Source organism: Verrucomicrobiota bacterium (assembly GCA_039027815.1).
In the GTDB taxonomy this organism is placed as follows: domain Bacteria; phylum Verrucomicrobiota; class Verrucomicrobiia; order Verrucomicrobiales; family JBCCJK01; genus JBCCJK01.
Genome location: JBCCJK010000011.1, coordinates 1 through 55,751, shown reverse-complemented (window position 1 = coordinate 55,751; position 55,751 = coordinate 1). Strand labels below are relative to the sequence as shown.

General features: G+C 61.9%; 52 protein-coding genes. 29 read left to right on the top strand and 23 right to left on the bottom strand.

All coding sequences use genetic code 11. The annotated features are described in order from the left end of the window. Positions 1-29: 29 nt before the first annotated feature. Positions 30-503, bottom strand: a complete 474-nt coding sequence (locus tag AAF555_05080) for a transcription elongation factor (GenBank protein ID MEM6910938.1) — start codon at positions 501-503, stop codon at positions 30-32. A gap of 115 nt (positions 504-618) precedes the next feature. Here AAF555_05080 and AAF555_05075 point away from each other — a divergent pair, with 115 nt between their 5' ends. Genes AAF555_05075 through rsmA form a run of 3 tightly spaced genes read left to right on the top strand, consistent with a single transcriptional unit; the run spans position 619 to position 2,970 of the window. Then, complete coding sequence (locus AAF555_05075; GenBank protein MEM6910937.1) at positions 619-999, top strand: hypothetical protein; 381 nt, start codon at positions 619-621, stop codon at positions 997-999. A 52-nt stretch (positions 1,000-1,051) separates the two neighbouring features. Further along, positions 1,052-1,615 carry a hypothetical protein gene (locus AAF555_05070; GenBank protein ID MEM6910936.1) on the top strand — a complete coding sequence of 188 codons (564 nt, stop codon included), beginning with the start codon at positions 1,052-1,054 and terminating at the stop codon, positions 1,613-1,615. Further along, positions 1,582-2,970, top strand: coding sequence for a 16S rRNA (adenine(1518)-N(6)/adenine(1519)-N(6))-dimethyltransferase RsmA (rsmA, locus tag AAF555_05065; protein ID MEM6910935.1), 1,389 nt, complete (start codon positions 1,582-1,584; stop codon positions 2,968-2,970). The genes AAF555_05070 and rsmA overlap by 34 nt, the downstream gene beginning before the upstream one ends. Here rsmA and lnt read toward each other — a convergent pair. The 4 genes from lnt to AAF555_05045 all read right to left on the bottom strand — a co-directional run bounded on the left by lnt (position 2,898) and on the right by AAF555_05045 (position 8,109). Beyond that, the gene (gene lnt, locus AAF555_05060; GenBank protein MEM6910934.1) at positions 2,898-4,610 is read right to left on the bottom strand and encodes an apolipoprotein N-acyltransferase; all 1,713 of its coding nucleotides are present in this window, start codon (positions 4,608-4,610) and stop codon (positions 2,898-2,900) included. The genes rsmA and lnt overlap by 73 nt on opposite strands. Positions 4,611-4,760: 150 nt before the next feature. Continuing rightward, the gene (locus AAF555_05055; GenBank protein ID MEM6910933.1) at positions 4,761-5,156 is read right to left on the bottom strand and encodes a response regulator; all 396 of its coding nucleotides are present in this window, start codon (positions 5,154-5,156) and stop codon (positions 4,761-4,763) included. A 79-nt stretch (positions 5,157-5,235) separates the two neighbouring features. After that, positions 5,236-7,563, bottom strand: coding sequence for a PAS domain S-box protein (locus AAF555_05050; protein MEM6910932.1), 2,328 nt, complete (start codon positions 7,561-7,563; stop codon positions 5,236-5,238). 99 nt (positions 7,564-7,662) lie between these two features. Beyond that, the gene (locus tag AAF555_05045; GenBank protein ID MEM6910931.1) at positions 7,663-8,109 is read right to left on the bottom strand and encodes an FxsA family protein; all 447 of its coding nucleotides are present in this window, start codon (positions 8,107-8,109) and stop codon (positions 7,663-7,665) included. A gap of 83 nt (positions 8,110-8,192) precedes the next feature. Between AAF555_05045 and AAF555_05040 the strand changes: the two genes are divergently transcribed. Beyond that, a complete protein-coding gene (locus AAF555_05040; protein ID MEM6910930.1) occupies positions 8,193-8,675 on the top strand; it encodes a CAP domain-containing protein in 483 nt (160 codons plus the stop codon). Positions 8,676-8,685: 10 nt separating this feature from the next. On the opposite strand, the gene AAF555_05035 is transcribed toward AAF555_05040, so the two are convergent. Continuing rightward, positions 8,686-9,963, bottom strand: a complete 1,278-nt coding sequence (locus AAF555_05035; protein MEM6910929.1) for an MFS transporter — start codon at positions 9,961-9,963, stop codon at positions 8,686-8,688. A 189-nt stretch (positions 9,964-10,152) separates the two neighbouring features. Between AAF555_05035 and AAF555_05030 the strand changes: the two genes are divergently transcribed. The 4 genes from AAF555_05030 to AAF555_05015 all read left to right on the top strand — a co-directional run bounded on the left by AAF555_05030 (position 10,153) and on the right by AAF555_05015 (position 14,708). Further along, positions 10,153-11,196, top strand: coding sequence for a hypothetical protein (locus AAF555_05030; protein MEM6910928.1), 1,044 nt, complete (start codon positions 10,153-10,155; stop codon positions 11,194-11,196). A 20-nt stretch (positions 11,197-11,216) separates the two neighbouring features. Continuing rightward, a complete protein-coding gene (locus AAF555_05025; GenBank protein MEM6910927.1) occupies positions 11,217-12,032 on the top strand; it encodes a hypothetical protein in 816 nt (271 codons plus the stop codon). 9 nt (positions 12,033-12,041) lie between these two features. Next, on the top strand, positions 12,042-12,791 hold the full coding sequence (locus tag AAF555_05020) for a glycosyltransferase (protein ID MEM6910926.1): 750 nt from the start codon (positions 12,042-12,044) through the stop codon (positions 12,789-12,791). A gap of 357 nt (positions 12,792-13,148) precedes the next feature. Then, a complete protein-coding gene (locus AAF555_05015; protein ID MEM6910925.1) occupies positions 13,149-14,708 on the top strand; it encodes a PhoH family protein in 1,560 nt (519 codons plus the stop codon). A 5-nt stretch (positions 14,709-14,713) separates the two neighbouring features. Here the strand turns inward: AAF555_05015 and AAF555_05010 are convergent, their stop codons facing one another. Further along, positions 14,714-15,106, bottom strand: coding sequence for a transmembrane 220 family protein (locus AAF555_05010; protein MEM6910924.1), 393 nt, complete (start codon positions 15,104-15,106; stop codon positions 14,714-14,716). 194 nt (positions 15,107-15,300) lie between these two features. Here AAF555_05010 and AAF555_05005 point away from each other — a divergent pair, with 194 nt between their 5' ends. Further along, positions 15,301-15,879, top strand: a complete 579-nt coding sequence (locus tag AAF555_05005) for a hypothetical protein (protein MEM6910923.1) — start codon at positions 15,301-15,303, stop codon at positions 15,877-15,879. Between the two features lie 33 nt (positions 15,880-15,912). Here AAF555_05005 and AAF555_05000 read toward each other — a convergent pair whose 3' ends face one another. After that, positions 15,913-16,539 carry a sigma-70 family RNA polymerase sigma factor gene (locus AAF555_05000; GenBank protein MEM6910922.1) on the bottom strand — a complete coding sequence of 209 codons (627 nt, stop codon included), beginning with the start codon at positions 16,537-16,539 and terminating at the stop codon, positions 15,913-15,915. 170 nt (positions 16,540-16,709) lie between these two features. Between AAF555_05000 and AAF555_04995 the strand changes: the two genes are divergently transcribed. From AAF555_04995 to AAF555_04965, 7 genes are read left to right on the top strand one after another with little or no spacing between them, the layout of a single operon-like run. Beyond that, the gene (locus AAF555_04995) at positions 16,710-17,771 is read left to right on the top strand and encodes a chorismate-binding protein (GenBank protein MEM6910921.1); all 1,062 of its coding nucleotides are present in this window, start codon (positions 16,710-16,712) and stop codon (positions 17,769-17,771) included. Next, complete coding sequence (gene menD / locus AAF555_04990; GenBank protein ID MEM6910920.1) at positions 17,768-19,336, top strand: 2-succinyl-5-enolpyruvyl-6-hydroxy-3-cyclohexene-1-carboxylic-acid synthase; 1,569 nt, start codon at positions 17,768-17,770, stop codon at positions 19,334-19,336. The genes AAF555_04995 and menD overlap by 4 nt, the downstream gene beginning before the upstream one ends. Continuing rightward, on the top strand, positions 19,333-20,025 hold the full coding sequence (locus AAF555_04985; GenBank protein ID MEM6910919.1) for an alpha/beta fold hydrolase: 693 nt from the start codon (positions 19,333-19,335) through the stop codon (positions 20,023-20,025). Before menD ends, AAF555_04985 begins: the two co-directional genes overlap by 4 nt. A 12-nt stretch (positions 20,026-20,037) precedes the next feature. Continuing rightward, the gene (menB, locus tag AAF555_04980; protein MEM6910918.1) at positions 20,038-20,856 is read left to right on the top strand and encodes a 1,4-dihydroxy-2-naphthoyl-CoA synthase; all 819 of its coding nucleotides are present in this window, start codon (positions 20,038-20,040) and stop codon (positions 20,854-20,856) included. Then, the gene (gene menA / locus AAF555_04975; GenBank protein MEM6910917.1) at positions 20,857-21,699 is read left to right on the top strand and encodes a 1,4-dihydroxy-2-naphthoate octaprenyltransferase; all 843 of its coding nucleotides are present in this window, start codon (positions 20,857-20,859) and stop codon (positions 21,697-21,699) included. Next, complete coding sequence (locus AAF555_04970; GenBank protein ID MEM6910916.1) at positions 21,696-22,652, top strand: enolase C-terminal domain-like protein; 957 nt, start codon at positions 21,696-21,698, stop codon at positions 22,650-22,652. Before menA ends, AAF555_04970 begins: the two co-directional genes overlap by 4 nt. Then, positions 22,637-23,749 carry an AMP-binding protein gene (locus AAF555_04965; protein MEM6910915.1) on the top strand — a complete coding sequence of 371 codons (1,113 nt, stop codon included), beginning with the start codon at positions 22,637-22,639 and terminating at the stop codon, positions 23,747-23,749. The genes AAF555_04970 and AAF555_04965 overlap by 16 nt, the downstream gene beginning before the upstream one ends. Before the next feature lie 261 nt (positions 23,750-24,010). Here AAF555_04965 and AAF555_04960 read toward each other — a convergent pair whose 3' ends face one another. Further along, positions 24,011-24,994 (bottom strand): phosphoglycerate dehydrogenase, encoded by a 984-nt coding sequence (locus AAF555_04960; protein ID MEM6910914.1) that lies wholly within the window; start codon positions 24,992-24,994, stop codon positions 24,011-24,013. A gap of 124 nt (positions 24,995-25,118) precedes the next feature. Continuing rightward, on the bottom strand, positions 25,119-27,086 hold the full coding sequence (locus AAF555_04955) for a phospho-sugar mutase (GenBank protein ID MEM6910913.1): 1,968 nt from the start codon (positions 27,084-27,086) through the stop codon (positions 25,119-25,121). A 109-nt stretch (positions 27,087-27,195) separates the two neighbouring features. Between AAF555_04955 and AAF555_04950 the strand changes: the two genes are divergently transcribed. Continuing rightward, positions 27,196-27,660, top strand: a complete 465-nt coding sequence (locus tag AAF555_04950; protein MEM6910912.1) for a DNA starvation/stationary phase protection protein — start codon at positions 27,196-27,198, stop codon at positions 27,658-27,660. A gap of 107 nt (positions 27,661-27,767) precedes the next feature. Next, the gene (locus AAF555_04945) at positions 27,768-28,205 is read left to right on the top strand and encodes a hypothetical protein (GenBank protein ID MEM6910911.1); all 438 of its coding nucleotides are present in this window, start codon (positions 27,768-27,770) and stop codon (positions 28,203-28,205) included. A 5-nt stretch (positions 28,206-28,210) separates the two neighbouring features. Here AAF555_04945 and AAF555_04940 read toward each other — a convergent pair whose 3' ends face one another. The 4 genes from AAF555_04940 to AAF555_04925 all read right to left on the bottom strand — a co-directional run bounded on the left by AAF555_04940 (position 28,211) and on the right by AAF555_04925 (position 32,185). Continuing rightward, entirely contained in the window at positions 28,211-28,366 is a 156-nt protein-coding gene (locus tag AAF555_04940; GenBank protein ID MEM6910910.1) for a hypothetical protein, read from the bottom strand. A 217-nt stretch (positions 28,367-28,583) separates the two neighbouring features. Next, a complete protein-coding gene (locus AAF555_04935) occupies positions 28,584-29,357 on the bottom strand; it encodes a putative 4-mercaptohistidine N1-methyltransferase (protein MEM6910909.1) in 774 nt (257 codons plus the stop codon). A gap of 21 nt (positions 29,358-29,378) precedes the next feature. Further along, entirely contained in the window at positions 29,379-30,833 is a 1,455-nt protein-coding gene (locus tag AAF555_04930; protein MEM6910908.1) for a DUF3482 domain-containing protein, read from the bottom strand. After that, positions 30,830-32,185 carry a DUF2868 domain-containing protein gene (locus tag AAF555_04925; protein ID MEM6910907.1) on the bottom strand — a complete coding sequence of 452 codons (1,356 nt, stop codon included), beginning with the start codon at positions 32,183-32,185 and terminating at the stop codon, positions 30,830-30,832. Before AAF555_04925 ends, AAF555_04930 begins: the two co-directional genes overlap by 4 nt. 233 nt (positions 32,186-32,418) lie before the next feature. Here AAF555_04925 and AAF555_04920 point away from each other — a divergent pair, with 233 nt between their 5' ends. Beyond that, on the top strand, positions 32,419-32,934 hold the full coding sequence (locus AAF555_04920; protein MEM6910906.1) for a hypothetical protein: 516 nt from the start codon (positions 32,419-32,421) through the stop codon (positions 32,932-32,934). A 682-nt stretch (positions 32,935-33,616) separates the two neighbouring features. On the opposite strand, the gene AAF555_04915 is transcribed toward AAF555_04920, so the two are convergent. Both AAF555_04915 and AAF555_04910 read right to left on the bottom strand, forming a co-directional pair. Next, positions 33,617-34,804 (bottom strand): hypothetical protein, encoded by a 1,188-nt coding sequence (locus AAF555_04915; protein ID MEM6910905.1) that lies wholly within the window; start codon positions 34,802-34,804, stop codon positions 33,617-33,619. A 123-nt stretch (positions 34,805-34,927) separates the two neighbouring features. Next, on the bottom strand, positions 34,928-36,934 hold the full coding sequence (locus AAF555_04910) for a SpoIIE family protein phosphatase (protein MEM6910904.1): 2,007 nt from the start codon (positions 36,932-36,934) through the stop codon (positions 34,928-34,930). Positions 36,935-37,060: 126 nt separating this feature from the next. Between AAF555_04910 and rsgA the strand changes: the two genes are divergently transcribed. From rsgA to AAF555_04895, 3 genes are all read left to right on the top strand, one after another. Continuing rightward, positions 37,061-38,179 (top strand): ribosome small subunit-dependent GTPase A, encoded by a 1,119-nt coding sequence (gene rsgA, locus AAF555_04905; GenBank protein ID MEM6910903.1) that lies wholly within the window; start codon positions 37,061-37,063, stop codon positions 38,177-38,179. Between the two features lie 69 nt (positions 38,180-38,248). Continuing rightward, on the top strand, positions 38,249-39,256 hold the full coding sequence (gene galE / locus AAF555_04900) for a UDP-glucose 4-epimerase GalE (GenBank protein ID MEM6910902.1): 1,008 nt from the start codon (positions 38,249-38,251) through the stop codon (positions 39,254-39,256). Positions 39,257-39,336: 80 nt separating this feature from the next. Then, positions 39,337-40,137 (top strand): hypothetical protein, encoded by an 801-nt coding sequence (locus AAF555_04895; GenBank protein MEM6910901.1) that lies wholly within the window; start codon positions 39,337-39,339, stop codon positions 40,135-40,137. 258 nt (positions 40,138-40,395) lie between these two features. On the opposite strand, the gene AAF555_04890 is transcribed toward AAF555_04895, so the two are convergent. The 3 genes from AAF555_04890 to AAF555_04880 form a co-directional block, all read right to left on the bottom strand. After that, positions 40,396-40,899 carry a hypothetical protein gene (locus AAF555_04890; GenBank protein MEM6910900.1) on the bottom strand — a complete coding sequence of 168 codons (504 nt, stop codon included), beginning with the start codon at positions 40,897-40,899 and terminating at the stop codon, positions 40,396-40,398. A 54-nt stretch (positions 40,900-40,953) separates the two neighbouring features. Further along, positions 40,954-41,625 (bottom strand): SDR family NAD(P)-dependent oxidoreductase, encoded by a 672-nt coding sequence (locus tag AAF555_04885; protein MEM6910899.1) that lies wholly within the window; start codon positions 41,623-41,625, stop codon positions 40,954-40,956. A 67-nt stretch (positions 41,626-41,692) separates the two neighbouring features. Further along, on the bottom strand, positions 41,693-42,268 hold the full coding sequence (locus AAF555_04880; protein ID MEM6910898.1) for a hypothetical protein: 576 nt from the start codon (positions 42,266-42,268) through the stop codon (positions 41,693-41,695). Between the two features lie 109 nt (positions 42,269-42,377). On the opposite strand from AAF555_04880, the gene AAF555_04875 reads away from it, so the two are divergent. Then, a complete protein-coding gene (locus AAF555_04875) occupies positions 42,378-43,670 on the top strand; it encodes an aspartate aminotransferase family protein (GenBank protein ID MEM6910897.1) in 1,293 nt (430 codons plus the stop codon). Positions 43,671-43,819: 149 nt separating this feature from the next. Here the strand turns inward: AAF555_04875 and AAF555_04870 are convergent, their stop codons facing one another. Beyond that, positions 43,820-44,140: a hypothetical protein gene (locus AAF555_04870; protein ID MEM6910896.1), complete on the bottom strand. Its 321-nt coding sequence runs from the start codon at positions 44,138-44,140 to the stop codon at positions 43,820-43,822. 216 nt (positions 44,141-44,356) lie between these two features. On the opposite strand from AAF555_04870, the gene AAF555_04865 reads away from it, so the two are divergent. Continuing rightward, positions 44,357-46,573 (top strand): cation:proton antiporter, encoded by a 2,217-nt coding sequence (locus AAF555_04865; GenBank protein MEM6910895.1) that lies wholly within the window; start codon positions 44,357-44,359, stop codon positions 46,571-46,573. Between the two features lie 208 nt (positions 46,574-46,781). Here the strand turns inward: AAF555_04865 and AAF555_04860 are convergent, their stop codons facing one another. Next, a complete protein-coding gene (locus tag AAF555_04860) occupies positions 46,782-47,372 on the bottom strand; it encodes a hypothetical protein (protein ID MEM6910894.1) in 591 nt (196 codons plus the stop codon). Positions 47,373-47,411: 39 nt separating this feature from the next. Between AAF555_04860 and ruvA the strand changes: the two genes are divergently transcribed. Both ruvA and AAF555_04850 read left to right on the top strand, forming a co-directional pair. Continuing rightward, complete coding sequence (gene ruvA / locus AAF555_04855) at positions 47,412-48,008, top strand: Holliday junction branch migration protein RuvA (protein ID MEM6910893.1); 597 nt, start codon at positions 47,412-47,414, stop codon at positions 48,006-48,008. Beyond that, positions 48,008-49,288, top strand: a complete 1,281-nt coding sequence (locus AAF555_04850) for a hypothetical protein (protein MEM6910892.1) — start codon at positions 48,008-48,010, stop codon at positions 49,286-49,288. The genes ruvA and AAF555_04850 overlap by 1 nt, the downstream gene beginning before the upstream one ends. Positions 49,289-49,399: 111 nt before the next feature. Here the strand turns inward: AAF555_04850 and AAF555_04845 are convergent, their stop codons facing one another. Then, a complete protein-coding gene (locus AAF555_04845; protein MEM6910891.1) occupies positions 49,400-49,600 on the bottom strand; it encodes a hypothetical protein in 201 nt (66 codons plus the stop codon). Between the two features lie 74 nt (positions 49,601-49,674). Next, positions 49,675-49,938: a 50S ribosomal protein L28 gene (rpmB, locus tag AAF555_04840; protein MEM6910890.1), complete on the bottom strand. Its 264-nt coding sequence runs from the start codon at positions 49,936-49,938 to the stop codon at positions 49,675-49,677. A gap of 153 nt (positions 49,939-50,091) precedes the next feature. Here rpmB and AAF555_04835 point away from each other — a divergent pair, with 153 nt between their 5' ends. The 3 genes from AAF555_04835 to AAF555_04825 are packed head-to-tail and all read left to right on the top strand — an operon-like array spanning position 50,092 to position 55,455. Continuing rightward, positions 50,092-50,733, top strand: a complete 642-nt coding sequence (locus tag AAF555_04835; protein ID MEM6910889.1) for a hypothetical protein — start codon at positions 50,092-50,094, stop codon at positions 50,731-50,733. Next, a complete protein-coding gene (locus AAF555_04830) occupies positions 50,730-52,196 on the top strand; it encodes a DNA polymerase Y family protein (GenBank protein MEM6910888.1) in 1,467 nt (488 codons plus the stop codon). Before AAF555_04835 ends, AAF555_04830 begins: the two co-directional genes overlap by 4 nt. Before the next feature lie 28 nt (positions 52,197-52,224). Continuing rightward, positions 52,225-55,455: an error-prone DNA polymerase gene (locus tag AAF555_04825; protein MEM6910887.1), complete on the top strand. Its 3,231-nt coding sequence runs from the start codon at positions 52,225-52,227 to the stop codon at positions 55,453-55,455. The last annotated feature ends 296 nt before the right edge of the window (positions 55,456-55,751 follow it).

The following is a 55,751-nucleotide window of genomic DNA, read 5'->3' as shown; positions in this document are numbered from 1 at the left end:
CTTTCTGAAAATTATGGTAAAGGGGAGAACTATTCGACCTGAAGGATGAGGCGGTCCGATTCGCCGACTCGTTGGCCGACTTTGCGACCCTCCAGTTGCGCGAAAAGGCGAGTTTTCGGGGTCACGAGAGTGATTTCAGCTCCTTGGAAGTCGAGCACGAGGCCCCCTCCTGCCGGCACCAGCAAACAGGTCATCCACTCTCCTTTTTCTTCCAGCTCGACCAGGGCTCCCAGACCAATAGCGGCGTCGGGCGGAAAGTCGCCTGGCTGGAAGGCTTCCAGCAAGCGGACGGCTTCGGCCAGTTCTTCGATTTGCAGGGCCTGTCCTCGTGCCAAGTAGGAGGCCTCCAAGCTCCGGGTGTCATACTTGTTTTCCGCTTGGCTATCGGGATCGGTGGCAGCCGCGCAGCTCTCTTGCGCGGCTTTTTCAGCCCGCTCGAGATGGTCCCGCAAGGTCTGGCGCACGGTGGCGAGGAGTTGCTCTTTGAAGGGGGTGGCAGGCATGCGAAAGAAAAGAGGATAGAGCGGGGGTCTGCCCGCAGGCAAGTTTGTCCGCAGGCCAGCGACCAGGGGCGACTATTTTACTTGTCAAGCGGGCCCGGCCCCAGATAGGTGGCGCATGAGTTTTGCAGTCACCAAGGGTCGCCTGCCGGGCGTGGTGGAATTCAAGTATTCGGGCGCTTTGACCAAAGAGGTTCGCCAGGAGGCCGTTGAAAAGGGTTGGGAGTTGATTGGCGACCAAGCCATGCTGGCCGCCATCGTGGATTTTCGGGAGGCGGACACGCGGATGTCCCTTTTGGAAATTGTCGAGTTCCAAGAGCAGGAGGGGAACAAAGGCGAGCAGAACGCTACGGTCATCATTTACATCGCTGGGCGCGATTTCGAACGGGCTGAGTATGAGGCCATTGTCGGCTTGGACAACGGCCGGGCGATCGAGGTGGTCCACTCCATCGACGAGGCCTATGAGCTGATCGATGATTTGGAGCCAGCCGAGGAGTGAAGCGCTTCCGGCGCGCCTGCTTCCTGCGAGCAACCCGCTCCCCCAAGCCAAGATGAACGCCGCCACCTTGCTCAAGCGACGTCATCGGGAAGAGTTTCCTCCCTGTCCGTTTTTGCCCCCGATCGAACGGGTCCAGACGGCTTCCTTTTTGCGCGGCATGGAGGGGCGGGGGCAGGCTTTTTTTGAGGCGGCGCTCGGCTGTGGGCAATCGCTCTGGCGCCAAGGCCTCCCCGCCCAAGCCATTCTCATGCTGGACCGGGCCTGGAGTGCGGAAGAGTCGGTTCGTCTGGCGCCCGATCGGGACCCCTGGCAAGCCTTGGCCTGGTTGCTGGGACGGCCTTTGCCCCGCGGGGCTTTTCTGGGCAATCCGAGGCGGCACTTCCAGCACTACGCCACCCGCATGAGTGGGCACCGCCGAGAGATCCGGGTGGCCCGCGCTTGGGGAGGGTGGTGGTTGACGGGGCGCTGGCGACCGGAATTTCCGATCGATGAAGCCCAGTGGGATCAGGAGCGCTTGGTCGCACCGGAGGAGGAGGTTCTGGCTGCCACCTTGCAGGACCAAGGCTGGCCAGGGGAAGCGGAATGCTGGGAGCGCGCGATGCGGGGCCGGGTATGAAAGGGGAGGGCTTGCGAGAATACTTGGGAGAGCTGGGCGTGGTGCCGAGTCGCCAACTGGGGCAAAATTTTCTAGAGGACGAGGCGGTTTGTCGCGAGATCGTGAGCAGCTTGGGGGTGGGTCCAGAGGATTGTGTCATCGAGGTGGGCCCGGGCGTGGGGGCGCTCACGATGCCCCTTTTGGAGACAGGAGCGCGGGTCCGGGCGGTGGAATTTGATCGCAAGTTGGCGGCAGCGCTCCAAGAACGCTTGGCGGATCATCCGCGGATCGTGGTGGAGCAGGCGGATGCCGCGCGCTTCGATGTGCTCTCGCTTTTCCCAGCGGGGCCGGTCAAGCTTTTGGGTAATTTGCCCTACTCCTCCGGCACGGAGATCCTCCGCCGTTTTTGCGATCCCCCGACGCCGGTCACCGAGGCGGTCGTGATGCTCCAGGCCGAGGTGGCCGAGCGCATGCAGGCGGGCCCGGGAAGCAAGAGCTACGGCGTGCTCTCGCTCCGGATCCAGGCCTACTGGGAGGTGGAAGAACTTTTGCGGGTCTCACCCGATAAGTTCTTCCCGCGACCCCAGGTGGAAAGCCTGGTCATTCGCCTCCGGCGGAAGCCCGCGGAGGCTTTGCCCCCTTTCAATGGGCCGCTTTTTGATCGGCTGGTGCGCAGAGGATTCGCCCAACGTCGCAAGCAGCTCAAGAAACAGCTTCCGCTAGAAGGCGAGGTGGAGTGGGGGGCCGTGGTCTCGACTCTGGGGGTGTCCTCGCAGGTCCGGGGGGAGGAGTTGACGCTGGCCCAATGGGTGGAACTGACGCGGCAGCTCGACCGCATTCCCCCGGCGGGAGAGGGGCAATCCGGGGAAGAACGTTTCGATGTGGTTGACGAGTGCGATGAGGTGACCGGGCAAGCCACCCGCGCGGAGGTGCATGCGCAAGGGCTCCGGCATCGGGCGGTCCATCTTCTGGTGGCCGATCCCCGGGGGCGGGTCTTTTTGCAGAAGCGCTCCGTTCTCAAGGATCGCCACCCGGGCGTCTGGGATTCAAGTGCAGCGGGGCACGTGGATGCGGGGGAAAGCTATCACGAGAGCGCCTCGCGAGAGCTGGAAGAGGAACTGGGCATTCTGGGAGGCGAGTGGGAAGCCGTCGCCAAATTGCCGGCGGAGGAGGCCACTGGATGGGAGTTCATCCAGCTCTATTTTTTGCGGCACTCGGGGCCGCTTCATTGGCCAGCCCACGAGATCGAAACCGGGGCCTACTTTTTTCCAGAGCGGATCGAGCGCTGGATCGAGGCCCGGCCTCAGGACTTCGCCCCGGGCTTCTTGCTTTGCTGGTCGATCTTCCGGGAGAAAATTTTGAATCGATCCGGCTGACGCAGCCAGGGCAGCAAGACCGAGAGTGCCAAGAAGAGAAAAGCGCTCAGCCCAAACCAGTCTCCCCAGCGCGCGTAAGGGGTCAGCCCGGGCTGGCGGGCCGGCCAGAGAGACGCTTGCAACCAACCTCGGGTGAAGGTGCGGCCGGTCTTTTGCTCACGAAGAATTTGCTCGCGAGAGCTTTCTTCGAAGCGGCTGAAGACGCTGCCCCATTCATCGATGGCCCCGCTCACGCCTGTGTTGGCGGTGCGGAACATGGGGCGGCGGACTTCGATGCAGCGAAATTTGGCGTTTACGAAGTGTTGCCAACTGGCGCTGCTTTCTCGGAACCAGGCGTCGTTGGTGACGTTGACCAGAATTTGTGGTCGATCAGTCCGGAGGGAGGTCCGGGCGAGGGGCGCGACGGTGTCCTCGAAGCAGATGAGGGGCAGGAGATCGAAGGCTTGGTTCCCCGGGGCGAGGGGCGCCTGATCTTTCGACCCGGAGGCGAAGTGCCCGAAGAGGATTTTTTCCTCCATCCAAGCGATGGGGGGGCACCAAGTGCTGCCCGGGAAGTATTCGCCAAAGGGAACGAGGTGACGCTTGTCGTAGACGGCGCGGGCCTGCTCGGCCCCCCGGGTGGCCAAAAGTGAGTTGTAGTAGTGGTCCGGATCGGGAAGCCGATTGATGCCCGTCAGGAGGGTGAAGTTTCCTTCCTGAAAGGTCTCGTGCATGAGGTCGAGCCATTGGGGATTGGGCTGCAAGCCGATGGGCTGGGCGACGGCGCTTTCCGGGAGGATGACGAGGTCAGTGTGAGGAATGAGGTAGGTGGTTTGGCCGGTGGCGGTGAGGGCGGACCGGAGGGCGCTTTCCCGCTGGGTCTCGAGCGCGAGGCTGGCTTCGCCCAAGAGATTGATCCAGCCTTGGTAGATTTCCTGGGCTTGTTCGGGGTCCCATTTTTCTTCTTGAGGGATGTTTTGTTGCAGCAGGAGGGCTTCCACCCGGAGCCGACCCTCGGGCGAGGCGGAGTTCAGTCGATCCAGACCATAGAAAAACACCCCGAGCACCAGCAAGACGGCCGAGGCGAAGTCGAGATGGGGCCGAAAGCGCTGCTCTCGGACTTCCTCGCGAATGCGCCAGGCCACGAGCGCGAGGATGAGCGCGGTGTAGAGGGGAAGGAAGGACAGGCCGATGGCGCCCACCAGGTCCGCGACTTGGATGAGGGGAAGGTTTTCGTGGAGCGCGATCCCCAAGCCATTCCAAGAAAAGCCGCCAAAGAGAGTCGAGCGCAGCCACTCCAAGCCGGTCCACGCGAGGCTGCCCAGGAGGGCGATTCGGATGGTTTGGAGAGAGGAGCGAAGCTGCTCTGGGCCCGGGCGCAGTCGCCTCACAAACCAAGCCCAGGCCCCGAAGTAGAGCCCGAGGTAAGCCGAGAGGAGGAGCCAGGCCAGGAGGGAGAGCGCCCGGGGGGTGTCCGCGATATCGCTCAACCAGAAAAAAGAAATCGCTCCGAAGAGAAAGCCTGCCAGCCATCCGAGAGCGAATCCCGAGGAGGGTCGCGCGCTGGTCCCAGACTCGCGGAACCAGAGCGCGGTCAAGAGAGGAAGAGGCCACCACCAAATGAAGGAGGTGACTTCAAAAGGGGGGAAGGCTCCTGCCAAAAGGCCGCCGGAAGTGATGGCGGCCGGCGGTCGCCAAAAGCGATGCGCGCGATTCCAAAGAGAGGGGGACGTGTTCAGAGCAGGACCAGCAGTTGCCCTTTATCTGCCCGGCATCGCGCGGGATGCAAGCCACGAAGTGGCTCACGGTGGCTAACGAACGGGCAGCTTGGTGCCGAGCGCCTCTTCGATGCAGGTGATGAGATGGGGCATGCGCACCGGCTTGGCGATGATGATGCCATCACTGGTCTCGACCACGGCATCGGGATCGGTGTCTTGGTGTTGGACCAGGGCGCTTACGAGAATGACGGGCACGCGGCGCAGGAGGGAGTCCGATTGCAGCGAGACCCGGACATCGCCCCCGTCCGCCCCGGGCATGACGATGTCCAAAAGGATCACGTCGGGACGGAATTTTTGGGCGGTGCTGAGGGCGTGGAGGGGATTGTTTTCGACCTCGGTGACAAAGCGTTCGTCGCGCGAGAAGTTTAGCTGCAAGAGGTCGGTGAATTCCGCCTCGTCATCAATGAGCAGGAGTCGAATGGGAGCCATGGGAAAAGGGGGTCGAGTCAGGAGGGAAGTCCAAGAAGGGATAGATTGGCAGTTCTGACAAGGACTATTGCCTCGTGATTCAAGAGACGAGGGCAGCGGTCTCGGCCCGGAACTTGAGGGTGGCGCGGGCCCCTCCTTCCGGTCGGTTCTCCATCTCGATGCGGCCGTGATGAAGCTCGATGATCTTCCGAGCCACGCTCAGGCCGAGCCCGGTGCCTTTCCCAGTGGGTTTGGTGGTGAAGAAGGGATCAAAGAGCTTTTCCAGCATGGCCTCAGAGATGCCCGTGCCGGTGTCTTCGATTTCCAGGAGGACGAGGTCTTCCCCATTGCGGAGGTCTTGGCCGCTACGGGAGCCTTCCCGATGCTCCAAGTCTTCGGCCACTGCGGTGCGGGTTCGCACGGTCAGCAGACGCTCCTCCTGCTCTTCCATGGCGTGGGTGGCATTGATGAGAAGATTGAGGAGAACCTGCTCGATCTTGGCACTGTCCAGCCGGACAAGAGGGAGGTCTTCGGCCAGCTCCCGGCGCACTTCGACTTGGTTCGACCGCAGGCTGTGGCCCACCAGCAAGAGGGCCATTTCGACGGTGGCATTGAGGTTTCGTTCCCGGAGATCGAGCTGGCGGTTGGAGGAGAGGTCGAGGAGTTCTCGCACGATGGTGTCGGCTCGTTCGAGGGCTTTGCGCATGCGATCAAAGACGGTGGGGAGGTTTTCGTCTTGGGAATCGATGCTGTTTTCGAGGTAGTCGATGCCGAGTTGGATGCGGGCGAGTGGGTTTTTGACCTCGTGGGCGATGCCGGCTGCGAGGGTCCCGATCGATTCCATTTTTTCGGCTTGGATGAGTTGCATCTGGGTGGCGCGCAGTTCGTGATTGCTCTTTTCGAGCGCCCGGGTGCGATTTTCGATCTCCTTCCGAGCCTTCTTGAGTTCGGTGATGTCGTGGATGGTGGACCGCATCCCGATGATCTTCCCCCGGCGATCCCGGAGGGGGTAATTTTGGATGGCCACCGGTAGGAGCGAGCCGTCGGCGCGCTTGAACTGCCGCTCCGTCCAATCCGCGCTCGAGCTTTCCCCACGAAGGCGAGCCAGGATTTTGTCTTGCACGTCTTCGTGAATGAATTCCCAGACGGGTCGGCCCACCATTTCGTTTTCCTGGTAGCCAAGCATTTCGTGCTCGGTTTGATTCACGTGCACGAGGCGGCCTTCAAGATCCAGCTCGTGGTAGCCCACGGGCGCGTTTTCGAAGAGGTCTTTGTAGCGGGCCTGGGTTTCGTGGAGTTGGTCGGTTCGTTCCGCCACCTTGTCTTCCAGGTTGTGGGTGGCCTCGGAGAGGGCTTCGGCCATTTCATTGCTTTCGCGAGAGAGCACTTGGATTTCCCGCGGCCCTTCCACCGGAGCCCGGGCGTCGAGTTGGCCCGCGGTCATGGAGGTGAAGGTGCGGGCGAGGCGGCGGATGGGTCGGCTGAGGTTGCGGGCGATGAGGGAGGCCAGGATGACCACCACGAGGGTGGTCACACCGAAGATGCGGAGGGCGGCATTGCGCAGCTCGGTCGTCTCCGCGAAGGCGATTTCCTGGGGGATCTGGAAGACAAAGACCAGATTGCCATTGGCCACTGAGCGGGTGACGGCGATCACGGGCTCGCCTTGCAGGCTTTTGCCATCGGTGATGAGGGCTTCTCGGCCTCGGAGAGCCATGCCGATAGGGCTTTGGCGTGCGGGCGAGCTGTCGAGATTGATTTCGCGGATGCGATCGGCCCGCAGCGGATCCAAGACCATGGCGAGGCCAGGCGTGTATTCCTTGGCGAAGAGGATTTGCTCACCGGCGGCGGCATCTTCCCGCCGGGGAAGGATCTCGGTGGCCAGGGTTTCGGCCACCAGAAAGGCGCTCACCTCATCGCCCGTTCGAACCGGGGCACACAGGAAGGCCAACATGCGGGCGGTTTCGGAAGCTTCGTCGATTTCAAAAAGGACTTGAGGCTCTTGGGTGCTGGCTTGGAGGAATTCGACGTCCATCCGTTCCGGGAGCGTTTTGCCTTGAGGGTCGGTCGACATGAGCAGCTCTCCCTCGGTGCTCACGATGTGGATGGCGTTGAAGCTGGGGAGGGCGTTGGTGGCGCTCCGGAGAATCGCGGTCAGCCGATTGAGGGCGGCCGGCCGACCCTCTTGCGCCAGCCCGGCGGTCACGGCCCCCACGATGCGACGGTCTCCCACGCGGCGCACCAGGAGCAGTTGGTTCTCGATGAAGGTTTCGGTGAGCCGTTCTTGCTCATTGGCCGCCAATTCCAACTGGCGCGTGATGCGGTCCCGCAGGGCATCGACCGCGATTCGCTCGGAGATGAGAACGCTGATGCCTACGGGAAGAAGGCCCACCAGCAGAAGGGCCAGGAGGAGGAGGGTTCGGATGCTCACGGCAAGGGGGAAGGGTAGGGGAAGGGACGGGGTTGAACGAGGGCGAAGCCTGCGAGGTGGGGTCGAGCGGAAGGCTTCCTCTGTTGGGGCGAGCGTTTCTTAGGAGTCGTCGATGACCTTGCCTTCCACCACGCGCTCCGCTGGTGGCGGGGTGGGGCTGGGGGAGGGTCGGGGTCCCGCGAATTGGACCCGGGTCTGCAAATGGTGGCCGATTCGTCCACGCAGGAAGCCACGAAAGGCCGGCGTGAGCAAAAGAAAGCCCACCGCGTCCGTCAAGAACCCAGGCGTGAGCAGGACCGCCCCCGCCAAAAGAATGAGGAAGCCGTCCACGATTTCACGGTGGGGGAGCTGTCCGGTGCGAGAGGCGTCTTGAAAACGACGGAGGGCTTGGAGTCCTTGCTGGCGGGTGAGCGCCGCCCCCAGGAAGGCCGTTCCCACGATCAGCAGCAGGGTCGTGCCCAGACCAATGACCTTCCCCACTTGCAAAAAGAGATACAATTCGGCCAAGGGAACCAGAAGAAAGAGGAGGAACAAGCGCCCGAACATGAGGGAGGATCAACGAGTGGGGAGCGATGGCAACCTGCCATCTCGCTTGCCTTTTTGGCGAGAGATGAGAACAGCTTTCCGGTATGCGGCTTTTGGTTTTCTTGGGCATGGGCTGTCTCTTCGGCTGTGGGACCACGACCGAGATCGCTTCCTTGCCGGCTGCTCCTGGGCCGAGGGTGGGTTCCGCGCTTTCGGGGGTGGAGGAGCGGGCCTTTGCCCTTGTGAATGGCTACCGGGCCCGTCGGGGTCGTTCCGCCCTGGTCTTTGACGAGGTCCTCTATTCCCTGGCCCAACGGCATAGTCGCGAGATGCTGGCCAGGGGCGCGCTGTCGCATGCAGGCTTCGCCTCGCGGGCGAGCGCCGCCCGGGCCGCGTTGTCTGTCACCAGCGTTTCAGAAAACGTGGCCTACAACGCTGGTTACCGAGACCCCGCGAAAGAGGCCTTCGAGGGCTGGGTCGAGAGCCGGACCCATGAAGCCAACATGCGAGGTGACTACCGCGTTTCGGCGGTCGCCCTGGCGACCGACGGGAAACGCTACTTTTTTACACAGCTCTTTGCGAGGTAGACCTCGCGCCTCACGTGGAGGGTTCGGGCGCGTCGGGTTGGCCGAGGCGGCGACTCCTTTTGTCGAGGAGCGCGATCGTCACGAAGATGGCCAAGACGGCCAAGGGCAGGATGGCCACTTCCCCGAGCGCTTCCAGACCGGCTTCTGCCTGGATGTTGCTCCAGAGGGCGCCTTCTTCGGTGGTGGCTTCGGCTGCGGAGAGCACTTCGACGGTTTGGCCTTCGGGAAGGCGATCCTTGATGCCGCTGTCATACCAGCTTCCGATGAGAGGTAGGACCAGCGAGACACTCAGCATGCCGGCCCCTCCCATAATGGCGAGGCCAAGGGCCCCGGTTTTGGGAAGCCGCTCACTGACAAAACCAAGCATGGTGGGCCAAAAGAAACAGACGCCGATCGCGAAGACGGTTGCGGCCACAAAGATCAGGCTGCCAGAGGATTTGCTCAGGAAGAAGAGGCCGACCGTGCTGATGGCCGCGCTCCCGATGAGCATTCCGACCGGAGAGAGGCGATGGACGAAGGCTCCAGCGAACTGGCGCCCCACCGCCATCAAGCCGGTGATCCAGACCAGCACGAGAATGCCGGAGACGCCTGCGTTCGTGAGAATGCCGGGAATCCATTGACCAGGTCCCAGCTCGGTCGCGGCTGTCAAGAGCATGCCCGCGACCAGAATCAGGAAGAGCGGATGACAGCAAGCTTTGAACATCTCGCCGGTGGAGACCCCGCTTTGGACCCGTTCGGTTTGCGGGAATTTCTGGCCCACAAACATGAAGGCGTAAATCACCGTCGGCAGCAGCATGGTGGCGAATTGCCAGCGCCAGCCGATCCCAGCCTCACCCAGACCGAAGGCCAGAAGCCCTCCAATGACGATTCCGCCGGGGAACCAGACGTGGAATTGGTTGAGCTTGGTGGTTTTGTTATCGGGATAGAGAGTGGCGATGAGCGGATTGCAGGCGGCTTCCACGGAGCCATTGGCAATGCCGAAGAGGAGGGTGCCGAAGTAGAGGCTCCAAAAGTCCCAGGCAAAGCAGGTCAGGAGGATGCCGGCGATGTGACCAAGGGTGGCGATGGCGGCGATCCGGCCCATACCGATGATGTCACAGAGCGGTCCTCCGAAGACCATGGCGAGCGTGAAGCCCCAGAAGGCCGTTCCGGTGACCCAGCCGACTTCGGCATTGCTGAGGCCGAATTCCTCGGTCCACGCGCCCATGGCTCCCCCGCGCAGGGCGAAGCTCATGGAGGTGACGATGAGGGCGATGCAACTGGCGTTGAAAAATCGAGCGCGATTCATGGGAGGTTCAAGGAGGTAGGAAGAGGGTTAGAAAGAGAACGCTTACCCGAAACAGACCTTTGGCTTGATTGCGAGCGCTTTTTTCCCGCTTCTTAGAGGATGCTCGCTCGCCTTTGGGGAGGCTTAGGGAGGCGCAATTTCGAAAATTTTCATCTTCGCCCCACCGAGACTCCGGTATACACTGCTCCAATGAGTCGAAAAAAGAAGAAACGGAAGGCGGGAGCAGGGGTGCTCTTGCTGATGTCCGCCATGTTGGGAGCGGGCGGCGTGGGGGTGGCTCAGTATTTTGGATTCGAGTTTTCACAACTGGAGGAGTGGGCCACCGAACAGGTGGATCAGCAGATTCAGACGGCCTATGCCGAGGAGCAGCAGGACGCCTGGACCAAGATCCAACCGCGCTTGCAAGGGGCCACCGGTGATTCGGATTTGGCTGCCCAGCTCGCGCTCGAAAATGTGCGCCTGTTTTTCAAGGAATCCCGGAAAGGTGTGCCGGCCTTTGCCGAGGAGATGCTCTCCATCAAGAGCAAGTGGCTGGCGGCCAAAGGAAAGATGCCGTGGAGCAATGACCAAGAGCACCGGAAGTTTGTTCGCGATCAGTTTTCCGATTCCATTTTCTCGCCCGCCGATCTGGAGAAAGTCATCGAGACCGCCGTGCTGGAGTATGTCGCCAGCCTGGAGGCGATTGAGAACCAGATGCTGGTGGATGTCCGGGCTGACTTGGCCGATTACCCGGAGGGAGCCTTTCCCGAATTGCAGACCGAAGAAGACTTCCAGGTCAGCTACGCGGCGGCCGTCGATGACGTCAGCGCGCTCATCGAGACCGATTCAGCCATTGTAACCGGACGGATCGTGGCCAGCGAGGTGGCCGCCATCGTGGCGGTCCGGGTGCTGACGGCGGTCGGGACGCGCATGGGGGTGTCGGCTGGCATTCTGAGCGCGGGAGCGGCTTCCTCCACGGTGACGCTGGGCGCGGGGATCGTGCTGGGGATCGCGGTCGACCAAGTGGTCGGCTGGGTCATTGGTTGGTTTTATGACGCGGAGAAGAACATCGCCGACAAGGTGCGGGGTTCTCTCAAAGACATTGAAAAAGGAATCCTGGCCGGGACCGAGACCCATCCCGGTTTGGAAGAGACTCTCCGGCAAATCGGAGACGCACGGGCGAGAGCGCGACGCCTCGCCTTGGACACCATGATTCGGGGGGACGGGGCGGAAGCGCCTTTGGTCCTCCCCTAACTTGCTTGAAACAACCAGCTATGATGAGAAAACATTTTCTCTTTTTCCTCCTGAGCGCCTGCCTGCTGGGCGCCAATGCCGCGGCCGCCCAATCGGGAGTGGTCGCTCGTGAAACGGCCGAGTTTTTGATGAAGCGCTTCGGAAAAGAAGCGGCCGGAGAAACGGTGGAAAGCCTCTCGAAGCGGGTGGCTTCTGTCAGCTCGAAGTTCGGGGATGAGGGCGTCGAGGCTCTTCGCAAGGTGGGCCCGGCGGCTTTTCGGTATCTCGATGACGCCGGCGAAATGGCGCCCACGGCGGCCCGCTTGCTCTCGCGTTATGGGGATGAGGCCAGCTACATCGTGACGCGGCCCGCTAGTCTGCGAGCCGTGAGCCAGTATGGCGACGAAGCGGCCGAAGCCATCTTGAAACACAAGGGGATCGCCACGCCTCTCATCGATGATTTTGGCGAAGCGGGTGCCAAGGCCCTGCGCCAAGTGGATCCTCAGAATGCCCGTCGGCTGGCAGGCCTGGCCAAGGAGGGGGTCATCGCGACGGGAGGCCGCTCCGCCGAGCTTCTTGGGGTGGCGGCCCGCTTTGGCAACCGGGGGGTGGCCTTCATCTGGCGAAACAAGTGGAAGTTCGCTTCGGCCGCCGCGCTGACAGCTTTCCTGGCGGATCCCGAAGGATTCATCGAGGGGGCCAAGAAATTGACCGTCCCCATGGCCGACATCGTGAAGCATCTTCTGTCACAGGTCGATTGGTCTCCCGTGGCTTGGGCGGGGGGAGGCTTGCTCGGGTTGCTGGGCGTGACGGGAGCGCTCAAGGGTCGATCCAAGCGACGGCGAGCGGCTGCCTGAACCTGCCGGATGCCCGATCCTCGCATCGTCGCTTGCGTGACGGCCTTCAATGAGGAGGGCACCGTCGGCCAAGTGGTGCAGGCGCTGCGGGCTTCGCCCGTGGTGGCTCGGGTTCAGGTCATCGACGACGCCTCGACCGATGCCACGGCCCAGCTGGCGCAGGCGGCCGGGGCCACCGTCCACAGCCTGCCCGAGCGCGTGCCCGTCGGCAAAGCCATCCGCCAGCATTTGGAGCACTTGGCCGAGGGAGAATGGCAGCTCTGGTGCGACGCCGACCTGATCGGCCTCCGCCCGGAGCATCCCGTGCGCCTCGAAAGTGCCCTCCGAGCGGAAGGGGCCGAAATGGCGGTCGGAGTGAAGTGTCTGCCCGAGCCCTACCAGCACTGGTTTCCGAAAGGGGGAAGCCACCACTTTTTTCGGCGTCTTTTCGGGTCGATCAGCGGGGAGCGACTTTTGCCAGTGGCACGCTTTCGCGAGGCCATGGCCCAGGCGGAGGCCTGGGGACTGGAGGAGGTCATCGACGGCTACGGGATCGTCTTGTTTCTCAACTGGTATCTGAGAAAGCAGGGCTTTCGGGAGACGCGACTTTACTTTCCCGAGATTACCCAGCGCCAGAAAACCGAGAAGTGGGGCCGCTCCAAAGCGGGCGAGATGGTGGGCGAGTGGTGGCAGTTCTTTCGCACCTGGTGGCAACTGCGCCTCTTTTGCGAAAGTCGTTACCGACGGGATGGGTTGATGGCCACCGCGGGTCAGGCCTGATGCCAGGCCATCGGAGTAATACCAAGCTGCAGAATTGGCTGGTAGAATGGCCGAGCCCTTGTGTTTCAGAGTTGAGGGGCGAGGGGCGAGGGGCGAGGGGCGGGGCCTTTCCTGTCGGTCCGGGTCCCGGCTCCCGCTTGGCTTCCGAGGAAGCGTTTCCAATTTTTCAGCCTTTTCTGATTGCTTCTCTCGCGGGCCAGGGAGTAGTCTCGGATAGGTTGATTGTTAACCTGTCCAAAGTGTTTTGGCAGCCCTCAGCGGTTTTTCTGCTGAGAGATTCTTGGTCGATCCTTCTTTTTGGCATTCGGCCTGCCCTGCCTGTCCTCGGCGCAAGTGGGCGCCTGCCTTTTTCCTCTCATGATCCAACCCAACGATTCCTCGCAGTCCAGCCTGCTTGACACTCGCGGTCCGGCCAAAGCCCCCTTGGGGCGAAGTCCAAAGGGCGCGGCGCAGGCTACCCGAAAGCCGCGACCAGGAGAGCTTTCCGGGGTCATCGCCCCCCACAAATCGGGAAAGAACTTTCTGCTCGATACCAATGTCCTCCTACACGATCCCGGATCCATCCAGCGTTTCGCCGACAACCACATCTGCCTTCCGGTGGATGTGTTGTCTGAACTCGATAAGTTCAAAAACGAGCAGAGTGAGCGAGGGGCCAATGCTCGGGCCATTCACCGGACGCTGACAGCGCTTTTCGGCCACACCGAATGCCCGGTCACCGAAGGCGTTCCCACGGAGGGCGGGGGGACCCTCCGACTGGTCATCTTCGATCCCAAAGAAGCCCAGAAGGTGGGGGCGGTCCGGCAATTTCATCGGGTCTTTCCCGAGCTGGATCGCGTGGATCACCGCATTCTCGCCTGCGCGCTTTTGGTCAAGGAGTTCAATGCCTCCCCGGCCATTCTCGTAACCAAAGACCTCAACATGCAGCTGAAGGCCCGGGCCGTCGGGATCCGCTGCCAGGACTACCTCAATGACAAAGTCGAGGTCAAGGAGGTGGCGAATTACGAGTATCTCCGCATCCCGGTTCTGCCAAATGACCTCCAGCGCTTCGCCAGTTCCGGCGAAATGCGGTGGGAGGGGGAGGGAGAGCAGCCCGAGGTGGCGCTCAATCAATATGTCCTTCTCTCAGCGGGCGACAAAAAGACCATGCCGGCCCGGTATCTGGGTGAGGGGAGGTATGTTCGGCTGCGGGTGCCAGAGGCCCTGCGCATTCCAGGCGGGAACAATCTCAAGCCCGTCAATTTGGGCCAGCAATGTTTCGTCGATGCCATGCTCAATCCAGAGATCTCCTTGGTGACTTGCTATGGCCAGGCCGGCACCGGGAAGACCTTGGTGGGGGTGGCGGCCGGGCTTTCCGAGGTCTTGGCTCGGAATTTCAACGGGCTCACCGTGAGCCGACCGATCGTGGCCATGGGAGAGGGGGTGGGCTTCTTGCCGGGCAGTCTGGATGACAAGATGAAGCCTTGGTTGCAACCGATCTACGATGCGCTTGATCTTCTTCTCCGGCCCGACAAGCCCCAAGCACCTCGTCGCAAGCAGAAAACGGCCTCCAAGGAAGCGGGCGGGAACGAGTCGGACCTGTCCAAGCCCTACGACCACCTCCTGCAGCAGGGCCTGATTGAAATCGAGGCCCTTTGTTACATTCGCGGCCGCTCCATACCGAATCGCTTCTTCATCCTGGACGAAGCCCAGCAGCTGACGCCGTTGGAGGCCAAGACGGTCGTCACCCGGATCTCTCGCGGATCGAAGCTCGTGCTGATCGGCGATCCGGCGCAAATCGACAACCCCTATGTGGACAGCCGCAGCAATGGGCTGGTCTACACCCGCAAGCGAATGAAAGGCCAGCCTTTCGCGGCTCATGTCTTTTTGACCAAGGGAGAGCGGAGCGCCTTAGCCGAAGCGGGAGCCCAGCTCATGTGAATCGCTCACTGGCTCACCCGGGTGCGGCGAATCTTGCGCGCCACCCCCGCCAGCCAAGCGAGCCAGAGGGCAGCCAAAAGGAGTCCCCCGGCTTCGTTCCCGGCCGGGTTGGTTTGGTTGGTGAAGACTGTCTTGGCTGGCTCGATCTGAGTGGCCCGGAAGAGGGCGCCAGCCAGCGAGCCGAAGGCAGCTAGGCGGTAGGCCAGAGGTGGGAAGGGTCGCCAAAGGGAGAGAAAAGAGGCCAGGGCGACCAAGCCGTAGAACAGAATCCAGCCATACCAGCCCCGGCTCCCATACTGCTCCAAGTCATTGAACTGAAGGCAGGCAAAGCCGATGAAAACGATCCCGCCGATCGCGGGCGAGAGGGGAGGAGGCGCAGGCCGGCTGGGAGAAGGCATAGGCGAAAGAAGTCCCAAGCCGGAGGAACGGGCAAGTGCGCGCTTGCCAGAGAACGTTGGTCCTGCCTTCGTTTCGGCCCGCGGCTTGGTCGCGGCCAGGGTTCGGTGGATCGAAAAACCACAAATCCCGCTTGCGGATGCGCCCGGGTTCTGTTTGGGGACTAGAGCGCACTCACTTACCCCACCTCCTGCCCATGAAATCCCTTCTTTTCTCCCTTGGCTCGGCCCTCTCTCTGAGCCTTTTGCTCTCTTCCTGTTCCACCGGGCGCATGAAGTCGCTCGACCGGGACGAAATCGTCCGCAATTCCGGCAAGGAGTACTCCGCGGTTCTCATTCAGGATTTCACGACGGCCTACACGGCCGAGCAAGAGCAGGAGATGGAGCAGCTGGGCAAGGCCAAGCAGGACTTCCCCAATCTCATCGCGGCCCGGACCCTTGAGAAGGGTGGCTTCGAGAACGTGTGGCGTTCCGGACAGGAGCGCCCGGGAGTGTTGTTGGTGGAAGGCTTCATTTCCAAGTGGGATGAGGGCGGCTTGGACGGCCGTTCTTTCGATGCGGTGGTTTATTACAAGGATGCCTCCACGGGTCTGTATCTTGGGAAGTCTGTCCTGGATAAGAATAGCCTCGGGGTGGGGGCGGGAGATCGAGATGTGACCTCCAAGTTCGACCTCATGGAGCGAGCCGCCCGAAATGTCGCCTACGAGCTCCAGCGTCTCTCCCAAGGAAACGCCTTCATCTACCGCAACTTCAACGTGCGCGAGTCTCTTTACTGAAAGGCTCGGGGGAACTGGCTAGGGCGCTCCTTTTTAGCCTTCCAGGTAGCGGGCCAGCTCTTCCTTGAGGGTGGTGCGGGCTCGGAAAAGGAGACTTTTGACCGAGGAGACGGAGGTTTTCAAAATGCTCGCGATCTGCTCGTAGGGCATTTCTTCATAGCGTCGAAGAATGACCGCCAGGCGCTGTTTTTCAGGCAGGGCCTGGATGCTGGCGTCGATGGCGTCGAAAAGTTCGCTGTCGAGGGTGGCCCGGTCAGGAGTTTTCGTGCGGTGGTCAGCCTCTTCCCACTGGCTTTCCTCCAGTCGCTGATCGAGTGAGCTGTGCGGGCCTCGGCGCTGGCGGCGACGAGTTTCATTGAACACGAGATTGCGCGTGATGGTGAAGAGCCAGGTGGTGAACTTGGCCTTAGGCTCATAACGTCGGGCGGATTTCCAGACCCGCAGGAAGACCTGTTGGGCGATGTCTTCGGCGTCGGAAGGGTTGCCGAGCATTTTGGCGACCGTGCCCACCACGGCGTGCTGGTGGATTTCGATTAAGCTTTCGAAGGCCTCGGCGTCCCCTTCTTTGACCCGGAGCATGAGCTGAATGCTGCGAGTGTTTTCCAAGTCTTGGCCGGCCACGGGTGCTTGGGATTCAGAAGAAGCGGAGGGAGAGGCCAAAGCCAGAGGGGATAGAGGGCTGCTTTGCCTTAGCGCGCGCACGATTCGGTGTAAACACGGGAAACGAGAGGGAGTTTCGCAGAATCCGCCCCTCTCTGGGGTGCGGACAGTTTTCGCAATACGTAGTGTTCAGGGAGGCGCTTTGGTAGTAGGAGAGCCTCCACCTTCTTATGCAGCCAGTAGACCGGACCGCGCGCTCTCCTTTGCCGAGCTCCTTCGCTTGGCTGCGCTCTGGTGGAGGACGCTCGCTCTATGCGGAGGGCCCTTTTCGGCGCTCGGCTTCTCCCGATGCGAGTCGACCTTCGTTTTACGTGAATGACTTTGAATTGAGTGATTCCCGACCGTGGCGGATCGCGGAGAGAGGGCTGCAAGAGTTTCCTCCTCTGCCGGCTGCTGGAGACGTGCCGGAGCTGCATTGGAGCGAGCCGGATCGCCGGGCCTTCCGGCAAGTGTTCAACGCTCTCCAACGTCGCATCGCCGAGGGGGAATTGGAAAAGGCCGTTCCCGTGGTGGCGGAATGGGCGGAAGATGCCGCTGGCAAGGGTTTTGAGAAAGCGCTGGGAGCCATCCGCTCCCGCCAGCCAAGCTTTGCTGACTACGGATTTTACGAGGGGGATGAGGGTTTCCTGGGAGCGAGTCCGGAGGAGTTTGTCACGCTGGAGGACGGGATTTTGGAGTCGACCGCCTTGGCGGGGACCTGTCGGCCGAGCGAGGCCGAGCGCTTCGAGCTGGATCCCAAGGAAATTCGGGAGCACGAGCTGGTGGCTGGCTACTTGACCGACAAGTTGGGCGCCTTCGGCCCGGCGGTGCGCGAACCGCGAACCTTGGTGGAGGTGGGCGGTCTGGTGCATTTCTCATCGCGGATTTGTGTCAAATTGCTCAAGGACTGGGACCTCGATTGGCTGGTCCAATTCCTCCACCCCACCCCCGCGCTCGGGATCTTTCCCCGAACCCAAAGCGCTCTGGGAGAACTTCTGGCCTGGCGGAAGAGGCTGGGCGTGCCGCGACGTTTCGGCGCTCCGTTCGGACTGCTCCACCAAGGGCGCTTTGAGTCGGTCGTGCTGATCCGGGGTGGCTTCCGAGAGCAGGGACGTCTCGCCATCCCTTCGGGCTGCGGTGTCATCCGGGAGAGCCTGGTGGAGAAGGAGTGGCAGGAGCTAGCTGCCAAGCGTGAGTCGGTCAAAGGCTTGCTCGGCTTTCCTTTGCGTTCGAGCCTGGTCGAGACGCGATGACCGATTCGGAGAGCTGGCCCACCCGACTGATTGAGACCTTTCGCTGCTGCGGAATCCGGGAGTTTGCTTACGGGCTGGGTTCTCGCAATGCGCCTCTTCTCCACGCACTTTTCGGAGTGAGGGGCTTTTCCGGGTGGTCTTTTGTGGACGAACGCTCGGCGGGATTTTTTGCTCTCGGAAGGGCGCGGGCCAGCGGCCGGCCGGTCGCGCTCGTGACCACCTCGGGCACGGCGGTCGCGGAGTTGCTGCCGGCGCTAGTGGAGGCCACCTACCAGGCTCTGCCCCTCTTGGCCGTGACGGCTGATCGACCGAAGCGCTTTCGCGGATCAGGCGCGCCCCAGGCCATCGAGCAAGCCGCGATTTTTGGCGAGTATGTGGAAGGGGTCTCGGATGTGGCGGAGGGGGAGCGGTGGGACCTTTCGGCTTGGTCCCGACGGAGCCCCTGGCAGCTCAATCTTTGCCTGGAAGAACCGAGCTTTGGCGAGGGGCGAGCGGCGGAGGCCCTCCCGGAGGAGAGTGGGCCTCCGGCAGGCGGGCTGGACGAAGCGGCCGCGGTCTTGTCTCGCTTTTGCAATGAGTATGAGGAGGGCTTGCAGGTGGTGGTGGGCGATCTCAAGCCCTGGGAACGAAGCGCTGTGGCGGACTTTGTCCATCGGCTGGGAGCGCCGGTCTGGGCGGAAGGGAGTTCCACCCTGCGGGAGGTGAGCGGCTTGCGCAGCCAACTGTTGGTGGGAGGCGAGCCCGAGTTGCAGGGGCGTCGTTTTCTGCGGCTGGGCGGGGTGCCAAGCGGGCGCTTTTGGCGGGACCTGGAAGGGGCACCCCAGCTGGAGGTCCTTTCGGTGAGTGCCATGCCCTTTTCGGGCCTGGCCCGGGAGAGCACCTTTCTGCGGGCTCCCTTGGAGGATTTGCTTCCCAAGACGGGAGTCCGGCCTCACCCACGGGCGGTCGAACGGCTCCGGCGAGATGCGGGGCGCTTTCGTCGCTTGGAAAAGGCCCTCGCCACCTTCCCGGGCTCCGAGCCGGGGCTGGTGGCACGGCTGTCTCAGGTCATTCCACCGGAGGCGACGGTTTTTCTAGGGAACAGCCTCCCGATCCGGGAATGGACCTTGGCGGCTACCCGCCGCGACAAGCGCTGGGACCTGCATGCCTCCCGAGGGGCCAACGGAATCGATGGACAACTGGCGACCTTCTTCGGGGTGGCGGCCGAGGTGGAGGAGGCCTGGGCCTTGGTGGGGGATTTGACGGCGCTCTATGATTTGAACGCGCCCCTCATTTTGGAGTCCATGAAGCGTCGGCCCCGCTTGCGAATTGTGGTGGTGAACAATGGGGGAGGCCGCATTTTTGGTCGGCTCCCCGCCATGCAAGCGCTCGCGAAGAAGGACCTGGCCAAGCTGGAGGGAAGACGTGATTTTCCCTTTTCGAAGTGGGCCTCGCTCTGGCGCTGGAAGCACCTGCGGGTGGAGGGCAGTGAACCGGTCCCGAGCGATTTGCCGGAAGGGGGATGGCTTTTGGAATTGATTCCCGAGGACGCCCAAACCGAGGCCTTTTGGGAAGCGATTCGATGATGTATCTGCTGCACGGGGCGGTCGGGAGTTGGCGGGATTGGCTGCCTTTTCGCGAGACCTTGGAGTCGCTGGGGCAGGAGTGGTCTTTGGTGGATTTGTGGAGAGAACCCCGAATTTCGCTCGAGGAATGGGGGACGGATTTCAGTCGGCGGGCCGAGCCGGATTCACTGCTGGTGGGGTATTCCCTCGGGGGTCGGCTGGCTCTCCACGCGCTTTTGGCGGAGGCGTCTCCTTTTCGGGCTGGCTTGATCATTTCGGCCCACCCCGGGCTGCCCTCCCCGGCGGAGCGAAGCGAGCGCGGCCGGAGCGATCAGGCCTGGGCGGAGAAGGCTCGTTCGCTCTCGTGGACGGAGTTTCTGGGTGCCTGGTCGGCCCAAGGCGTTTTGGCAGGGCAGGTCGAGCCGAGTGATCGCGAGGCGCTCGAGCCCGAGCGAGAAGCCATCGCGGCCTCGTTTGAGAATTGGTCTCTCGGCCAACAGGCCGACCTCCGGCCGCAGCTCGCCCGGTGCGCCAAGCCCTTGCTTTGGCTGACAGGAGAGAGGGATGGGAAGTTCACCCGCTTGGGCCAGGAGTTGGCGGGACCGCTGGTGGAGCATCGCGTGCTCTCGAAGTCGGGGCATCGGGTGCCTTGGGAGGCGCCTCAGGGTTTTTCGGATGAACTGGTGGCGTTTGCCAAGGGGAGCGCGTAGCTCTGGGGGATCATGCCAGAGTGGACGCCCTTGCGAGAATTTGAGGACCTCCGTTTCGAGAAAACGGAGGACGGGATTGCGAAAATCACCATCAATCGGCCGGAGGTGCGCAATGCCTTTCGGCCCCAGACGGTCAAGGAGATGCTGATCGCGCTCGAGCTGGCCCATGAGGACCCCGAGGTGGGGGTGATCATTTTGACAGGCGAGGGGGAGAAGGCTTTTTGTTCCGGGGGCGACCAAAAGGTCCGGGGCGACGCTGGGTATGTAGGCGAGGACGGGGTTCCGCGGCTCAACATCCTAGACGTGCAACGCAAGATCCGCACGCTTCCCAAGCCGGTCGTGGCCATGGTGGCCGGCTACGCCATCGGTGGAGGGCATGTCTTGCATGTGGTCTGCGACCTCACGATCGCGGCCGAGAACGCGCGCTTCGGGCAGACGGGGCCCAAGGTCGGCTCTTTCGACGGGGGGCTGGGGTCCAGCTACCTCTCCCGGATCGTGGGACAAAAAAAGGCCCGGGAAATCTGGTTTCTGTGCCGCCAGTATGGTGCCCAGCAGGCGCTCGAGATGGGGCTGGTCAACACGGTGGTGCCGCTAGCGGAGTTGGAGGCAGAGACCCTCCAATGGTGCCGCGAGATGCTCCAGCATTCGCCGATCGCGCTCCGCTGCTTGAAGGCTTCCTTGAATGCGGATTGCGATGGGCAGATGGGCCTGCTGGACCTGGCCGGGAACGCCACGCTGCTCTATTACATGTCGGAGGAGGCCAAGGAGGGGAAGCAGGCTTTCATCGAGAAACGAAAACCCGACTTCTCGAAGTTTCCCCGTCTTCCCTGAATGAAGGCTTGGCTGCTGGCGGCTCGTCCCAAGACGCTTCCGGCGGCCATCGTTCCGGTTTGGGTGGGCTGCGTTCTGGCCGTCCAGGAGACCGGGGAGGGCAAGCCGGGCTTGGCCTTGTGCACGCTTTTGGCGGCCCTGGCCATCCAGATCGCGACCAATTTTTTTAATGACGCCATTGATTCCGAAAAGGGCGCCGACACCGCGGCCCGGCTCGGGCCGAGGCGGGCGACGGCTTCCGGCCTCTTTTCCGCGGCGCACATGCGAAAGGCGGCGCTTGGAATGTTGGGGTTGGCGGGTCTTTTCGCCATCCCGCTGTGCTTAAGCCGCGGTTGGCCTATTTTGTGGATCGGTTTGCCCTCGCTCTATTTTTCCTATGGCTACACGGGGGGGCCGCTGCCTTTGGCCTATCGGGGCTTGGGCGAGGTCTTTGTGATTTTGTTTTTTGGGCTGGTGGCGGTGGCGGGAACGGCTTTTGTCCAATGTGGTCGTTGGCTGGAGGAAGGGTTCTTTGTGGGCGCGCAAGTTGGGTTCTATTCGGCGGTTTTGATCGCCATCAACAATCTCCGGGATGTGCGAGAAGACACCGCCAGCGGCAAGCGGACGCTCGCGGTCCGTTGGGGCCTGCCCGGGGCCAGGCTGGAGATTTTTCTGCTTTGCCTCTTTCCGGCGGTCATGGAGTGGTGTCGGGAAGAGCGGGGCCCGGCGACCTATGTTTTGCCGCTCGGGCTGTGGATCGCTTTCCTGGTCCAGCGGACGCCTCCTTCCCGCGATTACAATCGATTCCTTGCGCTGGCTGCGATCCAACTGTTGGTGTTCGCGATTCTCTTTAGCTCTTCGTGACGCCCACCTATTTTCACCGCTATACGCTGAAGGCGCGCGATCGCTTGAACGCCGTGACGGGGCAAACGGAGTTCGCGGGGGCGCTCATTCGGCGGGGCGATGGGGTGGGCTGCCTGCACCCTTGGGAGGCGTTGGGGGATGCCTCGCTCGAAGCGGAGTTGTCGGCTCTTCGTTCCGGGCAACCGCTGGCTCTCGGGGAGAGGGCGCTGGAGTGCGCGCGGGAAGACGGGCGGGCTCGGCGAGGAGAGTATTCTCTTTTTCGCGGGCTCGATTTGCCTCGCTGCCATGCGACGCTGACCCGTCCGAGCGAGGAGGCGTTTGAGGAGGCCTGGGCCCAGGGTTTTTCGCGCTTCAAAGTCAAGGCCCGGCCTGACCAGCAGCAGTTGGATCTGGCTTTGGCGGGGATCAGTCGCTTGCCCCCGGAGGCCCGCATCCGCTTCGATTTCAATGAAGAGGGCAATGTCCATTTCCTGACTCTCTGGCTGTCCCGCTTGAGTCGGGAACAGAAAGCGCGCATTGAGTTTTTGGAGGATCCGTTTCCTTATGAGGATCCCCGGGATTGGCGGGAGTTTCATGGGCGGATGCGGATCCCCTTGGCGCTCGACCAGCACCTGCGGGACGCGGTCCGGGGGGAATCCCAGGTGGGGGTCATCAAACCGGCGGTCGAGAACCCGCCCAAGATCCTGGCCCAGCACCCCCAGATTCAGGATTGGGTCGTGACCAGTTACATGGACCACCCGGTGGGCCAGGCCTACGCAGCCTGGTGGGCGGCCCATCTGGACCAGAGCTATGAGTGGGGGGAGACCTTTCATGGACTGGCCACCCATCAGCTCTTCGAGCCAACCCCCTTCAGCGAGGAACTGCACATGATGGGCGATCGCCTGATCCCGCCAAAGGGGACGGGCTTGGGCTTCAATGAGCTGCTCGATAAGCTGCCATGGAAGCTCCTCTAGCGATCGAGCGATTTTTCGAAGGGCGGGCCCGGCCGGTTTTTCTGGCCGGCCCCGACCCGCCCTATGAGCCGGGTGAGGTGGAGGAGGCCATGGCGCGGCATGGACTGGAACATCACCTGGCTTTTGCGAGCTCCGGCACGAGCGGCCCGCCCAAGGTGGTTTGTCATTCCCGAGAGGGCATTTGGGCGCAAGCCGATCGCGTCAATCGGCATCTGCGGATTGAGGCCGCCTCGGTGCTTCTGCGCTGTCTGCCGTGGTGGCACGTAGGCGGCTTTTCCCTGCACGCGCGCGCGGTGCGGGCCGGGGCTCGTTTGGTGGAGGAGGATTCCAAGTGGGCGCCCGCGAGGCTGGCTGCGCTTCTCAGCCAGGAAGGGGTGACGCATCTCTCGCTCGTTCCGACGCAGGTCTTCGATTTGGTGGCGGAGAGAATTCCGGCACCTGCTTCGCTTCAGGCGGTGGTGGTGGGCGGGGGTGCGCTTTTGCCAGAATGGGGGGAGAGAGCCCAGGCTCTGGGGTGGCCTTTGCTGGGGAGTTACGGCATGACGGAGACCGGGTCCCAGGTGGCCACCCAGAGCCCGGGAGAGAGCTTCGCTCCAGAGCCTTTGCCCTTGCTAGAGGGGTGGTCTGCGAGGGTGGACCAGGGCGGGCGCCTGCTTCTTTCGGGTGGTGGACTTTGCTCAGGTTGGCTGCGGAAGGAAAACGATACCTGGCGGTGGGAAGAGGTCTCGAGTGAGTTGCCGACTTCTGATGAGGCCGAGGTTTTCACGCGAGAGGGGCAGTCATGGCTGCGGTCCCTCAGGCGAGGGGACGAGGTGGTGAAGATCCTCGGGGAACTGGTTTCCCTGTCCGCTGTGGAAGAGCGCTTGGGGAGGTCCGATGTGCTGGTTTTGGCGGTGCCGGAGGAACGGGCCGGCGCTCGCCTGGTTTTGGTGGGGGAGGGCTTGACGGTGGAGGAACTCGAGAGGGTGCGAGCCAGCTGGAATGGCGCGGCTTCTGGTTTGGAGCGGCTTTCGTCGGTTCACGCTCTGGAGCGTTTTCCCAGGAGCGATCTGGGGAAGGTGCGGCGCGCCTTGGTTCTGCGAGAGCTGACGAGCTAGGTTTCGACCACCCTCTGGGGGGCTTTTTATACCAATAAATAATGTGGATTGGTATTATACCAACCTCCAGAATTCACTGGAAGAATGGAGGGAAGGTGTTGTGGGGAAGAGGCGCTGAAGCGCGTGGAAGGGAGAGCCGGTGTCTTTCGAGCCAGCCCTGCGTTGCTCCTCGGTTACGGTGCCTGCACCGCGCCCTCGTCGTGCCTTGGTCTGGTCCGAAATCCACGCGGCCATTCTACCAGCCAATTCTGCAGCTTGGTATTAGACGGGCAGGAAGGGCGGTGGCGGGGGGACGTCGTTGACTTGGGCGAGGGGTTTTTTTCCTTGGAGCAGGCGGAGGAGGTTTTCGGTGGCCATAGCCGCTTGGCGCTGCACGGATTCGTGGGTGCGCGAGCCGACGTGGGGGGTGAGGAGGCAGTTCTTGGCCCCGAGGAGCGGGTGATCCGGAGAGGGGGGTTCTTGGTCGAGCACGTCCGCCCCGTAGCCGGCCAGTTGGCCACTTTCGAGGGCGGCCAGGAGGCTGCCGGTTTCGACGAGTTCGCCGCGACCACAGTTCAGAAGGACGGCTCCGGGTCTGACCTCTCGCAGGGTCTCGGCGTTGAGGAGGTGGTGGGTGGCTGGGGTGAGGTGGGTGTGGAGCGAGATGATGTCGCTCTCGCGGAGAAGCTGGCGGAGTTCCCGGCGCCGCTCGACCTGGTGGGTTCGGCAAAACGCTTCCGGCCAGTGGTTCCCATACCCCAGGCAAGTGAGGCCAAAGGCTCGAGCCCGGAGGGCCACTTCCTGGCCCACGCGACCGAGGCCGATGATGCCCATGGTTTTCCCGAAAATCTCTCGCCCGGTCTGGCGGGCCCACTGGCCGGAGGCCGTGGCATGAGCCTGCTGGACGAGGTTTTTCTGGAGCCCGAGAAGAAGGGCGAAGACATGCTCGGCCACGGTGGTGTGATTGACCCCCGGCGTGTAGCTGACGGGGATGCCGTGTTCGGTGGCGCAGGCGACGTCGATCTTATCGACTCCGATGCCATACTTGGCGATGACCTTCAGCCGGGGCAGGGAGCTTTCGATGACGGGGCGGGTGAGGGCGTCATCGCCACACAGGAGCGCATCGAACTGTCCTGCCAGCGCTAGCATCTGCTCTTCAGACAAGGGGCCGCGTTCCTGATGGATCTCGGCCCCGAAGGTCGCAAGAAGCTCGTGATGGGGCCCTGGAGTGTCTTGGTAGGAAGTGGTGGAGAGGAGGATTTTCATGGAGGAACGCCCCGTCTCGTCTCAGCAGGACGGCTCAGAAGACCCCGTCTTTTTTTGACGGCCTTCGGAATGCCCGAATGGGCTGATGGCGCGGCGGAGAAGGAAGAGGGGATGGAGGGAGGAGTTAGTCTTCAACCCGCTGGGCAGCGTCGGCTTCGATGGCTTTGAAAAGGAGAGCGCTCTGGGTGGCGACGGCTTCCTTGGCGGCCGCCAGTTCCTCCGGAGTGAGCGCGGCTCCTTCTTCGGGCAGGCATTGGCCGAAGAGGTAGTATTTGATTTTGGGCTCGGTCCCGCTGGGGCGGACGGCCAGTCGATACCCGTTGGCAAAGGTCATGATGATCATTTTTTCCTTCGGGATGGGGTCGCCTTCGGCGTCCAGGTAGTCTTTTTTGGCAAAGTCCATCACGTCGGTCACGGCCACGCCGGCCATTTCGCTCGGCGGATTTTCGGAGTAGGAATTGGCCAGTTTCTGAATCTGAGCGGCTCCGCTAGCGCCCTCGTAGTAGACGCTCTCGACGGTCTCCTTGAAGTAACCATACTGGGCGAAGACTTCGTCGAGGAGTTCCGGCAAGGTGAGACCTCGATGAGCGGCGTAGGCTGCGAGTTCGGCGAACATGACGACGGCCCCATTTCCGTCTTTGTCCCGCACGCTGTCGCTCCCGAGGTAGCCATAGCTTTCCTCGCCCCCGAAGATGAAGAATTTGCTGTGTTCGAGCCGGAGCGCGCGAGATGCCTCGGGGCTGAGCTCTCGATAGGCATTTCCCAGGTTCCCCGGAACGGCTTTTTCATACTTCAATAGCTTGTCGCCGATGTATTTGAAGCCCGTGAGGGTGTCGACCCAATGGACTCCGTAGGCCTGGGCGATTTTCTTTTGGAGATCAGTGGTGACGAAGGTTTTGATGATGACGGCCTGGCCTTTGTTTTCCTCATTCAGCCAACCCAGTTCGAACATGGTTTTGGTGCGATACCAGGCCATGAGCGAGCCAATCTGATTCCCGGTCAGCAAGACCATCTTGCCGTGGGCGTCGCGCACCACCACTCCCATGCGGTCGCAATCGGGGTCGGTGCCAATGACGATGTCGGCCCCCTCCTTTTCCGCGAGGTCGATCCCCATTTGGAGTGCGGGAGCGTTTTCGGGATTGGGTGACTCGACGGTCGGGAAGCGGCCATCCTGGACGTCTTGCTCCGGCACGGTGAGGCAGTCGAAACCCAACTTTCGCAGAAGCAGGGGGGAGTGAATGCCCCCTGTGCCGTGGATGTTGGTGAAGACGACCTTGGGTGGATGGTCCGTCTTGAGGAGTTCCGGTCGCAAGAGAAGCCCTTCCACGCTCTGGAGATAGGCCTCGTCCACTTCATCGCCGATGGCTTTGACCTCTCCCTGTTCGCTTTCGGGAAGAGGGTGGTAGGTTTCGCTCTTGATGGCGTTCACTTCCGCGATGATGCCCGAGGCGTGCGGCTCCACGATTTGGGCACCGTCGTTGAAGTAGGCCTTGAAGCCGTTGTCGTGCGGCGGGTTGTGGCTGGCCGTGAGCATGATGCCGGCGTCGGCTCGAAGGTGACGGGTGGCAAAGGACAGATAGGGGGTGGAGCGACAACTGTCCTTGAGGTAGGCATGGCAGCCATTTTCGGCGGCCGTGCGAGCGGCGAACTCTGCGAAATCGCGCGAAAAGTGGCGGGTGTCGTGGGCGATGACGAGGGCTGGCTTGCGATGGGTCTCTCCCTGTTCCGTCAGCCACTTTTTCAGGTAGGTGATCATGCCCCGGGTGGAGCGGCCCACGTTGAAGTAGTTCATGGCGTTGGTCCCGGTGCAGGGGAACTCGGGTCGAGCCAGCGCTTGAGGAGTGCCGCGCTCGGCTTGGGTCACGAGCTTGCCGATGGTGCGACTGCGAAGTCCCCCCGTGCCAAAGGCCAAGGTGCGGAAAAAGCGGTCGTTCAGCTCGGACCACTGGCCACCCTGGACCAATTCCTGAATGCTTTCCGAGTAGATCGGGTTGCTGCTGCCCTCCAAGAGAGAGAGGATGTTCTCGCGGCTGGAGGGCAGGAGTTGGCCGCTTTCGACGGCGGCTTTCAGGGAAGAGGAGAGGTCGGTCATAGGGGAAGAAGGGAGGACGGAGATTCGCTCGGATCAAACCGCTGGGCCCAGACGTAAGCAAAGCAAAAGTGTTGTCTCCTCGAAGAAATGACACGATGCTCATTTGATTATGGAAACCAAGACACTCACCGCTGAAGAAACCTCTGCCATTACGGGCAGCTTGGAACATTTACTGGCTGACAGCTACGCCCTCCTTGCTATGACCCAAGTGGCCCACTGGAATGTGGAGGGCCCCCATTTTTTCCAACTCCACACGGCTTTTCAGGGGCAATATGAGGAGCTTTTCGCGGCGGTGGATGACATCGCGGAGCATCTCCGAGCCCTCGGCGCTTACGCTCCTGGAGGGCTCACGATGCTGCAAGAGCTGACCGCGATTGGCCAGATCGAGCGGCGTCTTTCTTCCAAAGATTTCGTGGCAGAGCTTTTGGACGCTCACGATACCCTCATGGCCCGCGCCAAGGAGGGACGACGGATCGCTTGTGAGGCGGGCGATACCCAGACGGAGGATCTCTTCATCGAGCGCCTTCGGGTCCATGAAAAAACCGCTTGGATGCTTCGCAGCCATCTGAAATAACCGTTTCGAAGAAAAGGCCGCGGGCGCGGCCTTTTCTTTTGAGGAAAATTTGAGACTGAGTCGCAATCTGAGTTGAATTCCCTCCGGACCTGAACCACCCTCTTATCGTGCTCGAAACTTCCAGCCCAACCAAGAATGTCTCTCTGGATTGCCCGCTTTCGGAGACCTGCAATTTATTGAGTTTGGTGGATGCCGTGACGGTGGAGTGGTTTGGCAAGGGCCCTTTCATTGGAGACGCTCTCTTGGACCTCCGGACGGCTTTGGCTCACCTGGCACAGGATCCTGAAGAATCGGTGGGCGCGTTTCTGGCGGTCAGGTCTGCGCTCGAGAAGGTGAGCTATTTTAGTGCTTACCAGATTCGCCGTCGCTTGGAGAGACTTCTGGTGGTGGTGGTGGAGGGGCCAAAGGGGCTCACGGAGTTTCCTCTGACTCTCTCTTGGCGTTCGGTGGCGCTTCTGAAGCAGGCAGCCAAACGGGATCGCTTTGAAAAGGGGCTGGAAGACTGGTCCGCGCTCCAAGTTCGTTTTCAGCGCCGCTCGCGTTAGGGGGATCAGCCCAGCTTTTCCCCTTTGCAGAGCAGTTTCTTTTCCGCCGCCACCCGGGCGCACTTGCGACAGTAAAAGGCAGGCGGAAAGAGGAGGGCGTGGAGTCGATCAAAGTCCTTTTCGATCTCCTTTTTGCTCCAATCGCACAAGCGTTTGCCCATCGTCCCCTCCTTATACCAACCTCCAGAATTCACTAGTAGAATGGAGGGAAGGTGATATGGGGAAGAGGCGCTGAAGCGCGGGGAAGGAAGAGGCGGTGTCTTTCGAGCCAGCCCTGCGTTGCTCCTCGGTTACGGTGCCTGCACCGCGCCCTCGTCGCGCCTTGGTCTGGCCCGAAATCCACTCGGCCATTCTCCCAGCCAATTCTGCAGCTTGGTATTAGACTCGTTGCCAGACGCTGAGTTGGCTGACCGTCCATTGAAACTTGCGGCGGGTCTCTCGGATGAGGAAGGGCAGATCTTGATAATGCCGTAAGCGGAAGTGGGGGCTGAGGAGCCGCAAGAGGCTTTCCAAGGTGGTCCGCGCCTGGCCCTCGACGACACGACCTCCCAGCCAGCGATCCTTTGGGGTGTAGTCCTCCAACCAGGTGGCAGGGGTGGCCAAGATGAGCGCCCCTCCTTTCTTCACGAGAGTGGGCAGGCGGTCGAGCAAGGCTTGCGGTTCCGGGAGCCGGCAGAGGAGATTGGCTCCATGCACGAGATCAAATGGGCCCAAGTCGTCCGGCAGCTTGCAGGCGTCTCCTTGTTGGAAGCGGACCCGTTCGGGGTGGGCCGTTTCCGGAAGGCGAGCCACGAGCGGGCTGGTGATTTCTCCCTCTTCCAGCTTCTGGTAGGGCAGCTCTCGCCGGGTGCGCAAGGCCTCGGCCGCTTTCACGAACGCTTGCGAGAAGTCGATTCCCAGGACCTGAGCAAAGTAACGGCTCAGCTCAAAGCTCGAACGGCCCACAGCACAGCCCAAGTCGAGGGCCTGCGTCTCGGGCTCGCCCCCTTCTTGGAAGAACCCCGGGAGCCGGGAGGCGGATTCGCTCACGGTGCGGACCGCGAAGTGGAGAGCGCTGACCGGTCCAAAGTCAAACTCCAGAATTTCCTCCGGGCCTCCGTAGTGGAAGAGGAGGTATTCGTGGAGGAGTTTTTCGGACTCGTAGGGGTTCATCTTTTGGAAGAGGTTTCGGGGTCAGGTGAGCTGTTCTTCAACTTGGGTGAGGGCGTCTTCGAGGGCAGTCAGGGTGGGGACTTCTTGATCGGGTGAGAGTTTGCTTTTGAGGGCCTGGGCGAAGAAGCGTTGCAGGTTCTGGCGAGTTGGGCCGGAGAGGGTGTGACTGGGGCCAGCTTTGTCATTCTCGAGGACGGTGGCCTCTCGCTTGGCGTGGGGCCGGCTGAGAATTTGGCGGTAGGCGTTGAGGAGATGATCCAAAAGAATCCACGGGAAGTTCGGGCTGCCAGGGGGGCCGACTACCAGGGTGCGGGTGCGGTCGGTGTGGAGCCGGATTCCTTGGACATCCACCTTGAGTTCGGGCAGTTGCTCCCCCCGCCACCAGGCCGCCCCCGCTCCCAGCAGCCCGCCCAGGGCGGTGCCCGCCAAGAAGGAGGTGCCGCCCACGGCCAGGTCGAGCGCGCCCCCGGCGGTGGCCCCAGCCACGGCCCCGGCCGAGAGGAGTTGCTGTCGATTGAGGCCCCAGCGTTTCCAGGTGTCGGCGATTTCCAAGTCGGGCAAAGCGAGCTCGGCCTCTTCGGCTTGCAGGAGGTGATGCCGGTAAAGGGAGAGGAGCTTTTCGAGACAGGCGCGCTGCCGCTGCGCGATTCCCTGATGATAGCGGGCCCGCAGCGTTTCGGTGGCCGCCTCCTTGCGCCGGGGGGACTCAAACTCGGGCAGGGTGAGGGCGGCTTCGGCTCGCCAGGGGAGGGTCTTTCGGAAGTGTTCGTAAAGGAACTCGGCGGCCTGGGCGCGGCGATCCAACCATTCGTTTTGGAGGTGGCGTATGGTTTCTTCGATGTGGCCGCGGTGATCTTCCTCGATCGAGAGAAGGGCTTCAAAAAGCTGGAGGCGCTGCGGAAAGCGGGCCTGGTGGGCGTTGAAGGTGCGGACGAGGTTGAAGTGGCTGCCCAGTCGAGTTTTCCAAGCTTCGCGGTGTTCGGGATGCTCGCTTTGCTCGTTCAGGATGGCGAGGCGGGGTCGACCCGACCAGCGGAGAATCTCCATTTCCGCCTCAAAGTCATCGCGGAGAGGTTTGGAGGCATCCACGACGTAGAGGATGCCGGCCCCGGCGAGAATGGGTTGGAGGAGCAAACGCTCGTCCTCGAAGTCGCCCGTTTTTTCCGCCGCTTCGGCAAAACCGCGGAGGTGCTCAAGGCTGGGCACGCGGGTGGCCCCGGCGCGCTCCTGGATGGCTCGCATGGCTTCGATGGCCTGATGGAATCCCGGGCTGTCCAGAAAACGCACCACTTCCCGGCCTTGGATGGCCAAGGGGAGGACCTGAACTCGGGTCGTTTCTCCAGGCGTGGCGGTGATGCGGAGGCGCCGCTGGTCATCGATTTCCAGGAGGGTCGCCAGCACGGAGGTCTTTCCCATGTTGACTTTGCCGACCACCACGAAGTGGGGCAGCTGCGGGAGGACGGGCGAATCGGTCATGAGGCGCCCCATGCAATGCAAGCGGTGTGCGGGTCTTGCAACTGATCGGTCCATTCTTGGACCGCGGCAAAGCGCTCTCGCGAGGGGGGCTGAGGCTGGCCGGGCGAGCCGTCAAAAACCAGCAACCAGATGGGGAGTTCCGGACGGCCTTTTTCGCGAATCTTGGCTAAGAGGGCCTGGCATTGCTTGGGGGCAAAGGCCCAGTCTTCGATCAAAAGCACGACTCCGCCGGAGGCTTGGCTGGCGATCCCGAGGGCGCGAGCCTCTTCCGCCGCGTCCAAGACGCCCACCCGGAGTTTGTCGGTCGGCGCGATCCGGAGTTTTTGGAGGAGGAAAGGGCGGAGGCTCTCCAGGGCGACTTGGCTTCCTCCGAGATCGAGCAGCACGGCCTCGTCTTCTGGCGCGGTGAGAGGCAGTTGGAGCTCGGAGCCCACCAGCGCCCTCCAGAGCCGTCGATGACGGACCGCATCGAAGGAGAGATGGCGGAGCGCCTTTTTTTCTGCCAGACGAAAGGCGCCCCAGAGGAGCACCCGAGGGAGCAGCCCCCAGACGAGCAGGGCGGTCGCCAAAAAAGGCCACCAGACCGCCGCATTGGCGGGAGGAGGGAGTTTCTCTGAGCCGATGAATCGCTGTTGCGCGGCTTCCAGGGCTTCGCGGCCCGGCGCCAAGGCGTGGCCGGTCCAAGACCAAGGCGTTTCCAAGATCCCCAAGGTGGCTTCCAGGAGGCCCTGAGTGGCGCTGCCAAAGGAGCTTTCCCAATGGAAGCGCGTGTCGAAGGCCATCAAGCAGGCAAAGAAGCCGGCCAGCAGGCCGAGAAAGAATCCCAGCGGTAGCCATTGGCTGAGAGAGGCCAAGCGAAAGAGAAAGGGTTTCTCTTGGAGAATGACTGCCGTGGGTCCAGGCAAAACAGAACGAAGACCCTTGGCCAGGCCGAGGCGAAGAAGTCCCCACGCTGGAGAGAGGCGAGCGGGAGCCCCCAGCAGGGCCCCCACTGCCAGCAGAACCAGAAAGAGCCAGGGGATGGCGAGAGCGCTCAAAAGGAAGAGAACCAGATGAATGGAATCGCTCGCGACGGACCGCAGCCCAAAGAGGGTGGCGATCCCGAGGAGGGCCCCCAGCAGGCCCAGGAGGAGCGCGGCTCCTTGCAACAGGCTGGCCAACTTTTTGCCGGTGGGCAGATCCGGGCTCGTCTGCTGAAGCCATCGGCGAAAGAGGGCCTGCCGTTCCTCAGCCCCCCCGCGGACGGGAACCGCGAGCGGGGCGGGCTCCGATTCCGAACCGGCGAGCACCTCGAATTCGCTCCACTCGGAGAAGGACCAAGAGCGACTGGCTTGAGGCAAAGGTTTTTCCACGGCTGGAGGATTCTAGACCGAAAAGGCGACGAGAGCGACTGAACGCTTTTCTAGTCGCCACCAGAAGGGGAAGAGAGCAGGAGGTCTTGGGCTGCTGTTTTAGTCGTGTAATTCAAAACATGAATTTTAAGTCATAAAAAGTAGACGGAATCCGCCGCGCGTGTCGTATCAAGGGTGCCATGCGCAATAACAACCTAATCCAAAAATCGTTATCCCTCGCAGCCCTTTTGGCTGTGCCGTTCTCGCTGAAAGCGGACCTCGCTCCTCACGTCACTTCCCTCCCTGAAGGACCCGCCATCACTGCTGAAGATGTGAAGGCGGCCCAGAAAATGTGGGGTGATGCCGTCGTGGCCATCGGGGCCGCTGGAGAAGATGCTCCGAAAGTCGCTGAAGAAGCCGCTACCGCAGCCTACGCCTTCGAACTGGGAGCCATTCAGTTCAAGCCCACCTTGGCCGCGGAAACGCCCTTCCGCCCTGATCTCGAAGGAGCATTGAGCTACTTCGTTTCGGGGAATGACAGCTATGCTGAGGACAAGGGCTTCGCGCTCAAGCCGTGGTCGAATGTTCGCTTCGACAACCACACCGTGAGCATGCAGGGCAACATCGCGATCGCGATGGGCCACTACTACTTCACAGGCCCTGATGGAACCGAGACCAAGGTCGAGTATTCCAAAGGGTATGTGAAGATGGAAGACGGAAGGGTTTTGATCTTCCTACAAGATTCCTCCCTGCCCTATTCGGCTGGCTGAACCTTTTTGTAACCTTCACCCAAAGCCTGCATTCGATTTTCGAATGCAGGCTTTTTTGTGTTCGCTTGGGAAGGTTCCGGGAAACAGAAAAGTGCGGGGGGCAAGCAAAGCCTCTCGCGCTTTCGCCACCCGCTTTATACCAAGCTCCAGAATTCACTGGAAGAATGGAGGGAAGGTGGTGAGGGGAAGAGGCGCTGAAGCGCGGGGTAGGAAGAGCGGGAGTCTTTCGAGCCAGCCCTGCGTTGCTCCTCGGTTGCGGTGCCTGCACCGCGCCCTCGTCGCGCCTTGGTCTGGCCCGAAATTCACTCGGCCATTCTACCAGCCAATTCTGCAGCTTGGTATGAGGTGGCTAGAAGCGGTCTCATAAATAGGACGATTTCTATTCATGGAGACCGCTTTTTGAAACCGCCTAGTATCGGTGGGCCGCGACGTCCCCGGCGCGGCGGGTGCGATGAGCTAATTCGTAAACCAGTCACCTACCCACGGCCTTTCCGGCTACCTATCACTTGGGGATGAACTGCACCCTGTAGAAGAAGTCTCCCCCACCGCGCCGGGGACGTCGCGGGCCACCGGGGAAAGCTTGCTACTGTAGTTTTCGGGGGTCTTCTGCTGGGATGGTCTTCGCGATATCCTATTGTTTCTCTGCCCTATTCCTCCACGACTTCTATTTGCGAGACCGCTTCTAGTTTTGGAGAGCGGCGATCAGGTATTCGCTGGGACGGAAGTGTTCGATGAGCACTTCTTCTTGGTCTCCGCGCTTCATGCGAACTTGTTTGAGATCAAAATTCGGCGTTTTGTGGGGGGCGAAGAGGATGTCGTCGTGGGTGCTGTTTTCGTGCTTCTTGAACATTTCGGGAACGATGTCGCCCCCGAGGTGGTCATCGCGACCCGTGGCCAAGTGACAGGTGCCAAGAACTTTTTCGTCTTGGATGTCCGCGCCTGAGACGGGGAGAACCTGGGTTCCGAATCCGAGTTCGCCCAAGGTTCCCGTCATGGGGTCATCGGCGAGCCGTTGGTTGTGCGCGTCGATGGTTTCCTGGTTCCCCTCAATGAGGGTGGAGTGGATGATGTTGCGATCCCGCACTTCCAAGACACCGAGGGTGCCATCTTCATACTTCATGGGAAACTGGCCATTGGCATCCACGGGGACGAAGTAGACTTCTCCGGCCGGGAGGTTGGCGATGTCGGGTGTCCGGCCGTGACAGAGACCATGGGATTTCTGGGCGTCTTGACCGTTGAGGTCGAGGGAGGCGGTGAGAACCTTGCCATCCTCCAAGGAGAAGTCGATTTCGATGGTGTCGGCGTTGCTGAGGGCCAAGCGGAGTTTTTCGGCGTCCCGGCTGACGTCCCGATAATCGACGGCCAGGCCTGTATTCAAAATGACATCATTGACCCCATGCATGGTGGCCCCGCGGAAGCCGAATTGTTTGGCCTTTGCAGTCAGGGGGGCGGTCGCTGAGAAGGTGGAGACGCACAGAATCAGGTCGTAGTCCGGGTAGAGATCTTGGTCGAAGGAGAGTTGATTGCCCTCGATGTCCCAGACGGCGTCCTTCAGGTCGAGGTTGGAGCCGTGGGTCATTTCGTAGGCGAACATTTCCCCGCCGTGCAGACCAAGCTCTTTCATGACGCCATCCCGCAGCCCGTGGTAGAAGACTTCGTAGGCCTTGCGCTGGATGGCGTAGTCTGGATTTTCCAGGTAAGCGTGTCCGGCGAACTCGGTGGCGGGCGCTTCCAAGTCGATCAGAATGCAGACTTTGCAGCCTTCCGTCGGTTCGAAGACGGAGCCGAGGAGTCGAGCGAGATCGAAGGGGGGGAAGGTTCGCTGGGCGGGATCGAAGACAAGAGGTTGAGGGGCGGTAGCGGTGGTCATGTATTTTGTAACGAGTGAATCGTGGGTGATACGAATCAGCGAGAGTCTCGGGTATTCCCTCGGAATGATGGCCGGGGAGGGAAGTGGGGCGGCCGCTCTACCACCTTATCCGGCAGTTTGGTATTACTCGATGGCGATGAGGGTGACATCGTCATCAAAGTCCTTCCGGCCGGAAAACTCTTGTGCGACGACCAGGAGGCGATCCACCAATTCGAGTTTGGGCTCTCGCATGAGATCCCCAATGGTTTTTTGCATGGCGCCTTCGCCAAAGAATTCGCCCGCTTCATTCTCGACCTCTGCGATGCCATCGGTGTAGAGGAGGAGCCCGTTGATGGTGTCCATGGAGCACTCGAGGGTGTCGTAAGAGGTGTCTCCCACCAAGCCGAGCGCAGGTCCGGCTTGAAAATCACTGTCCTCTCCCAGAGGTTGGCAGGTTTGCTCTTCCCGTTTGAAGGAGAGTGGCATGGGGTGCCCGGCGCTCGTCACGATGAGGGAGCGACGCTCGGTATCGATCAGGGTGTAGCAAGCGGTCGCCATCATGGTGATGTCGGCATCCCGAAAGACGCGCACCAGGCGCTGATTCAGGTGGTGAATGAGCTGGCCGGGATTTTGGGAGAGGTCCCGCTTTTCCTCAATGATGCCTCGCAGGATGGCGCCGACCATGGCGGCGCGGACTCCGTGTCCCATGACATCGCAGACGAGCACCCCCACTTGGGTGGGGCTGATGGGCACGATGTGGAAGATGTCGCCGGCGACCGCGGTCGTGGGAAGAAAGCGCTGCGTGAGGCAGAGGGTGGAGCTTTGTTCGCCAAAGCGGATGGTGGGCATCTCCTGCGGCAAGAGCGCGATCTGGAGCTCGCGAGCGAGGGCGAATTCCTCCTGCATGGACTCGTTTTTCGCCTCCAATTTGGAGCTGGCCTCTTGCAATTTGCGCTGGGTTTCCACCAGTTCGGTCACGTCGTTGGAGACGCCGAAGGTCCCTCGGATGGTGCCCGCCTTGTCGAAGAGGGGCATCTTGCTCGTCATCATCCAACTGACCTCATCCTGCTTCGATCCGGCGTAGGTGAGGCGTTCTAGTTTGCGGACGAGCGGTTGCCCTGTGCGCATGATTTTGGTTTCGTCAGCGAGGGCGATCTTTTGGTGCTGTTCGCTGAAGAAGTCGGCATCGCTTTTCCCAATCACTTCCTGAGGCCGGCTGCGACCGAGTAGTTCGGCTTGGCTTTGATTAGCGAGGGTGAATTTCGAGTCTTTGTCTTTGAAGTAGACGTGGACGGGGATGTTATCGATGAGGGTGCGCAGCAGGTGCCGCTCTTCCTGAAGGGCTTCTTCGATGGTTTTGCGAGGGCTGATATTGATCATCGAGCCAGCCAGCCGCAAGGGGCGGTCTTGCTCATCCCAAACGCCAATGGCGCTCATCCGCAGCCAAATGTAGTCGCCACTCTTGCGCTGAAAGCGGGCTTCGATGTCGAGGGTCGGGGTTTCCCGAGCGTCCCGGAGGTATTGCGTGAGTTGGGAGTGGACGAGCGCGTAGTAGTCCGGATGGACCCAGGCCTTGAGGTTGGTGAAGATATTGGGCATTTCCTCGTCCTCCACTTCCAGGAAGCTGCGGATGCGATCGGAGAAATAAATCTCATCGGTTTCGAGGTTCCAATCCCAGATCCCTTCGTTGGAAGCCCGGAGAGCCAGGGTGTAGCGCTCGTGGCGGAGGGAGACGTTTTCTGTCTTGGGAGCGGCTGGTTGGGCGGAGTCGCTAAATTGGGAAGAAATCATGTCTTCCGGGCGGAGGTAGAGCTGGATGGACGGCTCGTCTTCCGAAGCCTCCAGTCTCCCATCGATCGCGAGCGGTATGCGCACTTCGTCCGCTCCTTGGTAAATGCTTTCGTAGAAGCGGATTTCTTCTCCGGCGGCGATCCGCTCAAGCACTCGTTGGTGATCCCCTCGCAGTTCCTCCACCACGTAGTCGGTCAACCGGCGGCCTACGAACGATTCCGGGGCCCCATCCAGCCAATGGCCAATGGCACTGCTGACAAAGCGAATGGTGCCATCCGAGGGATGGAGTTCGATGCGGCCAATATTGGCTTGGTCTAAAAGTGGATGAAGGAATTCCTGCGAAGCAATGCGCGCTGACATGGGAGCTTGGATCGGGAAAACAGAGGTCGCGGGCGACCTGAGGTGGGAGTTTGACACGAGGTGGCGAAGGTTGAAAGGATCAATTCGTGCCCGATGCCCAGGAGGGCTTCGGGTGAAATGCCTCTTATGCCGACCGCGCTGGAAGATCTGGGCTGGAACGATGCGCTGGAGCGCGAGTTCCGGAAGCGTTCCCAGGGCCAAACGGTGGTGCCGGCTCTGGTGACGGGCGACCTCGGGATCAGCTACGAGGTGCTCTTGCAGGAAGGAGTCTGGACGGAAGCCGAGCTGGCGGGGCGCCTCTTTCACGAAGCCCAAGTCCAGGCCGATCTCCCGGCGGTCGGCGATTGGGTTCTGCTTAAGGAAGCGCCCGATGCGGAGAGAGTGGGCTGGCGGGTGGTGGCGCGGCTTGCTCGGCGTTCTCGTTTCTCTCGCAAAGTGCCCGGCCGGGGCACGGAGGAGCAGGTGATCGCTGCCAATGTCGATGCGGTGGTGATCGTGACCGACGCGGAGGTCGATTTCAATCCCCGGAGGATCGAACGCTTCCTGATGTTGGCCGCACGGGGAGGGTGCCAGCCTTGGATTTGGGTCAATAAGGCGGATTTGGTGGCGGAGGAAAGGCAGGCTCATCGGGTCGCCGAGCTCCAAACCCTCTTGGGGGCGCCCGAGCGGGTGCTTTCGGTGAGTGCGGTCACGGGCGAGGGGCTGGAGGCCTTTCGTCGGCAGCTGGGTCCGGGAAGAGTGTTCACCTTGGTGGGCTCCTCGGGCGTGGGGAAGTCCTCGCTCGTCAATCGACTCTTAGGAGAAGCGCGCCAAGCGATCGGCGAGGTGAGTGAGGCGACCGGGAAGGGGCGTCATACGACCACCCGACGCTTTCTTTTGCCGTTGAAAGGAGGCGGGGTCTTGATCGACAACCCTGGGATCCGAGAAGTGCAGCTCTGGACCGACGAGGAGACTTTGCGAGAGGCCTTCCAGGACCTGGAAGTGCTCGCGGCCGAGTGCCGTTTTCGCGATTGCCGTCACCAAGGGGACGCGGGTTGTCGGATTGAGGCCGCCATCGCCCAGGGAGAACTTTCCCCTGAGCGCTATGAGAACTACCTCGCCCTGGAGGACGAGATCGCTCTTTTGCAAAAGCGACAGGCCCGTTGGAAGAGCAATTTCGAGCGCGTTATGAAACGGGAGAAAAAAATTGAGGCCAGGAACCCGGGGGATCGGTTCTATGACCCGTTGAGCGAGCTGGAGGATTGAGCGGCCTCTCGCTCTGCAATTCGGGCAGCTCTGGATTGACAGGGCCCTGGCACTTGGTTGGGTGCGGGCATGGCAAAAGAAAGAGTCTTGGTCACGGGCGGGGCCGGCTACATCGGTTCCCACACGGTTCGTCAGTTGGCCGCAGCTGGCTACCAAGTGGTGGTTTTGGACAACCTAGCTTACGGGCACGAGGGGGCGATTGTAGACGAAGGGGTGGAGCTGGTTTTGGGGGACATGTCCGATGCCCGTTTGATCGAGTCGATCTTTGCGCAAGGCCCGATCGCTTGTGTCATCCACTTCGCGGCCTTCGCCTATGTGGGGGAATCGGTCACCGACCCAATCAAGTATTACCAGAACAACACGGCCGCCCCCCTCACGCTCCTGCGGGCCATGGAAAAGCATGGCTGCCGCCAGTTCATCTTTTCTTCCACCTGCGCGACCTACGGCGAACCGGAGCGGATCCCCATCACCGAAGACTTGAAGCAAGACCCCATCAATCCCTACGGACGAAGCAAGCTCATGCTGGAGTGGGTTTTGAAAGACTGCGATCGGGCCTTCGGGCTCAAGAGTGTCTTTCTGCGCTATTTCAATGCCTGCGGAGCGGCGGCCGATGGAAAAATCGGCGAGGACCACGATCCAGAGACCCACCTCATCCCGCTCGTGCTGATGGCCATCCGGGGAGAACGGGATAAGATCACGGTCTTTGGCACGGACTACCCCACGCCCGATGGCACCTGCATCCGGGACTACATCCATGTCGACGATCTGGCCGACGCGCACTTGCGGGCCTTCGCTTACTTGAGCCAAGGCGGCCAGACGACGGCCGTGAATGTGGGAACCGGGGAGGGAGTTTCGGTCAAAGAAATCATTGAAAAGGCCGAGGCGGTCACCGGCCAGAAGGTGCCGCTGGAGTATGGAGAGCGTCGTGCGGGCGATCCCCCTCGCTTGGTGGCCGATCCGTCCAAGGCCAAGAAAGTGCTCGGCTGGGTGGCCCAGCACCGCGACGTGCGCAGCTCCATCGAGTCCGCCTGGAATTGGATGAAGAGTGGAGAGGGCCAGGGGCGTTTTCTCAAGTAGCCGACAAGAAATCAATGAAGCTAAGCAGAACACCCCGCGTCTTTTCCCGCCGGCAGATGGTTGGGGGGCTTCTCTTTGGGGTGATTCTTTTTGTCTCCGACCGAAGTTGGGGAGGTGGAGCGTTTCTGGAAGCGGGCGGCCTCGTGGTGATGGAGGCGGAGTCGACCAGCTCCAGGCTGGGCTCCTGGAAGTTGAAGACAGAGGTTCCCGATTACCTGGGGTCGGGACATCTCGAGTTCACCGGCAATGAGATCGAGAGCGGTCCCCCCAAGTCGCCCCTTCGGTATGACTTTCAGATTTCGACCGAGGGCCGCTACACCTTGGTGATGCGGGCCCACAAGCGACTCGAGACCAAGCGAGAGGACCTCTCTAATGATTGCTACATTGAACTCTCGGGCGATTTCGAGCCGGGTGGGGAGGCCTCGTCCCGCATCCTGCGAAGCGAAAACAAGTTTTTCGGCGGGGCCGAGGAAGGGTGGGGTTGGGCGCAGCGCTTGGATGTGGACCATCAGCAGTATTTCGCGGTCTACCAACTGAAGGCCGGCCAGACCTATCGGCTGACGGTCTCGGGTCGCTCCAAGAACTTCAATCTCGACCGCATCCTCCTCTTCCATGAGTCCCACGACCTGCGGAAGATCCGCAAGGAAAGCCCGCCCGAAAGCCAACGAATGGAGGCCGGCCAAGGAGGAGGCTCCGACTTCGGCTTGGCGCAGCGGACGGTGCGGGACCTGACCAATCGCGCCGGAGTGACCATCTCTGCTCAACTCCTGGACAAGACCGATACCGCGGTCGTGGTCTTGGTTTCAGGCCAGCGAGTGGAGATTCCTTTCAGCCAACTCTCTGCGGAGGATCAGGCTTTTTTGAGGGATTGGAGGCCTTGAGAGGACGCTGCCTTATTTTCGATTTTGGGGGGCGCCTGCTAATACCAACCTCCAGAATTCACTGTTAGAATGGAGGGAAGGCGGAGTGGGGAAGAGGCGCTGAAGCGCGGGGAAGGAAGAGCCGGAGTCTTTGGAGCCAGCCCTGCGTTGCTCCTCGGTTGCGGTGCCTGCACCGCGCCCTCGTCGCGCCTTGGTCTGGCCCGAAATCCACTCGGCCATTCTACCAGCCAATTCTGCAGCTTGGTATAACGGGAGGAGCTAATAGGCGTCTGGATTGAAGGGCCGGCGACGGGAAGGGCTGTCGAGCGGGGGGCGAGTGGGGTCGACAGGGCGCTTCACAAACTGGAATTGGGCCCGGTCCCGATCCGGGCGGAATTTGTCTGGTTTGGAAGAGGCGGAGGCTTCGGCGGGGGCGCTGGTCTCGGTCGCAAGGCAGGGCCCGCTCACGAGAACGTGGCAGTGAGGGCAGGGGGCGGGCTCGCCATGGTAGCCGACCGGGTGATCGATGACGATCCATTCTCGGCAGGCCGGGCAAGTGAAGGCCAAGGGCTGTTCGGAGGCGGCTCGCTCGGCCTCGGAGGAAGAGCTTTGCGCACGCGGAGTCGGCAAGTGGGAGCTTTCCAGAAAAGGATTGGCCTCTTGGTGACTGGGCGTGGCGATGGGCCGGATGGGCAGGGGTCCCTCAGGCCCCGGGGCCCGAGGAGCCGCTCCCGGTGGGGGGGCGACGAGATCAAAGGGGCTCTCGATTTTTTCCTCGGACATGGTGCCATTGTATCAGGTCTGGTTCTTTTTGAAAACCTCCTACACAGAGGGCGTTCAGCGGTGGAGGCGGCTGTCGAGGTGAAAGATTTGCCCAGAAATGGTGGCGAAGCTGGGGAGGGCGGCCAGAAAGCGGGCGGCTTCCGAGACGGGGGTGAATCGGCCCAAGGCGTGAGCCCGCTGGGCGGCCTCTTTCACTGGCTGGGGGAGAGCGGCGGTCATTTTGGTCTCGAGCCAGCCCGGATGGACGACGTTGACACGGACATTGCGAGGGCCCAGTTCGGCGGCCAGCGATTTGGCCAGCCCGTGGAGTCCGGCTTTGGCGGCGGCGTAGGCGCTCTGGCCGATGGGGCCGTCCAGGGCGGCTTGGCTGCCGATGAAGAGAATGGTGCCGTTTCGTCTGCGGGCCATGCCGCGGGAGACGGCGCGGGCCGCCCACATGGCTCCGCGCAGATTGGTATCGATCACGTGCTGCCAAGCGGCCGGGTTCTGGCGAGCGAGCAATCGGTTTTCCGCGACGCCCGCGAAGCAAATCAACAAGTCGACGGCCGGGCGTGGCTCAAAGTAACGCTGGGTGGACTCGCTTGAGAGCACGTCGAGTTCCTCGCGCCCGGGGGCCTCGACCTTCCAGCCTTGGGCCTGCAACTGCCCACGGGTGGCTTGCGCGAGGTCTCCTTGTCCGCCGGTAAGGATCGCCAAGGGGGCCTGGGCACTGGGAGAATCCGCCACAGACCACCCTTGACGACTTTTTTTGGGAGGGAAAGGAAAGTGTCTCGTTTCTCAGAGACTCACTCGCTTACTTACGGAAAGGATCGAAGAGTTCGGGCTCAGCCTGAGCTTCGATGGGCTTTTCCAGGGTGACTCCGGCCGGGGGGCTGAGGACCACGGCATGCTGCTCGTAGCGAATCCGCAAGCGGCTGAAATTGGCGATGTATTCCAGCACAAAGCTGGCGGGAACTTGGTTCAGTTTGAAGCTGAAGGGCGCGATGCCCTCAGGCGGGGTCCGCACGACAATGTTGGGCACGAAACGTCCTTGAGTTTGCTGTTCCACAAGGAGCCGGAGGGCTTCGACCGCTTCCGTAGGGGTGGTGTCCACCAGATCCACCTTTGGCAAAATGACCCTCTCCAGGGCCGTCTGGATGCGGTTTTTCTGAAAGCGATCCCGATTTCCCTGAATTTCCAGAAGGTAGTAGCGGGCTTGGGGATGATTGGGAGCGACTTCAAGGATTTGGCGGAAGCGAGCTTCAGCGAGGTCGATTTCTCCCGCTTGAAAGAGTCGGACGGCCTGGTTGACCGCGCCGGTCAGGCCATCGGCCTGGGCCGAAGGGAAAGGGGCACCGGCAACCAGAAGGAAGGCGAGGAGGAGTTTCATAAGGGATTTTATTGGAGCTTCTTTCCTGCTAACATATTAGCAGGAAAGGGTCAAGTGAGTTGCTGGGTTTCTTGTTTGTGTCTGGGGGGCGTCTTGGCATTTTGCGCTTATGCTGCCCGAACTGCGGACGTCCATTCCGGGACCGGAATCGCTGCGACTGAGCGAACGGCTCCGGAGAGTGGAGTCGCGAAACGTGACCTTTCTTTCCTCTGATTTCCCCATTTTTTGGGAGCGGGCGGAAGGGGTGAATGTTTGGGACGTGGATGGAAATCGCTTTCTCGATTGGTCGTCGGCCTTCGCGGTGGCCGGGCTGGGGCATCGCAATGAGGCGATCGGGCAAGCTTTGTCCGGGCAAGCGGAGCGGCTGCTCCACGGTATGGGTGATGTCCATCCGCCGGCCCTCAAGGTGGAGCTATTGGAGCGACTCAGCCAGATGACTTATGAGCGCTGGGGCCTGGGACCTGCCAAATCGGTCCTTTCCAGTTCGGGCTTCGAGGCGGTGGAGACCGCTTTGAAGACGGCGGTCCTGGCCACGGGAAAGCCGGGCGTGGTGACCTTTGAAGGAGGCTACCATGGCCTGGGCTACGGGACGCTAGGGGCTGGGTCCTTCCCCAAATTTGCTCGACCGTTCGCCAAGCAGTTGGGTTCCTGGGGTCAGCGGGTGCCTTTTCCCTGCTGCCCGGATGAGCTGACGGCGGTCCGGGCGGAATTGACGTTGGCCCTCCAGTCGGGGGAGGTCGGGGCCATTCTGGTGGAGCCGATCCAAGGTCGGGGTGGGGTGCGCATCCCACCGGCCGGGTTCCTGGGGATGCTGCGGGAGGTGGCGGATGCCTTCGGAGCGGTCCTGATTTACGATGAGATTTTTGTAGGCTTTCATCGGACGGGGCGCCTTTTTGCCTGCGAGTGGGAAGCGCCGGCCTACCCGGATCTTCTCTGCGTGGGCAAGGCCCTGACGGGGGGCTTTCCGCTTTCCGCCTGTATTGGGCGCTCGGAGATCATGGACGCTTGGCCGGAGAGCGATGGGGAAGCGCTCCACACCAGCACGTTTTTAGGCCATCCTCTGGGCTGCGCTATGGCCTTGGCCGCCCTCAGCCAACACGCGGACGGGTCGGTCCGTTCGCTGGTGGGGGAACGGGGGCGGAAGCTGGAGGCCTCCCTCCGGGCAGCGGACTTGCCGGTGAAAGAGATCCGCGGGCGAGGCTTGCTCTGGGGAATCGAGTGCCAGCAAGCGCTCGGTCCGATCGCCTCCGGGGCGCTCGCGCGCGGTTTGATTGCCCTTGGCGGAGGCGAGACGGGGAGGGTCTTGGAATTGGTCCCGCCTTTTGCGATCGGCGATGAGGAGATCGACTACAGCATCGCCCAGCTGAAGGAGCTTCTGCTGCAAGCTTCCGACGAGGGGTAATACCAAGCTCCAGAATTCACTGGTAGAATGGAGGGAAGGTTAAGTGGGGATAACCCTCTTTTGGGAGCGTTTGCTGCACGAAAGAGCCACGAAAAAGGCCCTCCGAGGAGGGCCTTTCAAATGGGTTTCTAGGATCGGGTTTTCGGGAATTAGGAAGCCGCTTGGGCGGCTGCTTGTTTTTTGGCGATGGCTTCGCTGGAAGCTTCTTTGATGCGCTCCAGGCCTCGATACCGCTTCATTTCCTTCTCAACCAAACCCCGAGTCACGAGATTCTGAAGCTTTTCGTAGGCGCGCAGGCGGAGCATTTCTTCTCCTCCGCTGACGGCATTTCGCTTCTTGAGATTTTCGTAGACGAGTCCAAACAGCTCGTTGAACTCGTAAGAATTTGGTTCAGAAAGAACCACCACCAACTCATCGGTCACATGATCGGGAACCCGCCGTGAGAACCGAGTTCTTCTTGTAGTAGCCATAGACGGTGACGCTAGCACAGGAGGGGGCTTCGGGCGATTTGTTTTCGGTATTTCCCTAAAATTTTGTCAAATTTGCGACATCCAGCGTCAACTTGCCGCTACTGGTGTCGGCGCGGCCGAAAAATGACGCTAGCCAAGGGCGGCCAGACCGTCCATGGGAGGCGTTTTTGGTAACAGTTCATGGCAAGCGCGCACGAAGCTCTCGTTTCAGTCTCTTTGGCTGCAGGCACTGGGGTGCTCCTGACGGTGGTGAGTCGGCGGATGAATCTCCCCACCATCGTGACCTTGCTCGCGGGCGGCTTTCTCCTCGGCCCGCAGGGGCTGGGGTGGGTGCAGCCAGAGAGCTTGGGGTCGGTCTTTCCGGCGGTCGTTTCGCTGGCGGTGGGCATCATTCTGTTCGAGGGCGGGCTGACTCTCAATCTGCGGGAGTTCGCCGCTTCTTCCCGGGCCATCCGACGCCTGTTGACGATCGGGGTCCTGGTGACTTGGCTGGGTGGGGCGCTGGTGGTGTGGCTGATTTTCCGCACCGAGCCGGCTTTCGCTCTTTTGGCGGGGAGCCTGGTGATCGTGACCGGTCCCACGGTCATTGTCCCTTTACTGAAACGGATTCAGGCTGCGCCGCGGGTCGCGAGCATTTTGCATTGGGAGGGGGTTTTGATCGATGCCATCGGCGTTTTCATCGCCATCCTCTGCTTCGAGTGGATCGTGGGCGGGCAGGGCGGCCAGGCTCTCCTGAATTTCCTGCTGCGCGTTTTGTTGGGCGCGGCCGTGGGTTGGGGAGGGGGCTGGCTCATCCAAGCGGCCATCTGGAAGCGCTGGGTGCCCGAGAAGATGGTGAATGCCTTTGCCCTGGCTTCGGGGATCTTGCTTTTTGGCATTTCGGAAGCCTTTCTCCCGGAGTCAGGTCTGCTTTCGGTGACCTTGGCTGGGCTGGTCATTGGTTGGAAGCAACCGATTGAGCTGAAAGAGATCCGGGCCTTCAAGGCGGAGATCACTGATTTGCTGATCGGGATGCTTTTCATCCTTTTGGTGGCGCGCTTGGAGTGGCGGCAGTTCCTGGAATTCGGCTGGCCTGGCTTGGCGGCCCTGGCGCTTCTGATTTTGGCGGTCCGTCCGGCGAATGTCTTTCTTTCGACGATGGGAGCGGGCTTGAATCTGCGAGAGAAGATTTTTCTCTCCTGGGTGGCGCCGCGGGGAATCGTGGCGGCTTCCATGGCGTCTCTTTTTGCGCTGTCCCTGGGAGCGCAGGAGGAGCCGATTGGCGATCCCCAGTTTCTCGAGACCTTCACCTACTCAGTCATTTGCACGACCGTGGTTCTGCAAGGCTTTTCGGCTGGCTGGGTGGCGCGTGGGCTGGGTCTCAAGAAGCCGCAGCCAACCGGGTGGCTGCTGGTGGGGGCGCACCTTTTCGCTCGTCGCTTGGCGGCGCTTTTGCAGAAGCACTTGGAGGTCCCGGTGCTTTTAATCGATTCCAATTCCCGCTTCGTGGGCTACGCCAAGGAGGACGGCTTGACCGTGGTCCAGGGGGATGCCCTGGAGGTGGACGAGCTGATGGAGAGCGAGCTTTTCCAGGGAGTGGCGCAGGTTCTTTCTTTGACTGACAACGCGGAACTCAATCGCCTGGTGAGGTCCCAATGGGGGGCCAAGTTGGGCCGCTACGAGAGCTTTGGTTGGCGACCGGCCGCTTCTCCCGTCTCCTCCGGGACGGCTCCGGGCACCAGCCTTTCGCTCGAGTCGCCCGAGAAGACGGAGGACAATACGGGAGATGTTTTTGTGGAGCTGGCCCGTCCCTCCGTCATCGCGGGAGAGCTGGATCGGAGAGAGGCTTCTCTCGAGGTCATCACGGTGGGCAAGGTGAACCCGGGGTCCCCGCCGCTTCTGCCCGGTTTGCCTTTGATGATTTTCCGTGGGGGCAAGGGCCTGCCCCTGCGGGCGGGCAAGGAGCTGGGAGAGAGCTTGAAAAGCGAGGACCGCGTTTTGGTCTTGCATCGCTCGGATGGTTTCTTGCGACGTGGTTTCCAGAATGGGGGCTACCGGCGAATCGAAGCCGAAGATCTCGATGGGCTCTATCGACGGATCGTGGAGGTGGCCGCCCAAGACCTGCCCGCGCTTTCGGTGGAGGACACGGTGGCGACGCTGCAAGCGCAGGAGAAGTCTTTCCCCTCGGTGCTGGGGAAGGGCTTGGCCTTTCTCCACCTTTACTCCAGCCGGATCGAAGATCGCATGGCTTACTTCTTCCGTCTGGAAAGGGGGCTGTCTGTGATGGGGAAGGAGAATCAGATCCGGATGGTGATTTTTGTCATCAGTCCCCAGGGCGATGCCCAGGGGCACTTGAATACCTTGGCGGAGATTGCCCGCTGTTGCCGTCAGCAGAGCCACCTCGCGAGTCTTGAGCGGGCCGAGTCCATTGAGGAGGTTTTGCAGCTGGTCTGATACCAACCTCCAGAATTCACTGGTAGAATGGAGGGGAGGTGTTGTGGGGAAGAGGCGCTGAAGCGCGGGGAAGGGAGAGCCGGAGTCTTTCGAGCCAGCCCTGCGTTGCTCCTCGCTTACGGTGCCTGCACCGCGCCCTCGTCGCGCCCTGGTCTGGCCCGAAATCCACTCGGCCATTCTACCAGCTAATTCTGCAGCTCGGTATGAATCAGGGGGCTCCGGCTGCGAAGGTCCCGATGGCACGGAGCTGGCCACGGCTGAGGCGGAAGATTTCGTTGCTCGCGGGAAAGACGGCTTCTTGGTAGAGGGCGGCCAGTTGCGGGCTGAGTTCGGCCAGGCGATGGGCCAGCTCGGGGAAAAGATAGAGCGCGAAGCGGTCCGGGCAGGCGGCGTAGACGGTATCGCCCAACCAAGGGGCGACTCGTTCCCCGAGGCCCGGGTCCAGAAGGAGGGCGTGGGTCAGGGGGTGCTCGGAGCGGTAGAGGACGTATTGCACCACGCCTTGCTCGTCCCGCATCAATTCGGGCTCGAGTCTTCTGTGAAGCTGGCTCACGAGCCGCTGCGCGCTGCGGAGATGGCGGGCGCGGTCTTCGGGCTCGCTCGGGAGGGGGCGGAGGCGATCGGCCGCCAAGTGCCCTGCGGTCAGGAGGGTGTTTTGGGCGTCGGGTAGGGGGAAGGTGACGGGCGATCCTTCAAAACGCGGTTCCAGCCAGAGGGCCGGTTCTTCAGCCGAGAGGCTGCCAGCAAGAAAGAGCAGGAGGAGTGCTTTGACGTTGACCATCATGGCGGGGGCCAGCATAGAACGAGTCCGCGACCGAACCAAGGTGGCAATGTTAGCATGATCGCATTTCTCGAAGGCACGGTGGTGGAGAATTTTCCCGATCGCTTGGTCGTGAAGGTGGGCGGGATCGGCTATGCGGTGGCGGTGCCTTTGGGGACCTTTGATGATGTGCCGGCCGGGCAGGCGGTGACGGTGCTGACCCATTTTCATGTGCGGGAGAATGAGCAGGCTCTTTATGGATTCCGTCGCGCCGAGGAGCGCGATCTTTTCCAGTTGCTGCTCAATCGGGTTTCCGGGGTGGGGCCCAAGCTGGCCCTGGCCATTTTGAGCGGGATGCGAGTCGAGGAGTTCAAACAGAATGTGGTGCAAAACGAGGCCGCGGCCCTGGCGCGCATCAGCGGGCTCGGCAAGAAGACGGCCGAGCGAATCATTCTGGAGCTCAAGGATAAGCTGGGCGTGGCGGCGGTCTGGGAGCAGACCGGAGGGACGGGCCAAGGTGGGGAGACGGCGGGGGGCGATGCCGTTCTAGCGCTCATTTCCCTGGGCTACAAGCAGGCCGATGCCCACAAGGCGGTCCAGAAGCTGCAACAGGGCGACAGCCAGTGGTCCTCCGATGAGCTGCTCCGGGAGGCGCTGCGCACGCTCAACAGGTGATGAGCGGGCTGAGTTGGGAGGCGCTGGAGGCGGCCCGTCCGGAGGGGGGGCTCTTCGCGGGGAGCGATTGGCTGGGGTCCCCCGAGCCGCTCCGTTTGCCCCCCAAGCTGGGGAAGGAGATTCGCGCTTTGGGCGATCGGCTGGAGCGCTTTGTCAAGGCGGCCGATTCTCTTTACTATCGCTCCCGCAAGGGTTCGGCCCCGGGTTGGCTGGCCCGCTACCTGGAGGCGGGCAAGCCGGAGGAGCTTCTGCGCTTAGCCAACCATCGCAGCCAGCGCGAGGCGCTGCCCGAGGTGCTCCGGCCGGACTTGCTCTGGACGGAGGAGGGCTTGGCCATGACGGAGTTAGACAGCGTGCCGGGGGGGCTCGGGATCCTCGCTTGGCTGAACCAGGTTTACGCGAAAGCGGGTTTCCCGGAGGTGGTGGGCGGCCTCGATGGCATGCGGGAGGGCTTTGGTGCTCTTTTTCCCGAGGGCGGAGAGATCTGGCTGTCCCAGGAGAGTGCCGATTACCGACCGGAGATGACTTGGTTGGCTTCCCAGGTGGAGGGGGTGGAGGTGGTGCCGGCGGAGTCCGGCGGGCAAGCGGAGCGGGTCTACCGGTTTTTCGAGCTGTTTGACCTTCCCCAGCTGCCGGCGGTGGCCCGCTTGGTGGAGCGCTTGCAGGCCGGGCAGGCGGAGGTGACCGCGCCTTTCAAACCGCATTTGGAGGAGAAGCTTTGGCTGGCGCTTCTCTGGGCCAAGCCGCTGGAGCCGCTTTGGGAGCGGGAGATGCGGGCTTCTCATTTTGAGAAGCTGCGGGCGATGGTGCCGAGGGGGTGGGTGGTGGATCCGACGCCCCTCCCCCATCATGCGGTCCTTCCGGGGTTGGAGGTGCAAGATTGGCGGGATTTGGCTGGGTTCACCCAAAAGGAGCGGGAACTGGTTTTGAAGGTGAGTGGCTTCAGCGAGGAGGCTTGGGGGAGTCGGGGGGTTTTTGTGGGGAGCGATCTTTCGCAGCGGGAGTGGGCGGCCGCGCTCGACCGGGCCATCCGGGAGTTTCCCCAGGGTCCCTGGCTCCTCCAGCAATTCCATAAGGCCAAGCGTCTACGCCATCCTTACTTCGATCCCGAGACCAAGGAGATCCGTGAGATGGAGGGGCGGGCCCGGCTGTGCCCTTATTATTTCCGGACGGGAGCGGGGCTGGTCTTAGGGGGGGTGCTGGCGACGATCGTCCCGGCGGACAAGAAGGTGATCCATGGGATGCGGGACGGCATTCTCGTGCCGTGCGTGTTCGAGTGAGCGAGTGAGGGGTGAGCCGGGCTGGGGAGGAGACAAAAAGAAAGCCGCCTCGGTCGATACCAAGGCGGCTGTAGGGGCTGCAAAGGGGAGTCTCGGGCGCGCGCGCCGTGCTTACTTTCGCTTGAGGAAAGGAAGGCCGGTCCGCTCGTTTTCGATGACGGTGTAGCCATCGGGGAGGGCATCGAGGACGCCGTCTTTTTGCTCTCCGGCGAAGAAGAACAGTTTGGTCACTTTGCCATTGGCGCGTTTTTGTTCGCGGCAGTGGAGGTAGTAGTCTTTTCCGGATTTCTTGCTTTTGACGGAGTAGGCCATGAGTTCAGGTTGGTGTTACAGACGGGGTGTGCAGGAAGGCCGTGCGGCGAGGAGACACCGCGCGACCCAGAGAGTTAGATGAGGCCAGCCCCTTTCAGGGTAACGTAGGCGCCGTTCTTGGAGATGGTTTTGAGGGCGCGGGCACTCAATTTGACACGGACATACTTGTTTAGCTCGGGCACCCAGATGCGCTTGGTCTGGAGATTGGGCTGGAACTGGCGCTTGACCGTTTTGGTGACGTGCATGCCGATGCCGCCTTTTTTCTTCGCGAGACCACTGCGGTGAATTTTGCGACCGCTGGTGATGCGACTTCCGGTGATGCTGCAAACACGTGACATGGATAGGAACCTCGGTTTCTGGAAAGAGGGGCGGAAGATGTATCCGCGTTTCCCCGAGGGTCAAGGACAAATGGCAGCGCTTTCCAGGCGGGAAGGGCCAATTTTTGGCTTGCAAATACTGTTCAAGTGAACGTTATTGGTCTTCGCGCTGTTATGAACGTGGCGACTTCTTCCAAGGACAAGTTGGGTTCGCTGAGAGCGGCTCTTTGCGACCGGTTTGGGGCGCAGGCGGTGGTGAAGTTTGCGGCTCCGTTGACGGCCACGGAGGCGCCGGTCTTCCCTCGCGGGGAGGTGACGGAGCTGGTGGCGGAGGGGCCGGGCAGTGGCATCGCGCTGGTGGTGGCGGATCTTTTGCGGAGGGGGGAGGAGGTTGGCATTTCGCCGGAGGTGCCTCTGGCGCTCATCGATGGGACGGATTCCTTTGATCCTGAGTCCTACGGGGCGGCCAGCTGTGATCGGGTGCTGTGGGTTCGCTGCCGGGAGGTGGGGGAGACGCTGCGGGCGGCGGATCTTTTGCTGCGCGATGGAAATCTGCCTTTGGTGGTGCTGGACATCGCGGGCAATGATCGCGAGGCCTTGCGAGGCGTGGCTGCGAGTTCTTGGCATCGCTTGAGGATTTTGGCCCAGACTTCGGGGGTGGCGCTGGTGGTTTTGAGTTCGGAGGCGGTGGTGGCGGGAGCCCGGCAACGGCGCGTTTTGCCCGATTGCTTTACGTTGGAGGATTTGGATCGTTTCCCGGGGGAGTTGCACGCGCAGGTCCGGGTGGGGGAGCGCGGCAAGGAGGTGGCGCGATGATCGCGGCGCTGCATGTGCCGCAATTGCCCCTGCAGGTGGCGCTCTGGGAGGAGCCGGATTTGGACGGGCAGCCTTGTGCCATGCTGGCCCCGGGATCGCTCCGCGAAGGGGGGCCGAGAGTGCCTGTGCTCTATGCCAATGCGCGGGCGCAGCGAGAGGGCGTGGAGACGGGCATGGCCTTGACGCGCGCGCTGGCCCGCTGCCGCACGCTGCAACTGCGGGAGCGGGTGCCGGAGGCGGAGGCGCGGATGCGCGAGAGCTTGCTGCGCCGAGCCACGCACTTGGCGGCGGATGTGGAGCTGGCGGATGAGGCGACGGTTTTGCTGGATGTGTTTCCCATCCCAGAAGCGCGCCGTGATCCGGCTGCGTGGCTCGAGGCGCTGCCAGAGTTTCCGCTTTTCTGGCGCCGGGCCATCGGGCCCACTCCGGAAGCGGCGTGGCTGGCGGCGGTCAGCGGGCGGGAGGTGGTCGAGGAGGTGGAGGCTCTTTGGGATTTGCCCCTGGGTGTGCTGGCGACGCTGGGCGCTAGGCCGGAGTGGCGGGAGCGCTGGGAGGCTTGGGGGCTGCGGCGCGTGGGGGAGTTTGCCCGCTTGGCGGGGGCTGCGGTCAGGGATCGATTAGGCGTGGAGGCGAGCAGGATGCATGCGGTGCTCAATGGGGAGCGGCGTCGCTTGCGATTGCATCGCCCTGTGAAGCGGCTTTTGGAGAGCTTCGAGCTGGAGGAGCCGGTCACCCAACTGGAGCCTCTATTCTTTGTGCTTCATCGTTTGCTGGAGACGCTCGTCGGGCGGTTGCAGGCCATGCTGCGGGTGGCTCGGGAGCTGGTGCTGACTTTGCATTTCATCGATGGACGGGCTGAGGAGAGTCGCCTCCGGGTGGCCGATCCGAGCGCGGGGCTGGAGGGGTTGATGGCGATTTTGCGGGCTTTCCTGGAGGGGGCGGAACACGCTGCGCCGACCCAGGCGGTGACGCTGGAAGTGCTCCCCACGGAGGCGTCTCAGGCGCAACGGGATTGGATGCGCCGGGGCTTGGCGGATGGCAATCGCTTCACCGAGACGCTGGCCCATTTGCAGTCCCTGGTGGGTCGGGAGCGAGTGGGGCGCCCCAGGCCGGCTCGCTCCCACCGGGCAGAGGATTTTGCGGTGCAGCCTTTCCATAGCGGGAGGGGGGGAGGGGAGGTTCCTGCGGTTTTGCCCTTGCCGCTGCGCCGTTTTCGCCCGCCTATCGGGGTGACGGTGTTTTCCGAGGGCCGAGGAGGGCTGTCGTGGCCGCTGGCTTTGCAGGGTGGGCCTTGGGCTGGATCGATCACTGCCCGGCGGGGGCCTTTTCTCCTCTCAGGACACTGGTGGGGGCAGGAGGCGTGGAAGCGGGTGGAGTGGGATGTGTCCCTGGAGTCGGGCGCGCTTTTGAAAGTGGCTCAAGTGGGGGGGACGCGCTGGTGGGTGGAGGGGGCCTATGGCTGAGTATGGCTGAGAGGGAGAGGAGCCAAGGATGAGTGGCTTTGTGGAATGGCATGCGCGCAGTGCTTTTTCTTTTCTGCGGGGGGCGAGTCAGCCGGAGGCTTTGGTGCGACGGGCGGCGGCCCTCGGCATGCCGGGCCTGGCCGTGTGTGATCACGCGGGATTTTATGGCTCGGCGCGGGTCCAGGTAGCGGCGGCCGAGGTGGGATTGCGGGCCTGGGTCGGGACGACGCTCGATTTCTGCGATGGCACGTCCCTGCCCCTTTTGGCGGCGACTAGGGAGGGCTACCAGAATCTTTCGCGCTTGCAGACTCGACTCCATTTGGAGGCCCCTGAGCGAAAGGTGGCTTGGCTGGACTACGCGAGTTTTTTCAGTCTGCCCGAGGAGGCGCTGGCAGGCGTGGTTTGTCTGAGCGGGGATGGCGAGGGACTACTTTCTCGATTGCTGGCTGCCAACAAGAAGGCGGAAGCGCTCCGCTTTGCCGGGCAGCTGGTGGAGCGTTTCGGTGTGGGGCAGGTGGTTTTGGAGGTGGTGCGGCATCGCAGGCGGGGGGAGCGGCGGGTGGAGCGGGCTTTGCGGGATTTGGGGGAGCATCTGGGGCTTTCGGTGATGGCGAGCAATGCGCCTCTTTTCGCCGAGCGGGAGGCGCGCTTTCTCCATGATGCGCTGACTTGCCTGCGGCATCACACCCGCTTGGATGAGGCGGGGCGTCTTTTGGAGTGCAATGGGGAGCGCACCCTGAAAGGGCCTGAGGAGATGGAGGCGCTCTTTGCGGATTTCCCAGAGGCGCTCGCCGAGAGTGGGCGTTTGGCAGAGAGGGTGGAGTTCACGCTCGAGAATTTGGGCTATGAGTTTCCTTCGTTTCGAGATCCGGCGACGGGGCGGTGTTTGAGTCGGCCGGAGGAGATCGGCCGTCTTCGGGAGGAGGCTTGGCGGGGCTTGAAGCAACGTTGCCCGCGGGCCACGCCCCAGCTGCGCCAGCAGGTGGCGCATGAGCTGAGCTTGATCGAGCGCTTGGGCTTTTCCGGTTATTTTCTGGTGGTCTGGAGCATCAAGGAGTTTGCCCGCGGGGAGGGGATTCTCTGTCAAGGGCGGGGATCGGCTGCCAATTCGGTGGTCTGTTATGCCTTGGGCATCACCAATGTGAATCCCATGGAGCAGCAGCTGCTCTTTGAGCGCTTTCTTTCGGAGAATCGAAAGTCGTGGCCGGATATCGATATCGATTTTCCTTCCGGGGAGCGGCGCGAGCGCGTCATCCAACATGTCTTTGATACCTATGCCCCCTACGGCGCGGCCATGACGGCCAATGTCATCACCTACAAGCCACGTTCGGCTTTTCGTGAGATGAGCAAGGTGCTGGGTTTCCCCGAGGAGCTGGCCAACCGTTTTTCGGAGATTTCTGCCAGCCCCCGCTCGGAAGATCCCCAGCGAGAGGTGGCGGGGAAGAGCCCCAAGGAGGCGGTCTACCCCAGCCAGCTGGTGGACGGTTTGGAAGAGACTTTTGTGCAGTCCGGTGTGGCCAAAAGCGATGTGCGGTTCCTGCCTTTGCGGAGGCTGTATCAAGAGGTTTTGCGCCTGCCGCGCCATCTCGGGCAGCATTCGGGGGGGATGGTGTTCACCCATGGGCGCTTGGACCAGGTGGTGCCCTTGGAGCCGGCGGCCATGCCGAATCGGACCGTGGTGCAGTGGGATAAGGACGATTGTGAAGATTTGGGGATCGTTAAGGTGGATTTGCTGGGGTTGGGGATGATGGCGGTGATGGAGGATGTCTTGACGATTTCGCGCGAGCGGGGCGAACCCGTCGATTTGGGCACGCTCCCGAAGGACGATGCCGCCACCTATGAGTTGATGTGCCAGGCGGATACGGTGGGCACCTTTCAGGTGGAATCCCGCGCGCAGATGGCCACGCTCCCGATTCTGCGACCACGGACGTTTTATGATGTTTGCATTGAGGTGGCCATCATTCGTCCCGGCCCGATCGTGGGGGATTTGGTGCATCCTTACCTCAACCGGCGGACTGGGCGCGAGCCCATTGATTGCATCCACCCGGCTTTCGAGCAGGCTCTCGAGCGGACGCTCGGGGTGCCGCTCTTTCAGGAGCAGATCTTGCAAATGGGGATGCTGATCGCGGACTTCACCGGGAGCGAGGCGGATGAGCTGCGCCGCGCCATGTCTTTCAAGCGCTCGGATGAGCGGATGCAGCGCGTGATCGCCAAGTTGCGCGCGGGGATGACGGCCAAGCGCATCACCGAGGAGGTGCAAGACAAGGTGGTGCATTCCATCCAGTCTTTCGCTCTCTATGGCTTTCCTGAGAGCCATGCGATTTCTTTTGGGCTCCTGGCGTATGCCTCCTGTTGGCTGAAGGTGCATCGTCCAGCGGCTTTTTATGCGGCCCTTTTGAACAATCAGCCGATGGGCTTTTATGCCCCGGCCACTCTGATCCGAGATGCCAAGAAGCGGGGCTTGCGGGTGCGGCCGGTGTCGGTGGTGGCCAGTGCGGGGGAGACGACGGTGGTAGAGGATCGACAAATCCGATTGGGGCTGAGCCGGCTGAAGGGGCTGGCCCAGAAGACGAGTGATCGATTGCTGAGAGAACGAGAAGCGCGGCCCTTTGTTTCATTGAGCGATTTTCTGGCGCGGGTCCGGCCCAGCAAGAAGGAGCGACGCATTTTAGCGGAGTCCGGGGCCTGCAATGATTTGCCGCGGGTGGAGCATCGGCGGCAAGCGCTTTGGCAGGCGGAGCTGCCTTTGATGAAGGGCTTGTTTGCGGCCAGGCCGATGGCGTCTGCGGTGGAGGAGTCGCCTTTGGCCGAGATGAGCCCAGGAGAGCGTTTGGCGGCCGACTTTGCTACCATGTCTCACACCACGGGGCCGCACCCTATGACGATTTGGCGTCGCATGGCGGGCCAGTCGAGGAGCTGGCAAGCGCTTTCCCGCCGAGCCCTGCGAGCGGAGGAGCTGCTGCGAGAGCCGCATGGACGGCGCGTGGAGATGGTGGGGATGGTGATTTGTCGCCAGCGCCCTGGCACGGCCAAGGGACATTGTTTCCTTTCTTTAGAGGACGAGAGCGGACTCGCGAATGTCTTTGTGCCCAAGAAGACCTACCAGGCTAACCGGCTCACCATCACGCGGGAGCCGTTTCTCTGGATCACTGGGCGGGTGCAAGTGGGAGAAGGCGAGGTGGTTTCCCTTTACGCGGAGAGTTTGGAGGGCTTGCCGCAGGAAGGCTTGGTGGCGGCACCGAGCCACGATTTTCATTGATACCCGCCTTGCCAGGGCCTGGGTCGGAGGGAGGGTGATTTGCAGATGGTTCCCCTGGGATTTTTCTAAGAGGCGCTGGGCTACCCTTTTATACCAAGCTCCAGAATTCACTGGAAGAATGGAGGGGAGGTGTTGTGGGGAAGAGGCGCTGAAGCGCGGGGAAGGAAGAGCCGGAGTCTTTCGAGCCAGCCCAGCGTTGCTCCTCGGTTACGGTGCCTGCACCGCGCCCTCGTCGCGCCTTGGTCTGGCCCGAAATCCACTCGGCCATTCTACCAGCCAATTCTGCAGCTTGGTAT

Bases quoted from the DNA above. Each gene is read 5' to 3' on its own strand.
- AAF555_04845 (MEM6910891.1), bottom strand. From the start codon at position 49,600: ATGGCCTACTCCGTCAAAAGCAAGAAATCCGGAAAAGACTACTACCTC.
- AAF555_05015 (MEM6910925.1), top strand. From the start codon at position 13,149: ATGATCCAACCCAACGATTCCTCGCAGTCCAGCCTGCTTGACACTCGC.
- AAF555_05045 (MEM6910931.1), bottom strand. From the start codon at position 8,109: ATGTTCGGGCGCTTGTTCCTCCTCTTTCTTCTGGTTCCCTTGGCCGAA.
- galE (MEM6910902.1), top strand. From the start codon at position 38,249: ATGGCAAAAGAAAGAGTCTTGGTCACGGGCGGGGCCGGCTACATCGGT.
- AAF555_04995 (MEM6910921.1), top strand. From the start codon at position 16,710: ATGCAGCCAGTAGACCGGACCGCGCGCTCTCCTTTGCCGAGCTCCTTC.
- ruvA (MEM6910893.1), top strand. From the start codon at position 47,412: ATGATCGCATTTCTCGAAGGCACGGTGGTGGAGAATTTTCCCGATCGC.
- AAF555_05025 (MEM6910927.1), top strand. From the start codon at position 11,217: ATGATGAGAAAACATTTTCTCTTTTTCCTCCTGAGCGCCTGCCTGCTG.
- AAF555_04830 (MEM6910888.1), top strand. From the start codon at position 50,730: ATGATCGCGGCGCTGCATGTGCCGCAATTGCCCCTGCAGGTGGCGCTC.
- AAF555_04870 (MEM6910896.1), bottom strand. From the start codon at position 44,140: ATGGCTACTACAAGAAGAACTCGGTTCTCACGGCGGGTTCCCGATCAT.
- AAF555_04965 (MEM6910915.1), top strand. From the start codon at position 22,637: ATGGAAGCTCCTCTAGCGATCGAGCGATTTTTCGAAGGGCGGGCCCGG.
- AAF555_05035 (MEM6910929.1), bottom strand. From the start codon at position 9,963: ATGAATCGCGCTCGATTTTTCAACGCCAGTTGCATCGCCCTCATCGTC.
- AAF555_04940 (MEM6910910.1), bottom strand. From the start codon at position 28,366: ATGGGCAAACGCTTGTGCGATTGGAGCAAAAAGGAGATCGAAAAGGAC.
- rpmB (MEM6910890.1), bottom strand. From the start codon at position 49,938: ATGTCACGTGTTTGCAGCATCACCGGAAGTCGCATCACCAGCGGTCGC.
- menB (MEM6910918.1), top strand. From the start codon at position 20,038: ATGCCAGAGTGGACGCCCTTGCGAGAATTTGAGGACCTCCGTTTCGAG.
- AAF555_05030 (MEM6910928.1), top strand. From the start codon at position 10,153: ATGAGTCGAAAAAAGAAGAAACGGAAGGCGGGAGCAGGGGTGCTCTTG.
- AAF555_05075 (MEM6910937.1), top strand. From the start codon at position 619: ATGAGTTTTGCAGTCACCAAGGGTCGCCTGCCGGGCGTGGTGGAATTC.
- AAF555_04930 (MEM6910908.1), bottom strand. From the start codon at position 30,833: ATGACCGATTCGCCCGTCCTCCCGCAGCTGCCCCACTTCGTGGTGGTC.
- menD (MEM6910920.1), top strand. From the start codon at position 17,768: ATGACCGATTCGGAGAGCTGGCCCACCCGACTGATTGAGACCTTTCGC.
- AAF555_04935 (MEM6910909.1), bottom strand. From the start codon at position 29,357: ATGAACCCCTACGAGTCCGAAAAACTCCTCCACGAATACCTCCTCTTC.
- AAF555_04960 (MEM6910914.1), bottom strand. From the start codon at position 24,994: ATGAAAATCCTCCTCTCCACCACTTCCTACCAAGACACTCCAGGGCCC.
- AAF555_04955 (MEM6910913.1), bottom strand. From the start codon at position 27,086: ATGACCGACCTCTCCTCTTCCCTGAAAGCCGCCGTCGAAAGCGGCCAA.
- AAF555_04860 (MEM6910894.1), bottom strand. From the start codon at position 47,372: ATGCTGGCCCCCGCCATGATGGTCAACGTCAAAGCACTCCTCCTGCTC.
- AAF555_05055 (MEM6910933.1), bottom strand. From the start codon at position 5,156: ATGGCTCCCATTCGACTCCTGCTCATTGATGACGAGGCGGAATTCACC.
- AAF555_05040 (MEM6910930.1), top strand. From the start codon at position 8,193: ATGCGGCTTTTGGTTTTCTTGGGCATGGGCTGTCTCTTCGGCTGTGGG.
- AAF555_04915 (MEM6910905.1), bottom strand. From the start codon at position 34,804: ATGACCACCGCTACCGCCCCTCAACCTCTTGTCTTCGATCCCGCCCAG.
- AAF555_05020 (MEM6910926.1), top strand. From the start codon at position 12,042: ATGCCCGATCCTCGCATCGTCGCTTGCGTGACGGCCTTCAATGAGGAG.
- AAF555_04835 (MEM6910889.1), top strand. From the start codon at position 50,092: ATGAACGTGGCGACTTCTTCCAAGGACAAGTTGGGTTCGCTGAGAGCG.
- AAF555_04950 (MEM6910912.1), top strand. From the start codon at position 27,196: ATGGAAACCAAGACACTCACCGCTGAAGAAACCTCTGCCATTACGGGC.
- AAF555_04825 (MEM6910887.1), top strand. From the start codon at position 52,225: ATGAGTGGCTTTGTGGAATGGCATGCGCGCAGTGCTTTTTCTTTTCTG.
- menA (MEM6910917.1), top strand. From the start codon at position 20,857: ATGAAGGCTTGGCTGCTGGCGGCTCGTCCCAAGACGCTTCCGGCGGCC.
- AAF555_04875 (MEM6910897.1), top strand. From the start codon at position 42,378: ATGCTGCCCGAACTGCGGACGTCCATTCCGGGACCGGAATCGCTGCGA.
- AAF555_05005 (MEM6910923.1), top strand. From the start codon at position 15,301: ATGAAATCCCTTCTTTTCTCCCTTGGCTCGGCCCTCTCTCTGAGCCTT.
- AAF555_04890 (MEM6910900.1), bottom strand. From the start codon at position 40,899: ATGTCCGAGGAAAAAATCGAGAGCCCCTTTGATCTCGTCGCCCCCCCA.
- AAF555_04850 (MEM6910892.1), top strand. From the start codon at position 48,008: ATGAGCGGGCTGAGTTGGGAGGCGCTGGAGGCGGCCCGTCCGGAGGGG.
- AAF555_05070 (MEM6910936.1), top strand. From the start codon at position 1,052: ATGAACGCCGCCACCTTGCTCAAGCGACGTCATCGGGAAGAGTTTCCT.
- AAF555_04985 (MEM6910919.1), top strand. From the start codon at position 19,333: ATGATGTATCTGCTGCACGGGGCGGTCGGGAGTTGGCGGGATTGGCTG.
- AAF555_04910 (MEM6910904.1), bottom strand. From the start codon at position 36,934: ATGTCAGCGCGCATTGCTTCGCAGGAATTCCTTCATCCACTTTTAGAC.
- rsmA (MEM6910935.1), top strand. From the start codon at position 1,582: ATGCTGGGAGCGCGCGATGCGGGGCCGGGTATGAAAGGGGAGGGCTTG.
- rsgA (MEM6910903.1), top strand. From the start codon at position 37,061: ATGCCGACCGCGCTGGAAGATCTGGGCTGGAACGATGCGCTGGAGCGC.
- AAF555_05080 (MEM6910938.1), bottom strand. From the start codon at position 503: ATGCCTGCCACCCCCTTCAAAGAGCAACTCCTCGCCACCGTGCGCCAG.
- AAF555_04880 (MEM6910898.1), bottom strand. From the start codon at position 42,268: ATGAAACTCCTCCTCGCCTTCCTTCTGGTTGCCGGTGCCCCTTTCCCT.
- AAF555_05010 (MEM6910924.1), bottom strand. From the start codon at position 15,106: ATGCCTTCTCCCAGCCGGCCTGCGCCTCCTCCCCTCTCGCCCGCGATC.